The sequence below is a fragment of the Bradyrhizobium sp. AUGA SZCCT0158 genome, from assembly GCF_018130065.1.
Taxonomy (GTDB): domain Bacteria; phylum Pseudomonadota; class Alphaproteobacteria; order Rhizobiales; family Xanthobacteraceae; genus Bradyrhizobium.
The window spans coordinates 1-46,524 of record NZ_JAFCME010000043.1 but is presented as its reverse complement, the minus strand read 5'-3'; the positions used below and the strand labels follow the sequence as shown (position 1 = coordinate 46,524).

The window sequence follows — 46,524 nt, the reverse complement described above, 5'->3', positions numbered from 1 at the left end:
TGGACGTAACAGTTGCGATTGACGGTCGCGGCTGAAGCGTACGGCGAAAGCGTGTGGTCCTGGCGCCCGTAACGGCGTCAAGCTCCGAAGAAGCTAACGCTTCCGAGGGGCGACGGTGGCAATAGAGGCCGTCTCACCGGGGAGAGCGCGTCATAAGCCGTAAAGCCATTGCGCAGGGAATGTCGGAGTGCCTCCGCTGCCCTGTATGCTCGTGTGCACCATCTTGTTGCACAATCGCACACGAGACCGCGGGTGCAGCGCGCACCCGGCATTCCCTGCGCCCTCTCATTTCGAGAGGTGCGAAGATGACCTGCAAACCTCGGGCGCAACGCGCTGCGGGAACGTGAATTTGCGTTTCATCGGCGATGATCAGCCGTTTGACGTCTTGCAAACAAACACGTTGGCGCGGGCGTGCCATTCGAAGCTCCGGGTCAGGCCTCGAAATGGTGGCTCCAACCTAGCGGGCAAGCTCTGAGGATGTCCGCCTTACCACCTCGCTATCCATTTTCCGCTCGATCGCTCTCTCTAAAGAGCGGGCCATGATGATAGCCGACCGTTCGTCAAGATGTGCTCCATCGGTCCATCGGATCTCGTTGGATGGATAGTCCAATGATAACCATTTGCCGTGCTCGTGCCCAAAAGCCTCTGCCATTGCTGATCGGCCCGTTGTCATATATCGGGACTGCGCGAATGCGGGGCCCAGAGGAAGTTCGTAAAAGAACACCGAAATGCTTTGCTTCTCGAGCGTCTCCACGATGTGCTTCAATTCGGCTACGTTTCGACGGATGATCTGATCGTGATCCGCATTATTCCACTCAGCCAGGATAGCAGTGAGCACAACTGGGTTGTCTTCGGGGGCTGGCGGGTTTCGTAGAATTACCTCTTCCAAGGCCGATTGCCGAAGAAGCGCAGATTTGTCATCCCTGTCAAAGCGCCGCCAATCGTCGAGCTTTTGCTGGTACAACGCGGCTAATGTGCGAAGGGGCCTGAAATTCATTGGTGCGCGCGCAGGCTCCGCATTGCTCGTGCGGACCCTCTCGACCATTGCCTGGTCGACACCGCGAGAAAGCGTATTGGTCTCGATGGCTATGAGCCGCGGCCGAACAGCAGCAGCCGCCTCAATCATTGCTGCCCCGGTCAACGGAGATCCGCCAGGCAGCGCCAGATTTCGAACGTAAAGTTTATGAAAAAATTCTTCGTGCAATCGCACGGTGAACGAACTGCCCGTTAACGCGATCGGAGCAACTGGACTGTTGAGATAACGATCGGCAATCCTGGACTGTATTTCATCCGTCGTGGTCGCGGGAAAGTCAGGGATATCTTTGAGGAACTGAGGGGCTATCCAACACATTGCCAATACTGCGACACATACAGCGCTCGCCTTCACGAACCAGCTCATCGAGGCAGTACGGTCCATGTCCAACCTAGAACTGGAAATATATGAACGCTGTGTCGGGACCGGCTTCGATTAGCATCAGAGCTGCCATCGCGCCATACACATAGGGATCGAGGTTACCCCGTAGCACAACGAGCCTCTCCGAGGTAATAAAATGCTGTATGAGAACTGGCAGCGCATAGATCAGCACCAGACTTCGGTAAATGCGCGCAGGATTGGGCACGGACTGATCAATAAACATACCAGAAATATAATCCATCGCATGCTCGAAATTCGGGAGCTTGAAAAAAACCCACAGGAAGGAGACGCATAAAAAAACAACAAGCATGCGAGCCGCAACGATCACGCGACGCAGAGCGGCAATCGCTGCAAGTTTTTCTATCAAGGGCAGGAACGGACGCTCGATCACCAGAAGGAGGCCGTGCATTAGCCCCCATGCCAGGTAGCTCAATCCGGCGCCGTGCCAAAGACCACCCAGGCCCATCACGATCATTAGATTGAGGTACATCCGCCCTTTACCATCGCGGTTGCCGCCTAACGGGATGTAGAGGTAGGTGCGGAGCCAGGTTGACAGCGAAATGTGCCAGCGCGTCCAGAATTCAGCAAACGACTGCGAGATATAGGGCAAGTTGAAATTTATTGGCAGACGGTAGCCGAACAGCAGCCCCAGCCCGATCGCGATAGCAGAATACCCGAAGAAGTCGGCATAGATTTGATAGCTATAGAGGAACAGGCAGAGCCAGCGGTCGCTGCTTCGAAGCGCATGGTATAGAGGATAATCCATGTTGGTCGTAAGCGTGTTGAGGTTGTTCGCGACAAACAGTTTGAAGAAGTAGCCGGCGACAATCCATCTGGCCGCCTCGACGAACGGCACTTCGTTGATAAATTTCGGTTGGATCTGCGGCAGAAAGTTTTCCGCCCGCGTGATAGGCCCGGAGACGAGCTGCGGGAAGAATATGATGTAAAGAAACACCTCCCATCGGGAGGGGGCTGGGCCGGCGCGTTTCGTCATGTCCACCAGCAAGCTGATGTTGTGGAAGACGAAGAACGAAATGCCTATTGGGAGCGGAAGTTTCAGCAAGAGGTCGATCGCGCCAACATCCGAGAGTGCCGGTGAGGAGGGGTCGACGAACAGCAATTTGTATTTGAAAAAGGCGAGTAACGCGAGATTGAATGCAATGCCGGCCGGCAGCCACAACTTGCGTCGAACCATGGCCTTCAAGAGAAAGAAGTAAGTCCCGAAGACCGCTATCGCGAGCAGCGCCAGCAATTCCGGTTGCCCGAATCCGTAGAAAAACAGGCTTGCAAGAACCAGGATGTAGACCTGATACGGGCGAACGAGTGGCCAGTAATAAAGGGCAAATATCCCAGACACGAACACCGCAAATTGCCACGACGTGAAAGTCAACGAGTTAGCCTCCAGGCAGGGGGAGTGGTTGGAAAAATCCCATCTGCCGATCTCGCATCCCGGACGCAGCGCCTGTTCAGCGGAGCACCAAGCCAGACATAAATCGCGAAAACAACCCCATGCAAAGTAGAATGGGCCTCGAAGCACTCGTGCGTTGCGTCCGGAGGCACGCGAAGAAAATGGTCCATGGACATGGCCCAATCCAATCTCTTCCCACGCTCGCTGTCGTGGCGCCCGGCTCATCGGCAAAGAGCGGAGCAGAGGCGGCCTCCAGCTGAGTCACTGTCCACGGCGAACCGGAAGGCCTTGCCTACCTTCGCATCCTCAAGCGCTTCACGTTGATCGGCCTGCCTCGCTTCTGACCGCCCTTCATTTTGTTCCAAGCGTGCACGGCACGCCGTGCGGCAAGGCGTGGCACCCAAAGGGGCTTGACGCCCGCAGTCTGGTCATCCTACTGGTCTTACCAAGGTAATATCAAAAAGATCGGGAATGGAACTCAAGCGAGCGGCCGAGGGTGAAAGGGGTTTCCAGAAGGTCTTTGCCTTCCTGCGCGACCGGTTGATCGCCGGTTCGCTCAAGCCGGGCGACCGTCTGGTCTCCGAACGCGAGCTCGCGACGCAGCTCGGCGTCAGCCGGCCGCTGGTGCGGGAAGCCCTGCGCGCCCTGACCATGCTTGGCATCGTCGAAATCCGTGATCGCATCGGCACCGTGGTGACGCGTCCGGACGTTTCCGTGCTCAACGACTTCTTCACCTTCGCGCTGGCCCAGCAGGCCGACATGGTGGACGACGTGATGCAGGCGCGCATCGCGATCGAATGTCAGGCCGTTCGGCTGGCCTGCGAGCGCGCCAGCATCGCCGATTTCGAGCATCTGCAGCGTGCGCTGGCGAAAATTTCGGAAACCATCGACGAGGCCGATGCGGGCGGCATGGCCGACTTCGAGTTTCACCAGTCGATCGTGCTGGCGTCCCATTCGGAGACGCTCGCCGTCCTGCACAATTCGATGGCCGGCCTGTTGACGCACTCGCACCGCAGCCGGCGCGAGCTCGTGCAGGCCTTCCCGTCGATGAAGACGTACTTGATCGACGATCACAAGCGCATCTTCGACGCGATCGTCGCACGCGATCCCGAGCGGGCGGATACGACGCTGCGCCGACATTTTGCGATCGGCGATGAATACCGACGGCGAGCCGTCGTCGGTCAGAAAGACAGCCGGCAGATATCACGCTGACTGCTATCGACGAGAACAACGAGACGAAGAGAGAAGCGATGGGACGGGACGGCAAGGGAAGCGTTGGCTTCATCGGCATTGGTACGATGGGCCGGGAAATGGTCCGCAACCTGCTCAAGGCCGGGCATGTCGTCAGGGCTTTCGACGTTGCCGAGGCCGCAATTGCCGACGTGGTTTCGCAAGGAGCCGTGGGCGCCAACAACCCTGCGGATGCCGGCCGGGGCTGCGACATCGTCGTCACCATGCTGCCTGACACGCCGCATGTCGAAGCGGTGATCTACGGCGAGGACGGCCTTTTGAAATCGCCGCCTGCGGGCAAGCTGATCGTGGACATGAGCACGATCTCGCCGGTCGCGGTCCGCCGCATCCATGCGGATCTGCAACGCGCGGGCATCAGTTTCATCGATGCCCCCGTGTCCGGCGGCCCTCTCGGCGCCAAGAACGGCGCGCTGTCGATCATGGCGGGCGGTGAAGCGGAAGCCTTCGGTAGGGCTGAACCGTTCTTCAGGGCCATGGGCACCACCATCACCCATGTCGGCGCTGCCGGCGCCGGACAAACCGTCAAACTCTGCAATCAGCTGATCTGCGGCATCAACATCCAGGCGATCTGCGAAGCGCTCGCGTTGGGTCGCGCCTCCGGCGTCGACCTGGATTTGCTTCGCCGCGTTCTGCTGGGCGGCTCGGCCGCATCGTGGATGCTGGACAAGCTCGGTCCGGCGATGATCGCAGGCGACGTCGGCGCCGGCTTTCGGATCGACCTGATGCTCAAGGATCTCAGGCTGGTGCAAGAGCATGCACAGGCGCTGAACGTGCCGCTGCCTGGAACCGCACTCGTCACCAGCCAATATGTCGACGCGCGGGCGCACGGTGAGGGCGCGAACGGCAATCAGGCCCTGTTCCGTGTCTACGACCGCATGACCAATCAAAGCACTGGATGATCCTGTTGCAATGAACATCGAACTCGACTTTCCCGCAGTGCTGGAACGGTGGCCGAACTTCCTCGGAGGCGCCATTCTGACGCTCGAGCTCGCGTTCCTGGCGACGGTTTCGGGCGCCCTTCTCGGTACACTTGCGGCCGTGGGCCGCGGAGCCCATAGCCGGCTGATTACGCGTATCTGCAAAGTCTATGTGGAAGCGATCCGCAATACGCCGCTGCTGGTCCAGATATTCCTGGTCTATTTCGGACTTGCCAGCATCGGACTGAAACTGTCCGCCTTCACCGTTGCGGTGGTTGCCCTGACGATCAATGTCGGAGCCTATACGGCCGAGATCATGCGGGCAGGTTTCGAAGCGATCCCGCGCGGGCAGATCGAGGCGGCGGAAGGACTCGCGCTCTCGCGCTTCCAGATCTATTGGCACATCATCCTGCTGCCCGCAGTCGAAAAGGTTTATCCGGCGCTCACCAGCCAGTTCGTCCTGCTGATGCTTGCCTCGTCGGTCTGCTCGCAGATCTCCGCCGAGGAATTGACGGCCGTGGCCAACTACGTCCAGTCGGATACCTACCGGGCGTTCGAGACCTACATCATCGTCGCCGTGCTCTACATTCTGCTGTCGCTGGTCATGCGCGCGGGATTCTGGGGCCTCGGCCTCGTCCTGTTTCCGCGCCGGCGGCGGCTCGGCACGGCGTTGTGAGGTAGCGCATGGGCGGACATCTCAATGCCAACCACCTGCTTTTCCTCGGCCATGGCGCGCTATGGACGGTCGGGCTTTCCCTGATCGCTCTCATTGGGGGCGGTATCGTCGGCTTTGTAATCGCACTCGCGCGCATTTCTCCGCTCAAATCCGTGCGACTTCTCAGCGCCGCCTATGTGCAACTGGTCCAGGGCACGCCGCTCCTCGTCATCCTGTTCCTCGGCTATTTTGGACTGGCAGCGATTGGCCTCAAGATGTCGCCGCTTGCCGCCGCCAGCGCTTCGCTTACCCTCTATGTCGCCGCCTATCTCGGCGAGATCTGGCGCGGCTCGATCCAGTCGGTGCCAAAGCCGCAATGGGAAGCGGCGGAAGGCCTGGCGCTGAGCCGGACCCAGCGCATGATAAAGGTGATCCTGCCGCAGGCGATGCGCATCGCGACGCCGCCCACCGTCGGCTTCATGGTGCAGATCATCAAGAACACCTCGCTCGCCTCGGTGGTCGGTTTCGTCGAACTGATGCGCTCGGGACAGATCGTCAACAACTCGCTGTTCGAGCCATTCATCGTCTACGCCATCATCGCCGCCGTCTATTTCGCCATGTGCTACCCGCTGTCCCTGTTCAGCCAGAAGCTGGAGCGGCGGATGGGACGTGGCAGTGCCAACAACCTCAGTCTGGCCTGACATGCAGCAAACCGCATCTTCCACTCCCATCGTATCTCTCCGCGACGTGCAGAAGAGCTTCGGCTCGCTGAAGGTGCTCGATGGCGTGAGCTTTACCGTCGAGCGCGGCGAGGTCCTTGCCATCATTGGCAGGTCGGGTTCCGGCAAGAGCACTGCGCTGCGCTGCATCGACCGGTTCGAGAAGGTCGACGGGGGCGAGATCACCGTCTGCGGACGCAGGGTCGATCTTCCAGACGTCGATCTGCGGGCGCTGCGACAGGATGTCGGTATCGTATTCCAGAGCTACAACCTGTTTCCGCACCTCACGATCGAGCAGAACATCACGCTGGCTCCGTGCTCGGTGAAGCGAATGGATCTGTCCGAGGCAAAGGCGCTGGCTCACAAGGTGCTGGCGCAGGTCGGTCTCGAAGAGAAGATTCACGCCTATCCCGAGCAGCTATCCGGTGGTCAGCAGCAACGCGCTGCCATCGCACGTTCGCTCGCCATGCAGCCCAAGGTCATGCTGTTCGACGAGGTGACCTCGGCGCTCGATCCCGAATTGACAGGCGAAGTCCTGAAGGTGATCGAGCAGCTCGCCGCCGATGGCATGACCATGGTGATGGTCACGCATGAAATGGGCTTTGCAAGGAGCATCGCCGATCGGATCGTCTTCATGCATCGTGGCAAGGTTCACGAAACCGGGCCTGCCTCGATCCTGACGGCACCGACGACGCCGGAACTCGTCCAGTTTGTGGGGACGGGCAATCTAAAATCATAACAGGAGAGGAAAAAGCCAATGATGATCGGAAACCGGAAGATCTGGAGCAGCGCCGTCGCTGCCTGTTGTCTCGTCGTGCTAGCTGACCGGCCGGCGCGGGCCGACCTGCTCGATGACATCACGCAGGCCAAGAAGATCCGTATCTCGACGGACCTTGCAATTCCCCCGTCCGGCATGATGGACAGCAGCATGAAGCCGACCGGCTCCGATGTCGAGGTTGCCCAGTTGCTGGCCAAGGATTGGGGCCTCGAGCTGGAGTTCATCCAGACCACCGGCGCGACGCGGATCCCGAATGTGCAGACCGGCAAGGCCGATATCATCATATCCACCCTGTCGGTCACGCCCGAGCGGGCCAAGGTGATCGATTTCACGAAGAAATACGCAACGCTGCAATCGGATATCGGCTGCCTGAAGTCGCTGAACGTCAAGGACTGGCCGGACCTGAAGGACAAGACCGTGGGCGTCTCGCGCGGCACCACGCAGGATACGATGCTGTCGAACATGAAGGACAAGGAACTGAAGATTGCGCGCTATGACGACGATGCGACCGGCGTGACGGCGGCGGTCTCCGGTCAGGTCGATTGCGTCGGCTCGTCGGCCACGATCATCAACCAGATCGGCATCAAGAACCCGGCGCGCGTTTTCGAATCCAAGATCCCGCTCGCCAGCTTCGAACTCGCCATCGGGCTGAAGAAGGGTGAGACGCGCCTGCTGGAGAAGCTCAACGCGTGGGTCACCGAAAACGTCAAGAACGGCAAGCTCAACGCCATCTACAAGAAATTCCACGGGGTCGAGCTGCCGCCCGACATGCGTGGTTGAACGAAGCACAACCGTGACAGCCGGGGTGCGGCTGTCACGGTCCCAAAAACAACGAAATGGAAATCACATGCGCCTTGTCATAGGATCCGACCACGCCGGCTGGCCGCTCAAGCAAGCCGTCATCGACCATATCCGCAGCCTCGGTCACGAGGTCGTCGATGTCGGCTCCTATGACGAGAAGCCGGTGGATTTTCCCGATATCGCGCGGGCCGTGGCGAAAAAGGTCACGTCTGGCGAAGTCGCGCGCGGCATCATGGTTTGCGGCACCGGTGTCGGTGCCTCGATTGCGGCCAACAAAATGAAGGGCATCCGCGCCGCGGTTTGTCACGACGTCCATTCGGCCCATCAGAGCGTGGAACATGACGATGTGAATGTCATGTGCATTGGTGCGCAGATCGTCGGGCCGTGGCTCGCCAACGATCTCATCTCCTCGTTTCTTGCCGCCGAGTTTTCGACGGACGAAGATTTCCGGCGCCGCGTTCAAAAGCTTCACGAAATGGATGCGGAAGGCTGAGGTCTTTGCTCGGGGGCGGGCGATGATCCTTGTGTTCGGTTCGCTTAATGTCGACCTGGTCGCCAGGGTGCCGGTCATTCCCGGCCCCGGCCGGACGGTGCTCGCCCCATCCTATCAAACCCACTTCGGCGGAAAGGGCGCCAACCAGGCGGTCGCAGCCGCACGGATCGCCGGCCCGGGAAAGGTCCGCATGGCGGGTCGGCTGGGGCGGGACGTATTTGGCGAGGAGTCGCTCAAGAATCTCGCCGGCAACGGCATCGACACCGGCCAGATCGTCAGGGTCGATGCGCCGACCGGTTGCGCGTTCATCACCGTCGATCCGAGCGGAGAAAACGCGATCACGGTGGCGAGCGGCGCTAACAATACGGCCTGCGCCGCCGGTGTCGCGGAGACGCTCTTCAACGCCGACACCGTTCTGGTGCTGCAAATGGAGGTGCCGTACGCCGAGTCCCTTCACCTTGCGCGCAAGGCCAGGTCAGCTGGTGGCAAAGTTATCTGGAACCTGGCCCCGGTCCCGGATCAGATAACAGGCGCGATGATCCGCGATCTGCTCGAAGCTGCGGACTACCTCATCGTAAACGAGCACGAGGCGCTCGACCTTGCTGCAGCGCTCGACGCAGGCGTGACGGATTTCGAGACCGCCTGCAGCTGGCTGGCCAGATCGGGCGGATTGACTTGCGTGGTGACGGCCGGAGCGCAGGGGGCACTGGCCTGCACTGCCGACGATACCCGGTACCGCGCGCCGTCCCCGAGCATCAGACCGGTCGACACCACGGGCGCCGGCGATACGTTTGTCGGCGCCTTTGCTTCGATGATCGGCGAAAAATCGTCGCTCAAAAAGGCGTTGGAAGTGGGGTGCGAGGCCGCGGCCTTGAGTTGCCTGAAGGCCGGCGCGCAGCATGGCATGCCGATGAGAGACGCGTTACGCGAGGTGCCAGCGACAGTCCCGAACATAGCACCTGCACTCAGATGCGTGGATGACGCCGGCATTTTCAAAGAGGGCTGACAATCCACTTCCGGCAGGCGGGCCCCCGATGGGGGGCGGGACCGAGATCGTCTCGCGTATTGAACGGCCGGCATCCCTGTCGGACAATGACGCGGCGTCCTATCTGCGTGGTGCAGCCGTCTGAACCGGAGAAGATCTCATGTCAGCGACCATCCGACCGGCCACCATGAAGGGACCCGCAATTTTTCTGGCGCAGTTCATCGGTGATGATCCGCCGTTTGACAGCCTCGATGCGATCTGCGGCTGGGCGGCAGGGCTTGGTTACAAGGGCGTTCAGGTCCCGACCTCCGATCCACGCCTGATCGACCTCGACAAGGCCGCCGCCTCTCAGGCCTATTGCGATGAAATTGCCGGCGTGGCTGCGAGCCATGGCCTGGTGATCACGGAATTGTCCACCCATTTGCAGGGACAGCTGGTCGCGGTTCATCCGGCCTACAACGAAGCCTTCGACGCTTTTGCACCGCCGGCCGTCAGGGGCAGGCCGAACGAACGTCAGATCTGGGCAACAGATCAACTGATGAAGGCCGCGCAGGCGTCCCGCCGCCTCGGCCTCACCGGCAGCGTGAGCTTCACCGGCGCGCTGGCCTGGCCGTTTCTTTATCCCTGGCCGCAGCGGCCGCCGGGCCTGATCGAGGCGGCGTTCGACGAACTCGCGCGTCGCTGGCGTCCGATTCTTGATGCCTATGAGGAAGCTGGCGTCGACCTTTGCTACGAGATCCATCCAGGCGAGGACGTCTGCGACGGCATCACCTTCGAGATGTTCTACGAGCGCACCGGCAATCACCCGCGTTGCGCGATCAACTACGATCCGTCGCACTTCGTCCTGCAGCAACTGGACTACCTGGCCTTCATCGATATTTACGCCGGGCGCATTCGCGCCTTCCACGTCAAGGACGCGGAGTTCAATCCGACCGGGCGGCAGGGCGTCTATTCGGGCTTCCAGTCCTGGATCAATCGCGCCGGCCGCTTTCGCTCGCTCGGCGACGGACAGGTCGATTTCAAGGCGATCTTCTCGCGGCTGGCTGCCATCGGATTCGACCGCTGGGCGGTGCTGGAGTGGGAATGCTGCCTGAAGAACGCGGAGGACGGCGCGCGCGAAGGCGCTACCTTTATCCGCGATCACATTATCCGCGTCACCGATCGAGCCTTCGACGATTTTGCGGGCGGCGCCAGCGACGAGGCACAGATCCGGCGGACACTGGGGCTCATCTGAGCGCCGGAGTAGATCGACAGGAGCGCGCGACATGGCTGAACCACGCATTCGACTTGGAATGGTAGGCGGCGGGGAAGGCGCCTTCATCGGCGCCGTCCACCGTATCGCCGCGCGCCTGGACGATCGCTACGAACTCATCGCCGGCGCGCTTTCGGCCTCGCCCGACAGAGCGATGCGATCGGCGGCGGCGATCGGCCTTCCATCCGATCGATCCTATCCGGACTTCCGGACCATGGCGCAGGCCGAGGCCGCGCGAACCGACGGCATCGAAGCGGTTGCGATCGTCACCCCAAACCATATGCACGCCCCGGTCGCCGACGCCTTCCTGGATGCGGGCATTCACATCATCTGCGACAAACCGTTGACGACAACCCTTGAGGAGGCGCGCCGCTTGCGCGACAAGGCGCGCGCGAGCGGACTGATATTCGCCGTCACCTATAATTATTCCGGCTATCCGCTGGTCCGGCATGCACGCGCCATGGTTCAGGGCGACGAACTCGGCGCGATCCGGATCGTGCAGGTCGAATACCCGCAGGATTGGCTGGCCGATCCGCTTGAGGCCACCGGCCAGAAGCAGGCCGACTGGCGTACCGATCCGGCGCGCGCGGGCGCCGGCGGCTGCGTCGGCGACATCGGTACCCATGCCTACCAGCTGGCGCACTTTGTTACCGGCATGATGCCTGAGCAGATCTTGGCCGAGACGACCATCTTCGTGCCGGGCCGCCGTGTCGATGACAATGTGCAAATTCTGCTGCGCTACAAGAGCGGGGCGCGGGGCGCCTTGTGGGCGAGCCAGGTTGCACCCGGAAACGAAAACGGGCTGCGGTTACGGATCTTCGGCGAGAAGGGCGGTCTTGACTGGCGGCAGAAAGAGCCGAACCTTCTCGTTTGGTCGCCGCTTGGTGAGGCGACGCGCCTGGTACGCCGCGGCGCAAGGTCTGTGAATGCCGCCGGTCAGCGTGTCAGTCGTACGCCACCCGGCCATCCCGAAGGATATCTGGAAGCGTTCGCGACGATCTATACCGAAGTGGCCGCAGCTATTGTAGCCGGGCGTACCGCTTCCCTTGCTGATCCCCGAGTGACCTTTCCAACGATCGAGGATGGCTTTGCCGGTGTCGCGATGGTGGACGCCGTGTTGCGCTCGAGCGCCGCCGGAGGGGTCTGGATGTCAATTGAATTGTGAACGCACCGACGCGCCGACATGGCTGTTGCGTGCGTGGTGCGTTGGCCTTCCGCAGCGCGGTGAGAAGGAATTGGGTAATCAACACGTACCTATCCGGCTCGTCTCAATTCGCTCAGCGGATGAGTAATAGATGTGATCGGGCAGGGAAGCGCTCGCAGCCGGCGAGATGCTGCGCTGCCCGCGCATGACAGCGTCCGCGAAAATGAGACGCTTGGATATTGGCGGCTCGGGCTTTGATCGGCAGCTTTCCTGAAGGCGCCCGCAAGGGGCGCGTCAGGAGACGCTCATGAGGAAGGTCCGGCGTGGTTGCCGGATTCTCTTCCGCGTCAGAGGGAGGACAACAATGCGCAAGTCTTTGCTTGGCGCCGTCGCGGTGGCTGCCCTTATGCTGCCCGGCGCAGCTCTCGCCCAGAGCGGCACCATCAAGATCGGCATTCTGGTGGCGCTGGAAGGCGCCTTCGCGACCGGTGGCCAGGATGGCGTCCGAAATGTCGAACTGGCTCTCAAACAGGTCAACAACACCATTGCCGGCAAGAAGATTGAAACCGTCGTCGCTCCGACGGATACCAAACCCGACACAACGGTCCGTATGGCTCGCAAGCTTATTGAGCAGGACAAGGTCGACTTCATCATCGGCCCGCTTTCCGGCTCGGAAGGCATCGCCATGCGCGACTTCGCCAAGACCATCCCCGACAAGGTGGTGATCAACGGCATTTCCGGCGCGCTCGAGACGACATGGGTCGATCCGGCGGCGAATTTCTACCGCTTCAACCTCGACGGCTCGCAATGGGGCTACGGCCTCGGCGGCTACGTCGTGAAGACGAAGGGCTGGAAGAAGGTTGCAACGATCGCAGCCGATTACTCGTTCGGCTATACGAACTTCATGGGTTTTGCGGTGGATTTCTGCAAGTCGGGCGGCGACATCGTCCAGCGGTTCTGGCAGCCGCTCGGCCAATCGGATTTCGGCGGGATCATCGCGCAGCTGCCGGACAATGTAGATGCGATCTACCTGGGCCTGGGCGGCACGGATGCGATCAACTTCCTCAATCAATACCAGCAGGCCGGTGAAAAAACCCGCCTGATCGGCGGCACCATCATGGCCGACCAGACCGTTCTGACGGCGAAAGGTAAAGCGAAAGACGTGCTGAAGGGCACGCCGACCTCCGGACCCTTCGCCGCCGACAATACCGACCCGGCATGGACCTCGTATGTGAAGCTCTATCAGGACAGCTTCCCCGCCAACCAGCGCCTCCCGTCGCCTTCGCTGTTCGGTCTCGGCTACTACGTCGCCACGCAGGCCGCCATCAAAGGGCTCGAAGCGGCCGGGGGCGATCTGTCCAACGGGCAGGCAAAGTTCAAGGAAGCGCTCAACAAGCTTCAGCTCGACAGCCCGATCGGCAAGATCACGCTGAACGAAAACCGGCAGGCGACCGGAACGGTCTTCGTCAACGAAGTGGTCGATGGACCGGACGGCAACTTGACCAGCAAGATGGTGGCCAAGACCGAAAACGTGAACCAGACGCTCGGCATGACGACGGCTCAGTTCAAGGCCCTGGGGCTGCCGGCGCGCGATGCGGTCGACTGCGCCAAGCTGCGCGCGGGCGGCTGAGCGCGCCTGCCGCTGATGTCATCTTCGGTGGCCGGTGCTCTCAGCCGGCCATCGCTTCCTTCGGAAATTCCGCCATTGCAGACTTCATGCGGCGGAAACGCCGGGAGCGTCTCCGATGACTCTCATCGACTATCTCACACGCACCCATTTCGCTGAGGCCGCGATCGAGGATGCGCTTCCCGAGGAGGTGGGGCCGCTCGCTCGGGCGCTGGTGCTCGTTGACAGCGAGCCGGGAAGCGCGGCCGTTTGCTCGCGCGTGCAGGAGTCGCTCGGCCAGACGGCGATCAGCCTGGCGCGGACCGATCGTGCCAGCCCTCATGGAGAAGCAACCGTCAGGATTCTGAGCGCCATGAGTGACATCCGGACGGACACGCTGATCGCCGTGGGTGGATCTGCGGCCGTCGGGCAGGCGCGGCTCGCTGCGGAGCATGCATTGCGGCGCGGCGAACGCCTCATGCTGATCGCGGTTCCTGCCGGCCTTTGCGATTTCGGATTAGCGCGGCGGGTGCGCCTGGGGCAGGGCCAGCCGGTCACCTGCCCGCGCCCCGACCGGGTCATCGCCGATCCGACGGTGCTTGAGGGAGCGTCCTCACGCCGCCTCGCCGCCGCGGCCATGGAGGTGCTGGTCCATGCCATCGAAGCCTACGCCAGCCCCGTCTACCATCCGCCGGCAGACGCGCTGGCGCTGGAGGCCACAAAGCGGCTCACGCGGTGGCTACCCGTGGCGCTTGCTTCGCCCAGTCACCGGGAAGCGCAGCGCGAATTGATGGCCGCGGCATTGACGGCGGGGCTCGCGCTGGAAAAAGCGGTCGGCGGGGTCGATGCGCTTGCGCATCCGATCAAGGCTGAACTTGGACCCGGCGTCCTGCAAGGCGACCTCCATGTGCCATTGATGGCGGCCATGGCCGACTTCAACACCGAAGCCGTGGGCGATCGATACGCCGCCATGGCCGAAACCTTCACCAGAACAACGCCAGAGCCGCACTTGAGCACCGCCATCGGAGCGTTCGCCCGCGCCATCGGCCTGCCGACCTCCTTGCGGGAGATGGGGATCAATCCGGCCCAGTTCGACCGTTTTGCGGAAATGGCCGCGAACGACCCCGGCGCCCTTGCCAATCCCCGACGGCTGACTCCAGGCGACTGCCGCCGCATTCTCGAGGCCGCCTGGTGAGCACGAACGAGCAGCACCCGGCGCGGGGCAAACGGCCTGGACCGGTGGCGGCCGGGGCAATTTGCCTGTTGTCACAACGCGATCTCCTTATACATTCTTCCATAACCGCGCACAAAGATGGGCGGGGAGGAAACCGATGAGTATTGCTCACGCGGTCGCACATGGTGCGTTCGGGCGCGCTTGCCTCTATGAGCTGGATCGGCCGATGGTGCCGCATGCCCATCGCGAGGGGCACCTGATCTTTCACGTCAGCGGACCGGTCGCCAGCGTGGTTGTCGATGGGAAGGCCTTGCCGCTCACGCCCTCCAGCGCAACGGCAATCAGCCCATGGCAACCGCATTATTTCGCGCCGGTTGACCGCCGGGAATCAACGCTGACGCTCGTTCTCTACATCCGCCCGGGCTGGTTTGTTGAGGCGAGCCACACGGCCTTTGAAATCCTGCGCTTCGGCCGCTCTACCGTCGAAATGAGCGACCACATCACCCGGCTTGTCCTGGAAACCGCACGGCTTCTCGCCGACCATGGCGGCTGCGACGGCTCTTTCGAAGACCGGCTCAGTGCGCTCACCCAGGCGGCCTTCGATCAGACCTGGCAGTGGACGAGCGCGGCTGACAGGCCGGCTGCCCATTGCTCGGGACTGCGGGATTTCCGCCTGAGGCGCGCGATCAGCCTGCTGAGCGAGAGGCTTGGCGAGCCCGTCGACCTTGCAGAGATTTCGCGGAACGCCGGGCTTTCGCGCCCGCATTTCTTCAAGCTGTTTCGCGAGCAGATGGGTCTGCCCCCGACGATCTTCCTCAACGCCCTGCGCATGGAGCGCGCGATCGATCGATTGGCCGGAGGCACGGAAACGGTTTCTGAAATCGGGCTCGATCTCGGCTTTGCGACCCCGGCGAGCTTCTCGCGGTTCTTCATCGCCAATGGCGTCGTGCCGCCGAGCGCCTACCGGCGCAGCGTTGCGGGCCTCACACACTGAAAAAGAGGTGCATCACTCCAAAGAAGAGACGTTCGGGCTAGAGAACAGACGTTCGGGAAAAGACAGGCCGGCAACTTCGATCTAGCCTTCAATCCAACGGTGGCGAAGTTCGCCACGGGAAGCTGTTGGGCCGTTCTGAGATGGACAATTACATCAAGCGCTATCCGCTCTGGAGCCTGATCTTTTTCCTCTTGGCCGCAGCGTTCCTGTGTCTTGTGCTGGCCCCCTGGCCACCCGAACTGGTGGCGGTTTGGGGCCGCAAGCAAATTTTCCTGAATGCCCTTTTGGGCGGCATCACGCTTGGCGCGCTCTATTTCCTCGTGGCTGCCGGCTTCACGCTGATCTTCGGCCTGATGCGCGTCGTCAATCTGGCGCATGGGTCGTTGTTCCTGATCGGTGGATATGTTGGCTACGAGGTCGCGACCGCCTCGGGTTCGTGGCTGCTGGCATTTCCGATTGTGTTCATCGTCGTGGGGCTGATCGGGCTCTTGATGCAGTTCTTCATCTTCTCGAAAATGGAAGGCGAGGAGCTCCGCCAGACGCTGGTCAGCATCGGGCTTTCGATCGTGTTTGCCGACCTCATGCTGTGGTGGTGGGGTGGGCAATCCTATTCCATTCTCGCTCCGCAATTCCTGCAGGGGCCGATGGAATTGCCCCTCGTGAGCAACATCAACGACGCGACCGGCGTGGTCACGTGGCTGCGCTACCCGTCCGTGCGTGTCTGGATCCTGGTCGCGGCAATCGTGATCGGGATCGCGATGTGGCTGGTTTTGAACCGCACCGCGCTCGGCATGCTGATCCGTGCGGGCGTGGACGACCGTGAGATGCTGGCCGCCTCCGGCGTGCGCATCCACTTGGTGTTTCTGGCGGTGTTCGGCTTCGGCGCCGGGCTTGCCGGTATTGCGGGGATCATCGGTGCCACGTTCCAGTCGCTGTCGCCGGGGGAGGACACACGTTTCCTGCTGGCGAGCCTCGTGGTGGTGATCGTCGGAGGCATGGGGTCGATCGTCGGCGCGGCTTTGGGCGCGCTGATCATCGGGGTGGCCGAGCAGATGGGGTTTGTCTACGCGCCGACCTACTCGATCGTTCTCACCTTCCTCATCATGGCGGCGGTGCTGGCGTTTCGGCCGCAGGGCCTTCTGGGAACGAGGCGATAGGCCATGTCGGTTGCCGATCAAGCCCCTCGCTTCGCCAGCCCCGTCGACCAGCGGATGTGGTCCGAGCGCATTCCCGCCCCCTGGTGGATCCTCGGGTTGATACTGCTGTTGCTGCCGATCGTGGCCAACAATTTCTGGCTGTTCCAGATCATGGGCTGGACTTTCATTCTGGGCATGATCGGGCTCAGCCTGATGTTCCTCGCCGGCTATGGCGGAATGGTGAGCCTGCTGCAAATGTCGATTGCGGGGTTGGCCGGCTACATGGTCGCCATCCTCGGGCCGTCCGGCGCGGCCAATGTCAGTCTCGGCCTCTCCTGGTGGATCGTGCTCCCGGCCGCCTTCCTGATCGCGGCGCTTTTCGCGACGATGTGCGGCGCGCTCGCCGTTCGCACGGATGGCATCTACACGATCATGATCACGCTCGCGATCGCGGCGGCCTTTTTCTATTTCACACGACAGAACTACTCCATCTTCAACGGCTATTCCGGGTTCAACCTCGTGTTGCCGCCGAAGCTCTTCGGCGTGAACTGGCGCGATCCCCTGCCTTTCTACTACCTCTCCCTTGCCTGCGCCGCGCTTTGCTACGGCGCAGTGGTCTATCTGGCGCGCTCCCCCTTCGGGCTCGCTCTTCAGGGCGTGCGCGACAACCCGCGCCGCATGGCGGCACTGGGTTTCAACGTCACCGCCCATCGCGTGGCGGCCTACGCGCTGGCCAGCGTTTTCGCCTCCACGGGCGGGATTCTTCTGGTCTGGCAGAATGCGCAGATCGCGCCGGGTACGATCGGCATTTCCTCCGCGATCGATGTGCTCGTGGTCGCTGTCGTCGGCGGGATGCGCCGTCCGCTCGGACCGTTTATCGGCGCTTTCATCTACGTGTTGCTGCAGGTGTTCTCGACCGACATTCTCGGTTTTTTCGGGTTTTCGGCGGATCGCTTCAAGCTGATCATCGGGATCGGCTTCCTGGCGATCGTGCTGTTCTCGCCGGATGGCGTGCTCGGCCTATGGGATCGCTGGCGCGCGAGGATGGCGGCCCGCAAGGCCGCGACGACGGGAGGCGGGGCATGAACGCGCCCGTTGTGTCTTCCCGGATGAACGTGCCCGGGGCCGGCAATGCCAGCTCCGGCAATGCGCTGGAACTGCGCGGCATCACCAAGATGTTCGGCGCGCTGGCCGCAATCTCGGACGTCACGCTTTCGGTGAAACCGGGCGAAAGGCGGGCCGTTCTCGGATCGAATGGCGCGGGCAAAACCACGCTGTTCAACTGCATCACCGGGGATTTTCTGCCCACAGCGGGCCTGGTCCGGTTTTTTGGCGAGGATGTGACGGTCTTCCCGCCTCATGAGCGCATCCGCCGGGGCCTGCGCCGCACCTACCAGATCTCCTCGCTCTTCACCGGGCTGAGCGTGATGGACAACGTCTATCTGGCCTGCTGCGGCGTTTCGCGAAACCGTTTCTCGCTGGTCCGGCCTCGGCCCGACGATGCACTCGTGCAGGCAGCGGAAATACTGGTCGAAGCCGTGCACCTGACCGCCGATAAGGACCGCCTGGTTGGCGAACTGGCCTATGGCCAGCAGCGCCAGCTCGAAGTTGCCCTGGCGCTATCAGGCGCGCCGCGCTTTGTGCTGTTCGACGAGCCTGCGGCAGGGCTGTCGCCGACCGAGCGCGCCGAACTGGTGACGATTTTGACCTCGCTGCCGGCGCATATCGGCTTCATCATTATCGAACACGACATGGATGTCGCGCTGCGTGTCGCCGACAGCGTGACGATGATGCACAACGGCCGGATCTTCAAGGAAGGCCGGTCCGACGAGATCGAATCCGATCCGGAAGTTCAGGAGCTTTATCTCGGAGGCGGTCATGCCCATCACTGACCGCCGTCAGCAGCTACGCGGCACGCTGCCGGCGCTCCAGGTCAGCGGGCTGAACCTGTATTACGGCCGCTCGCACGCGCTGCAGGGCGTCGATCTGACCTTGCAGGATGGTGTGCTCAGCCTGGTCGGCCGCAACGGCATGGGCAAGACCTCGCTGTGCAAGGCGATCATGGGCCTGGTGCCGGTGTCGAGCGGCTCGATCAGCGCGTTCGGTGAGGAACTGGTCGGCCGTTCCACCACCGACATCGCCCGGCTCGGGATCGGCTATGTGCCGCAGGGCCGGCGACTGTGGCGGTCGCTGAGTGTCGACGAGCACTTGCGGCTGGCGCAGCGCGGGCCGCGCGGCGGCTGGACGCGGGAGCGGGTCTACGACACCTTTCCGCGGCTTGGTGAACGCAAGAACAACGCCGGCTCACAGCTCTCCGGCGGCGAGCAGCAGATGCTGGCGATTTCGCGGGCGCTCCTGCTCAATCCGCGGCTCCTGATCATGGACGAGCCGACCGAAGGCCTCGCGCCTGTCATCGTCGCGCAGGTCGAGGACATGCTGGTGCGGCTGAGCGAGGAAGGCGACGTCGCTATCCTCGTCATCGAACAGAACATCGGCGTGGCGACCGAGATCTCCGAAACGGTCGCGATCATGGTCAACGGCCGGGTCAACCGCGTCATCGAGGCGGCGCGGCTGGCAGCCGATCGCGACCTGCAGCAGCGCCTGCTCGGCGTTGGTCGCCATGGCCACGAGGAGATCGAACCGCCGCCTGCTTCTGCGAGCGAGCCCGGCGGCCGCCGGACCGCAGCGGCGCCAGCTCGCAACGATGCGCCGATCCGGGTCTATTTGTCGAACCCGGTGCTGCCGACCCGCTGGAGCGCCGATGTTGCGGCCGCGCGGATCGAGGCGTCCGCGCACACCCTGACGCGCATGCCCGTCGTCGCCGCGACCGCCGCGTCCGACCGCAAGGTTGGGCGCAGCATAGGTGGTCTCAACGAACCGTTCGTCGCGGTAGCCGGTACGCTCGATACCAAGGGCGAGGAGCTGCGCTTCATCGCCGACATCATCAAGGCGGCGGGCCTGCCGGTGAAGCTGGTCGACCTGTCGACCACGGGCCGGATCTCCGGCGCGGATGTGCCGCCGCTGGAAATCGCGCTGCATCACCCGCGCGGTTCCGCCGGGGTGTTCAATGCCGACCGCGGCGCCGCCGTGGCGGCGATGGCGGAGGCTTTCGAGACCTGGGTGAAGGGCAAGTCCGGCCGCGACGGCGTCAGGCTGCTCGGCCTTATTTCCGCCGGCGGCTCCGGCGCCACGGCGCTGGCGACGCCGGCGATGCGGGCGCTGCCGGTCGGCGTGCCGAAGCTGATGATCTCCACCGTCGCCTCCGGCAACACGCGGGCTTATGTCGGCCCTTCCGATATCATGATGATGTATTCCGTCACCGACGTTCAGGGCCTGAACGCGATTTCGCGACAGGTGCTGGCGAACGGCGCGCAGGCGATGGCCGGGATGGCGAGGGCGCGGCTGGAGGCGAGCAAGGCGCCGCCGCCGCGCCGCCACGCCGGTGGCGACCGGCCGCTGGTAGGCCTCACGATGTTCGGCGTCACCACGCCCTGCGTGCAGCAGGTGACGAAACTGATCGGCGACGATTACGAATGCCTGGTGTTCCACGCCACCGGCATCGGCGGCCAGTCGATGGAGAAGCTGATCGACGGCGGCATGGTGCCGGCGGTGATCGACGTCTCGACCACCGAAATCGCCGACCTGTTGTTCGGCGGCGTGTTTCCCGCGACCGAGGACCGGTTCGGCGCCATCATCCGCACCCGGATTCCCTATGTCGGTTCGGTCGGTGCGCTCGACATGGTCAATTTCGGCGCGCCCGACAGCGTCCCCGAGCGCTATCGGACGCGGTTGCTTCATCAGCACAATCCGCAGGTCACCCTGATGCGGACAACGCCCGCGGAGAATGCCGCAATGGGCCGCTGGATCGGCGAACGGCTCAATCTGATGGAAGGCCCGGTGCGCTTCCTGCTGCCGGAGGGCGGAGTTTCGGCGCTCGACGAGGCGGGTAAGCCGTTCTTCGACACCGCGGCGCGCGAGGCACTGTTCGGCGCGCTGGAGGCGAGCGTGCGGCAGACGGCGTCGCGCCAACTCGTTCGCGTTCCGCATCATATCAACAGCGCGGCGTTTGCGGCCGCGCTGGTGCAGCATTTTCGCGCGCTGCAAGGCGCACGGCCGCGCGCACGCGCCGCGGGCCGGTAGGGGATTTACAGCATGGCAGCGATCGATCGGCAGGCGCTTCTCTCCAGGTTTCACGACATGATCGCGCGCGGCGAGCCCATCGTCGGCGGCGGCGCCGGCACCGGGCTATCAGCCAAATGCGAGGAAGCCGGCGGCATCGACCTGATCGTGATCTACAATTCCGGCCGCTTCCGGATGGCCGGGCGTGGTTCGCTGTCCGGCCTGATGCCGTATGGCGACGCCAATGCCATCGTGATGGAGATGGCCGCCGAGGTGCTGCCGGTCGTGAAGAAGACCCCGGTGCTGGCCGGCGTCTGCGCCACCGATCCGTTCCGCAGCATGGACCGCTTTCTCGACGAGGTAAAAGCTGCGGGCTTCTCCGGCGTACAGAACTTTCCGACGGTCGGATTGATCGACGGCAGCTTCCGTATCGGGCTGGAGGAAACCGGCATGTCCTACGCGCTCGAGGTCAAGATGATCGCGCTGGCCGGAGCCAAGGGCCTGTTGACGACGCCCTATGTGTTCTCGGCCGACGATGCCGCAGCGATGGCGGGCGCGGGGGCCGACATCATTGTCTGCCATTTCGGGTTGACCGCCGGCGGCGCGATCGGCGCGCGGACCGCACTGAAGCTCGAGGATGTTCCGGCCATGCTGGACGCCTGGGCGGCGGCGGCGCTCGCGGTGAAGCCTGATGCGATCATCCTCGTGCATGGCGGTCCAGTGGCAGAACCCGCGGACGCCGAATTCGTGATCAAGACCTCGCGACATTGCCACGGCTTCTACGGCGCTTCCTCGATGGAGCGGTTGCCGGTCGAAGTCGCGATCCGTGAGCAGACCCGAAAGTTCAAGGCCATCAGCCGCAGCTGAACGGACCATGCGACAGCACTTTGTGAAGGGAGAACAGATATGTCAGGCCAGCTGATCGGATCGCTCATTCTCTGGCTGATCGTCGCGATCATCGTGATCGCGATCGTCGTCTATCTGGTGAACTGGCTGTACCGGCGCTCGTCGAAGGAAGCAGCGTTCGTCCGTACCGGTGCTGCCGGCGAGAAAGTGGTGATCGATTCCGGCGCCTTCGTGCTGCCGTTCATCCACGACATCACGCCTGTCAACATGAACGTGCTGCAGATGCGGGTGCATCGCGGCCAGGACGACGCCATCATCACCCGCGACCGGATGCGGGTCGACATCGACGCCGACTTCTACGTCCGCGTCCGCGCCACCGCCGAGGCGGTGTCGCTCGCGGCCTCGACGCTCGGCCGGCGCACCATGCAGCCGGAGACGCTGCACGAACTGTTGTCGGGCAAGTTCGTCTCGGCGATCCGTTCGGTCGCCTCCGAGATGACGATGGAGGACATGCACGAGCAGCGCGGGGTCTATCTCGCCAAGGTCAAGGAGGCTGCCGCCGAGGCGCTTGCCCAAAACGGGCTCGAACTGGAATCGGTGGCGCTGACCAATCTCGACCAGACCGACCTGCAATATTTCAACGCCTCGAACCGCTTCGACGCCGAGGGCCTGACCCATTTGATCGAGCAGATCGAGGGCCGGCGCAAGGCGCGCAACGACATCGAGCAGGATTCGATGATCAAGATCCGTTCGCGCAATCTCGAGGCGGAGAAGCAGTCGCTCGAGATCGAGCGCGAGAGCGAACTGGCGCGCCTGGAGCAGCAGCGCGACGTCGAGGTGCGCCGCGCCGTGCAGCGCGCCGAAATCGCCCGCGAGCGAGCGATGCGCGACACCGAGGCCGAGCAGGCCCAAATCAACGCGCGCGAGGAAATCGAAAAGTCGCGGATCGGCAATGAACGCGCCATCAGCGAGGCAAGGATCGCCTCCGAGCGCGACGTCCGCCAGCGCGAGATCGAGCGCAGCCAGACCGTCGACCAGGCCGAGATCGCCGCGCGCGAGACGGTGGAGAAGGCGCGGATCGCCAACGAACAGCTGATCAAGGAGGCCCGCATCACCGCCGACCGCGAGATCCGCGAGCGCGAGATCGAGCAGTTGCGAGCGTTGCAGGCCGCTGAAATCGCCGCGCGCGAATCCACCGAACGCGCCCGGATTGCGCAGGAAGCGTCGGTCAGCACCGACCGGATCGCCAACGAGCAGCGGATTTCCAGCCTCGACATCGAGAAGCGGCGGTCGATCGAGGAAGCCGACATCGCCGCGCGGCTCGCCACTGAATCCGCCGAAATCGCCCGCAACAGCGCGATCATCGCCAGCCGCCTCGCCGCGGAGGAAAAGCGGCTGGCGCGCGAGATCGTCCGTGATCGTACCGTCCAGCAAGAGACCATCGCGGCGAAGGAACTGGTGGAGTCCGCCCGCATCGTCCAGGAGGAGCGCGTCCGCGCGCTGACCATCACGCGCAACCAGGCAATCGACGAGGCCGAGATCGCCGCACTCCATGCGGTCGAGGCGGCCCGGATCGCCAACGAGAAGGAAATCGCGGCGCATCGCATTCTCGCCGAGCAGGAAACGCGGTCGCAGGAGATCGCGCGGACGCAGAGGCTGGAAGGCGCCGAGATCGCCGCGCGCGAGGCAACCGAGACCGCCCGCATCGCACAGGAGCAAGCCGTTGCCGCCTCGCGGATCGCTTCCGATCTCGAAATCCGCAGCCTCGATATCGATCGCGCCAAGGCGATCGAGACCGCCGAAATCAAGAAGCGCGATGCGGTCGAGGTCAGCCGGATCGAGGTCGAGCTTGCGATCGACAAGGAGCGGATCGCGGCCTCCAAGAGCCGCGAGGTGCTGCAGATCGATCAGAAGAAGACCGTCGAGATCGCCGAAGAGGAGCGCGTCATCGCGATCTCCGCGCGGAAGATCGAGCGGGTCGATTCCGACCGTGCCGTGCGCGCCGCCGAGATCAATGCACGCCAGGAGGTCGAGAAGGTCGACATCACGCGCGAGCGCGAACTGGAGGTGGCTCGGCTGGAACGCCGCAAGGCGCTCGAACAACTCGATATCGCGCGCAACCAGGCGCTGCAGGAATCCGAAATTGCGGCGCGCGAGGAAATCGAACGTGCGCGCATCGCCTCCGAGCGCGGCCTCGACGAGGCCCGCGTGGGCCGCGACCGCGACCTGCGCAAGCTCGAGGTCGATCGCGAACGCGAGGTCGAGAGCGCGGTGATGGACAAGGCGATCGCGATTTTCGAGAAGTCGCTGCTGGAATCCGCAGCCCAGGTAAAGGCGGAGATGGCGAAGGCCAAGGCGGTGGAGGCCGAGGAGATCGTCAAGACGGTGCGCGAAAGCGAGAACGCCAAGCGACGCACCGCGGTCGAAGTCATGCTGGCGAGAAAGAACGCCGATGAGAAGCGGATCGGGGCCGAGGCCGATGCGATCCGCGCCGCGGTCGATGCGGAAGCGCAGAAGCTGCTCTACGAGGCCGAGAACGCGCTCACCGACGAGGCGCGGTACGGCCTGTTCCGGCGACGGCTTCTGGACCGGATCGAGGGCATCGTTCGCGAAAGCGTCAAGCCGATGGAGAAGATCGAGGGCATCCGCATCCTGCATGTCGACGGGCTCGGCGGCATGGCCGGCAATGGCGGCGGCAGTTCGCGCACGCCGACCGACGAGGTGATCGAATCGGCGCTGCGCTACCGGGTGCAGGCACCGCTGATCGATCAGGTGCTGAAGGAAATCGGGATCGAGGGCGGCAACCTCGCCAAGATGGGCGGGTTGATGCGCGAGGCCAGCGACATGCAGCGCGTCAGCAAGGAGGCCCTGCCACCCAAGCCGAAGGACGGGCCAGCCCTCACAGAGTCGGGGCCCGGCGAGCGCAAGCCGTCCGGCCGCGGCGATAAAGGCAAGGGCAAGGAGTAATCAATGGCCCGCGTCTACGTATCCAGCGTCATCAATGCGCCGGCGACCAAGGTCTGGGCGCGCGTGCGCGACTTCAACGGTTTGCCGAACTGGCATCCCGGTATCGCGGAGAGCCGGATCGAGAACGGTGAGCCGGCCGACAAGGTCGGCTGCGTCCGTGCGTTCGCGCTGCGCAACGGCGACCGGCTGCGCGAAAAGCTGCTCGGCCTGTCGGACTTCGACATGGTCTGCACCTATTCGATCCTGGATTCGCCGATGCCGCTGACCAACTACGTCGCCACGCTGCGGCTGACGCCGGTCACCGATCAGGACCGCACCTTCATCGAATGGAGCGCCGATTTCGACTGTGCGCCGGAACTGGAAGCGGACTTGGTCGGCGGCGTCGGCGGCAATGTGTTCCAGACCGGTTTTGACGCGCTCAACCGCGCCTTCGGAGCCTGAGCCATGCCGCGGGTGGTTCGCAGCACCATCATCGACGCCCCGGTCGAGCGGCTGTGGGCGGTGCTGCGCGACTTCAACGGCCATGAATCCTGGCATCCGATCGTCGCCAAGAGCACCATCGAGCGCGGCTATCCGTCCGACAAGATCGGCTGCGTCCGCCGCTTCACGATGCAGGACGGCGCCGAATTGCGCGAGCAACTGCTGGCCCTGTCGGATCTGGAAATGACCTTCAGTTACTGCCTGCTGGAGACGCCGATTCCGCTGTTCAACTACGTCGCCCATGTCCGGCTGCTGCCGGTCACCGACGGCAACCGCAGCTTCTGGCAATGGGAGGGCCGGTTCACCACGCCGGCCGGGCGCGAGACGGAGCTCGCCGAGCTCGTCGGCAACGAAGTCTATTCAAATGGCATCGCGGCGGTCCGCCAGCTGCCCGAACTCGCAGGTTAGGAAAACGCCATGCCCGTCAATGTCCGCATCGTGCAGGGATTACAGGAAGCCGCTGAAATCCTGGCCAGCGACCGCGGCGCGCAATTGCTCGGCGGCGGCACGCTGCTGGTGCGCGATATCAACGAAGGCGTGATGACTGATGGCACGCTGCTGCGCGCGGTCGATCCGGCGCTGCTGGCGATGAACACCGGCGGTGCACGGGTCGAACTCGGCGCCGGCGTCACCATGGCGATGGTGCTGGCCAGCCGGGACCTGTCCTATCTGCACGCGGCGGCGCGCGGCATTGGTGGCCCCGCGGTGCGGACCACGGCGACCATTGGCGGCAATCTGTTCGCCGCGACGCCCTATGGCGATTTCACCACCGCGCTGCTGGCGCTCGACGCGGTCGTCACGCTGCATGCCGGTTTCGGCGGTGCGCGGGTGATGCCGCTCGAGGAGATGCTGGCGAACCGGGCGCGGGGCGGGGTGGGACTGGTTGCTTCGGTTGGCTTCAGCCGCCCGGCCGGCGCCGATGCGTTTCGCTTCGTCAAAGTCGCCCGCGTGCGGCCCAAGGGCGTCTCGGTGCTGTCGATCGCGGCGCATCTGCCGCAGAACTCGGGGCGGATCAGCGGCGCGCGGATCGCTTACGGCGCGATGGGGCCGACGCCGCTGCGCGCCAAGGCGGTCGAGCGCGTGCTCGAAGGCCGCAGCCTCGACGCATCCACGATCGCTGCGGCGAAGACCGCGGCGCTCGAGGGCACGCAGGCCGCGACCGATGCGATCGCCTCGGAGTGGTATCGCCGCGAAGTATTGCCTGTGCATCTCGGCCGGCTGCTTGCCGGCGAGACATCCTGAAGGAACTCAAAATGGCCCGGATGCCTGTACAGTTTCGCCTCAACGGCTCGGATCGCGCGGTGTTCGTCGAGCCGGCAGAAACGCTGCTCGGCACCATCCGGCGAGGGCTCGGCGATTTCGCCCCCAAGTTCGGTTGCGGCCAGGGCACCTGCGGCGTCTGCACCGTGCTGGTCGATGGCGAGCCGCGATTGGGCTGCCTCACGCTCAGCGTGACCTGCGAGGGCCGATCGATCGAAACCGCAAGTGGGCTCGCTGATGGGCCGACCCTGCATCCGCTGCAGGCCGCCTTCATGGAGCATTTCGCCGCGCAATGCGGTTTCTGCACGCCCGGCATGCTGATGGCGGCGAAGGCGCTGCTCGACCGCAATCCGAACCCTACACGTGTCGAGGTCGTCGAGGCGATCGCCGGCAATGTCTGCCGCTGCACCGGCTACGAGCCGATCATCAACGCCATCCTGGCCGCCGCGCAGCAGCGCGGCGTCCGCCGCGCCTGAGGAGATCCCGATGCTGGAGTTTCGCAAGGATCTGTTCGCCGACGAGCGCGACGACAATCTCAACGTGATCGGCAAGGGCGAGCAGCGCCAGGACATGCTGGGGCATGTCACCGGCCGCACCCGCTTCTTCGACGATCACGGCTTTGACGGCCTGCTGCATCTGAAGGTCGTGCGCTCGCCGCATCACCACGCCCGGATCCGGAGCATCGACGTGACAGCCGCGGAGCGCGCGCCTGGCGTCAAGCGCGTGATCCGCGGGCAGGACGTGCCGCTCAACAAGAACACGCTGCTCAGCCTGATCGATTTCGGCAAGGACGACGAGCCGACGCTGGCGGTCGACAAGGTGCGCTACAAGGGCGAGCCGATCGTCGCCATCATTGCCGACAGCGAGGCGGAAGCCCTGGCCGCGGTCAAGCTGGTTCGGGTCAGCTACGATCCGCTGCCCACGGTGTTCGACGTGCAGGAGGCGCTGAAGCCGGGCGCGGTCGTCGTCAACGAGACCTATCCCGGAAACTATTTCGAGTATCACGACAAATACGACCATCAGAAGCTGCGCTTCGGCGATGTCGAGGCCGCGTTCCGCACCGCCGATCACGTGATCGAGGAACGTTACCAGATGTCGCCGATCGAGCACGCCTCGACCGAGACCAACGGCACCATCGCCGCGCCCGAAACCAACAACCGTTACGTCGTGCATTCCTGCGCGCAGGGCCTGTTCTTCTCGCTCGGCACCACCGCGAAAATCCTCGCGCTGGAATCCAACCGGCTGCATTTCATCGGCGGCACCGTCGGTGGCGGCTTTGGCGGCAAGGTCGACTCGCTGACCGAGCCGCTGGCGGTGCTCGGCGCGATCCTCACAGGCCGGCCGGTCCGCTACGTGCTGGGGCGCGAGGAGGAGATGCAGTTCGCCTCGCCGCGCGGGGCCGAGCGGCACGTCATCAAGGACGGCGTGATGCGCGACGGCCGTATCGTCGCGCGGCAGATCACCTCCTATTTCGATGCCGGCGCCTATACGCGGCTGACCAGCTACGGCGTGGTCAAATGCGTCGCGCACATGCCGGGGCCCTACACGATCCCGAATGTGCGCGGCGACGCCTATTGCGTTTTCACCAACCGCGTGCCGGCCACCGCGATGCGCGGCTTCGGCGTCACCGGGGTGGACTTCTCGATCGAGGTGCAGATGGACAAGCTGGCGCATCTGGTCGGCATCGACCCGATGGAGTTCCGCATCCTCAACGCCTATCGCGACGGCGACATGAAGGCGCATCGCCGCGTCGCGCACAACACCGCGCTGATCGAATGCGTGCAGGTCGTGGCGCAGAAGGTGAACTGGCCTTTGAGCGAAACCGCGCGGCGCGCTTCGTCGCTGAGCGGCGGCGGCGGCCCGCGCGCGGCTATACCGCCCACCGTGACCGATGAGAGCGGCCGGATCGGCCGGCCGGAGACACGGCAGGCGCCGCCACAGCTGACGCCGGGCGCGGCTCCGCTCCCGGCCCATCAGCCTCGGCCCGTCGTGCCGGTCTATCAGCCGCCGCCGGCGCATCAGCCGGCGGCCGCGCTGCCGAATTATCCGGCGCAGCCGGCCGATGCCGCGCCATTGCCGGCTCCGGCGCCGCCGGTCCCGAATGCGCCGGCGCCACCCCAACACGGCGCGGCGCGGTTCTCGTCGGTGTTCACACGGAGGCGCTGAGATGGCACGGCATCAGGGGCGCGGGATGGCGTCCATCAACTACCCGATCGGCATGAATCTCGGCGGCGATCCCAGTCAGGCGCTGGTGCACGCCAATCCGGATGGCAAGTTCACCGTGGCGCTGTCGGCGATCGATCTCGGGCAGGGCATGAAGCAGGTCAGCCGGCAGATCGCGGCGGAGACGCTGGGCGTGCCGATCGAGGACGTCTATGTCGATACCGCCGACAGCGACACCGGTCCGCACGACATGGGCTCGTTCGCCTCTCGCGGCACGCATCGCGTCGGCAACGCGGTGATCGTCGCCGCAAAGGAGGCGCGGGGCGTGCTGCTGGAGGCCGCCGCCGAGGAGCTCGAGGTCAACGCCGACGACCTCGTCACCGACGGCAAAGGCAACATCCACGTCCGCGGCGCGGCGTCGAAATCGATCACCGTCAAGGCCGCCTCGCAGGCTGCGCAGTTCAAGCAGGGCAAGACCATCTCCGGCCGCGGCATCTTTCTGATCCCGCTGTCCACGGTCAATCCGGAGACCGGCGAGATGTCGCCGGTCACCGCCTACGCCCACGCCTGCCTCGTCGTCGATCTGGAGGTCTGCGACGAAACCGGTGACGTCAAGGTCAACAAGCTGACCAGCGCCTATGAACTCGGCCGCGCGCTCAATCCAAAAATGGTCGAGCAACAACTGGTCGGCGGCGCCTGGATGGGCATGAGCCACGCGCTCTACGAGACGCCGGAGCCGTATTATCCCAACCCCGAACATGGCGGCCGCGACTACAACGAATATCTGATGCCCGGCCCGGGCGACATCGCGCCGCACGACATCACGGTGCTGGAGCGACCGGCGCCGGATGGTCCGTTCGGTGGCAAGGGCCCCGGCGAGATGTGCGCCAATCCGGTGCTGCCGGCGGTCGCCAACGCGATCTTCAACGCCATCGGTGTGCGGATCGATACGCTGCCGATCACGCCGGAAAAGATCCTGCGTGCGCTGAAGGCGCAGGGCGGCGCGCGGCCGCAAGTCCGGCGCGCATAGGGGGCTCGGGATGGCGGTGCGCGGCAGTGTTGGTGGGATCGATCGGCCGGAGAAACTGGCCGAGGCGCTGCGCGCGGCCTATTACCTCGCCGATGACGGCTTTGCCACGGCCGGCTACCTCGCGCTCGCGCTCGGCAAGCCGCTGCTGCTGGAAGGCGCGCCGGGTGTCGGCAAGACCGAGGCCGCCAAGGCGATCGCCGGAATCATGGGACGGCAGCTGATCCGGCTCCAATGCTACGAGGGCATCGACTCCGCCGCTGCGCTGTACGAGTGGAACTACCCGCGCCAGATGCTGGCGATCCGCCAGGCCGGCGACGAGCCGATCGACATCTATCGCGACGATTTCCTGATCGAGCGGCCGATGCTGGCGGCGCTGCGCAGGCCGGAATCGACGGTGCTGCTGATCGACGAAATCGACCGCTCCGATCCGGAGTTCGAGGCGTTCCTGCTCGAATTCCTGTCGGACTTCTCGATCTCGATCCCGGAGCGCGGCACGCTGCGCGCGCATGAACGCCCGGTGGTGGTCCTGACCTCGAACCGCACCCGCGACCTGCACGAAGCGCTGCGGCGGCGCTGCGTCTATCACTACATCGCCTATCCGGATCCGGAGCGCGAGGCGCGAATCATCATGATGCGCTCGTCCTCCGTCGCCGAGGCCACCGCGCGCGCGATCGTCACGGCGGTCGGCCGGCTGCGGCAGGAGCCGCTGACCAAGCCGCCCGGCGTCGCTGAAGCGATCGACTGGGCGGAAGCGTCGACGCTGCTGGCGAAGTCAGGTGCGCCGTGGCCGGACGCGTTCCGCCGCGCGATCGGCGTGGCGCTGAAGGACGAGGAGGACCTCGCCTTCATCGCGCCGCGGCTCGATGCCATCATCGCGGAGATCGCGGCATGACGGTATCCGCCCTGCCGCGCGCAGCCCGGCCGCTGCTGGAGTTCATCGCACTGCTGCGCCGCAACGGCTTTTCGGTCGCGCCGGAACAGGGCCTGGCCTTTCTGCGCGCGATCGAACTGCTCGGCCCGCGCGATATCGAGGACATCCGCCGTGCCGGCGTCGCCACGCTGGCGCCGCCGTTCGAGCGGCAACCCGATTTCGACATGCTGTTCGACATGCATTTTCTCGGCCTTGCCGGCGTGCTGTCCGATCAGGTCGCCGACAGCGACGAGGAGCTGGAAGTTCAGGACGAGGGCGCCGGCTATGACGCGCCGCTATCGGACGAGGTCAACGAAACCGGGCAGGCGGCGACTTCAAGCGAGGCGCTGTCGCGGCGCAAGCTGCGGCCGGACGACGAAAGCCAGCAGCTGGCGCGTTTCAGCCGGCATTTGCCGGCCCGGCTACCGCGCCGCCGCGGCTATCGGATGCGCTCCGCCAAACGCGGCGCCGGCTTCGACTTGCAGCGCTCGCTGCGTGACGCGATCCGGACCGATGGCGAGATCTTCTATCTGCGCCGCCGCGAACGTCAGCTGCGGCCGCGCGCCATCCTGCTGTTGATCGACGTGTCGGGCTCTATGAAAGCGCGCTCCGACGCACATCTGCGCTTTGCCCATGCGCTGGTCAACGCAGCGCCGCGCGTCGAGGTGTTCACGTTCGGCACGCGGCTGACGCGGCTGACCCGCGCGCTGCGGCTGAAGAATCGCGAGCAGGCGCTTGCCGTCGCAGCCGACCTCGTGGCCGATTGGGACGGCGGCACCCGGATCGGCGATGCGCTGGCCGCCTTCCTTTCGGTGCCGCGTTTCGCCGGCTATGCCCGCGGCGCGCTGGTGCTGGTGCTGTCCGACGGGCTCGAGCGCGGCGATCCGGCGCAGATGACACGCGCGGTCGGCCATCTCGCCGCGCGCGCCTGGCGGATCGACTGGTTGACGCCGCTTGCTGCCGCGGCCGATTATCGCCCGGAGACCGCCGCGCTGCGCGCGGTGCTGCCGATGCTCGACAGCGTCGCCAACGGCGCGACGACGGAGCGGCTGTGCCGGCATGTTCTCGATCTCTCACGACGGAGGGCCGCCCGATGAGTAAGCCTGCGTCCGGCTGCGTCGATGCGCATCATCACATCTGGCGGCAGCAGGATCTGCCCTGGCTGCTCGGGCCGATGCAGCCGCGGATCTTTGGGCCCTATGAGCCGATCCGCCGCGACTACACCATCGCGGAATATCTGGCGGATGTTTCCGCCGCCGGCATCACGCGGTCGGTTTACGTGCAGGCGAACTGGGCACCGGCGCGCTTCCTCGATGAGGTCCGCTATGTCAGCGACGCCGCCCGGGAAACCGGCTGGCCGCACGCCATCGTCGCCTATGCGGATTTCACCGTGGAGGATGTGCGGCCTCAACTGGAGCAGCTGGCGGCGTTCCCGCTGGTGCGCGGCGTCAGGATGCAGTTGCACTGGCACGACAATCCGCAATACCGCTTCGCATCGGCTCCGGATCTGGCGCGCGATCCGACGCTCCGGCGCAACATCGCGCGATTGAACGAATATGGCTGGGCCTTCGATCTGCAGGTTTTCGCGCCGCAGATGGCTGGTGCGGCCGAGCTTGCCGATGCCTGTCCCGGCGTCAGCTTCGTTTTGCAGCATGCCGGCATGCTGGAGGATTTGTCGCCGGCCGGCATCGAAGCCTGGCGCACCGGCATGGCGCTGCTGGCGCAGCGGCCCAACGTCGTGGCGAAGCTGTCCGGCCTCGGCACCTTCCTGCATCGCAACGACCCGGCGCATATCGGTTTCGTGGTCGGCGAAACCTTGCGGCTGTTCGGCGCCGGACGCTGCATGTTCGGCTCGAACTTTCCGATTGAAAAACTCTGGACCCGCTACGAGGCGCTGTTCGATGCCTATCGCACGGCGACGCAGACGCTGTCCGCCGCGGACCGGCAGGCGATTTTTCACGACACCGCCGCCGGGATTTACCGGCTGGCCTGATCTTAGAGAACAACAGGATTCAACGAGGGGAAACGATCACATGGCGCTCGAAATCAAGATCCTGGACTACGGCGACATCGAACTGGAATCCAGCTTCCTCGTGCTGGGACGTGATTGCGGGCGCACCAGGCGGGTATACACATACGGCTTCCTGATCCTCGGAGGGCCGTGGCCGATGGTGGTCGATACCGGCTATCGGCACAATCAGATCATGGAAAGCCTCGGCATGCGCGGCCTGCAGCACCATGAGAACATGATCGAGAACCAGCTCGCCAGGCATGGCGTGCGGATGGGCGATGTGCGCTACGTCATGCACACCCATCTCCACATCGACCATGCCGGCAAGGACGAGTTGTTCCCGATGAACACGACGGTGCTGCTGAACCGGCGCGAATTGGAATATTCGGTGTCGGGCCTGATGCATCCGCAATATCCGGCGCCTGACATCAAGCATTTGATCGACCGGCTGCACACCCGCCACGCGTTGCGTCTCGAGGACCTCGAACTGTCCGGCCCGATCGAGGTCTGCCCCGGCGTCACCGTCGATGCAGCGGGCGCCCACACCGAAGGTTCGATGAACATCCATGTCGAGACCGCCGAGGGCCGCGCCACCATATGCGGCGACGTGATCTACGATTTCAACGACCAGATCGTGAATCCTTTCCACGAACTGCATCATAACGAGCCCCGCACCACAGGCAATCACGGCAACACCAAGCGCGAGGAGAAGGCGGCGATCAAGCGGCTGCTGTCCGGTTCGCGCTTCCTGCTGCCGGTGCATGACAAGCCGGCCAAGATCGAGCACGGCCAGGTCGTGGCGCGGCTCGACATGGCGGTGCCGGGACCGACGGTACAATCGCTGCCGTCACGCAATTGGTTCGCAGCGTGAGCGGCGGCTTCGGAGACCAGCGATGACCACGCATATCGCGCTGCGCCCGTCCTTTGCCGAATTGATCGACCTGTGGGCGCCGGTGCGGCAGGCCGGCACCGGATTCCAGTTCACGGAAGGGCCGGTCTGGCACCCGAAGACGCATGACTTGCTGTTCTCCGACATGCCGGGCGACGTGCGCCGCTGTCTCGACGCGCAGGGCGTTCGCGACGCGATGCGTCCATCCAACAAATGCAACGGCATGACCTATGATGCCGGGCTGAACCTGATCGTCTGCGAACACGCCACCTCCACGCTGGTACGCGAACGCCCCGACGGGCGGCGCGAGATTTTGGCGTCGCATTTCGACGGGCTGGAGCTGAACTCGCCGAACGACGTCTGCGTCAAGTCCGACGGTGCGATCTATTTCTCCGACCCGTGGTACGGCCGGATGCCGGTCTACGGCGTCGAACGGCCCCGCCAGCTCGGCTTCCAGGGCGTCTATCGTGTGCCGCCCCGCGGCGGCCCTCCGGAATTGCTGGTCGACCGCTATCTGTTCGATCAGCCGAACGGGCTGTGCTTTTCGCCGGATGAGCAGCGGCTCTACGTCAACGATACCGTCAAGCATCTGATCCGCGTGTTCGACGTCGATGCCGGCGGCGGTCTCCGCAACGGCCGGGTGTTCGCCTCCAACATCGTCTCGGCCACCGAGCCCGGCGTGCCGGACGGCATGAAATGCGACGCGCTCGGCAATGTCTGGGTGTCGGCGCCGGGCGGAATCTGGGTCTATACGCCGGACGGCCGATTGATCGGCAAGCTGCGCGTTCCCGAGCTGGTCAGCAATCTGACCTGGGGCGGCCCCGATTGGCGCACGCTCTACATCACCGCGACGCATTCGGTTTATGCGGTGCCGGTGAAGGTCGGACCGCGCAACGAGCCCTATATGCGCGCCGGCCAAAATTCGCCGGCCGCAGCCCGGCCGGAGCCGGCGCCGGTGGCCACCGTCAATCGGTCCGCAGCCCAAATCGCCGAGCCGGGTTACGCGGTCGATCCGACGCGCTGCGCGCTGATCATTCAGGACATGCAGAACGACGTCGTGATGGACGGCGGCGCCTTTGCGTCATCCGGCTCGCCGGTGCATTGCCGCGAACAGAACGCCATCGCCAACGCAAAGCGGCTCGCGGAGGCTGCGCGTGCCCGCGGCGTCCTGGTGATTCACGTCTGGTTCGTGGTCGAGCCGGGCGCGCCTGGCGTGACCGCGAATGCGCCGCTGTTCGAAGGGTTGATCGACGCAAAGGCACTGGTGCGCGGCACCTGGGGCGCTGCGCCGGTGCCGGGACTGGAGCCGCACGCCGGCGACCAGGTGGTGGAGAAAATGCGGATGAGCGCCTGGGAGGGCACGAGGCTGGAGGCCATGCTGAAGGCGGCCGGGCGCGATTTCGTCATCGTCACCGGTGCCTGGACCAATATGTCGATCGAGCACACCGCCCGCACCGGCGCGGACAAAGGCTTCTACATGATCGTGCCGGAGGATTGCTGCTCGACGATGAACGCCGAATGGCACATCGCCGCGGTGAACTACGCGATCCAGAACGTGGCGATGGTGACCCGCGCCGACGACCTGATCGCCGCGATGTCCTGATCGAGGTTGCCAAGCCGGCGGGCCCCGGCATCGCGAGGTTGAGCATGTCCCGCGTGTTGCCGTTCAGCGTCCTTTATTTCTGTCAATTATACAGCGAGCCGTCGCCCAGCACGGATTGCCTGAAGCGGGTGCTGAGGATACCGCCGTCGGCCGGCGGCAGCACGAAGTAAAGCGCTTCGGGATTGATCTTGACCTGCGCGAACACGGGCCCGTTGCCGCGGTGTGCGAGATCGCGGATCTCGGTGACCTCGGCCATGGTCCTGACGATCCGCGATGTCCTGAAGCCGGCGGCCGTGGCGATCCCGGCGAGATCGACGCCGGCTGCCGTGTGGGTCTTCTGCATTCCGGTCTCGCCGAAGCGCTCATTATCAAGCACGGCGATAGTGAGGTTAGGAGGGTTCTGGACCGCGATCGTGGCAAGCGCGCCGAGGCTCATCAGCATCTCGCCGTCGCCGGTGATGACGAGCACCCGGCGCTTGGGCTGCGCGATGGCAAGACCAAAGCCCATCATGGCGGCCGCGCCCATCGCGCCCCAGAGCGGGAAGTTGTTCGGGCTGTCGCCCGCAGCCGAGATATCCCAGTTGGGGGCGCCGAGCCCGGCAACGACCAGGAGATCGCTGCGATCGCGCAGCAATTCATTGACGACATCGCGGCGATGCAGCAGTTCGTTGGGAACGTTCATTTGCGGGCAAGCTCCTTGAAATTCTTGGCGCCGAGCACGCGCTGTCCGATCAGGACGGCGGCGGGCCGCCAGGTGTTGAAGGCAAGGTTGGCCGCGCCGGATACGGTCGAAGCGACCAGATGCGGCTCGTCGGCGCGCGTCACGATCACGCCCATGGCTTCGAGGACGGCCCTGGTGCCCTGGCCCATCGGGACCTGCCACGGGTTGAACTCACCCCATTCGCCGCGCATCGTCACCAGCATCAAGAGCGGCATGCGGCAGATCATCGGCAGCGACAGCATGTTGATGCAGTTGCCGACGCCGCTCGATTGCAGCAGCAGGACGCCGCGTTCTCCGCCGAGCCAGGCACCTGCCAGCATGGCGATCCCTTCCTCTTCGGTGGTCAGTGTGATGACACGGGCTTGAGGATCCGCCTCGAATGCGCGGATGAGGCGGCTGTGCCCCGCATCCGGCACCATTCCGACCTGGCGCACGTCAGCCTCCTTGAGGACGCGGTACACGTCGTCGGGCCAGGTCGGCAGTGCGACCGGCTCTTTCTTCTGCAGATCCGCCACGGAGAGGCTCCCCTTTTTCTCGATCTCGAACACGCGTTGCAGGGATAGTACGACGCCGTTTCGTCGAGAAGGTATGCAAAATTGAAAAGCGGCCGGTCGCGTCAGCCCGGCTCGCTGCACCGCCATATGACAACACGGGAGCCACAGGCCGGGCGACTTATGACGGCCACCGGCGCGTCGCTATTCTCGCGCCAATTCAGGCAGCACGTGGTAGCGGGCGATCTCATGCGGAAATTCGCCGCGGTTGGCGAGCAGGACGATACCGACCTTGTGCGCCGGCACCAGGCCGAGATAGGCCGACGCGTTGTTAAGTCCGCCCGGCTTGTCGACGACGGTCACGTCGTTCAAGTGGATGTTTTCCCAGGCCATCGCCTGTCCGAACTTCTCGGTCACGTGAAATGCCTCACGCTGCGTCATCTGCAATGCTTGCCGCAACTGCGGATCGATCGCCTCTCCATCGATGAAGGCAGCCAGAAAGGTGGCCAGATCGCGCGCCGAGGTGAACATCTGACCAGTCCTCGGGAAATCGTAGTAAGTCTGCTGATCTCCAGGGGGACCAATCGCCATGCCCGTATCGGAGTAGCCCTGCACGACACGCTCCATCAGTTCCGGAGCCAGCATGGCGCGATGGTCCGGCCCGCGCTCGGGAAGGAATGTCTGGTTCATGCCAAGGGGCTTTAGAATACGCGCCTCAACGAGATCACCGATGGGTCGACCGTAGCGACGTTCGAGCGCGAGCTGCAGCAGCACATATCCCGCGTGGGTGTAGATGCGCTGCTTGCCCGGCTGCTCGCCTGATGGCGGCGTCCAGGCGTTGAGCGCCTCGAAGAATCGCGGCAGCGTGAACGAATCGTTCGGCCATGGCGGGTGATCGGTCGGCAGCAGGAGCCCGGATGTATGCGTTGCCAGTTCGCCGATCGTCACGCGTTTGATGTAGTCGCCGCGCAGCTCGGGGACATATCTGCTCACGGGATCATCGAGACGGAGTTCGCCGCGAAGCGTACCCAGCGCGACCAGGGTTGCCTCAAACGGTTTGCGCACCGACGCTACGCTGAACAACGTGTCTGAAGTGATCGGCTGCCTTGTCGCTTCGTCGGCGACGCCGTAGTTGAAAAACTCGGTGTGACCCGCAGCGTAGACGGCCACAGCGAGACCGCCCGGCTTCCCCACGGTCTCCGGCGCCAGATAAGCCGTGACGATGTGCTGAATTTTGGCGTCCATGCCAATATCCGCGACCGACCCGCCCGCCAGCGCGAGTAGCAGAACGGGAAGAACGATCAGGCCTGTCGGTCGATGATGTCGCCACCGGCGCGTGGAACTTGTCACCATACTGGGCCATCGTCTCGTTGACGCCGATGGACCTTTTTGCGGGCACGATTCTGGCGCTTGTCGGGAAGCGCCCGTCAATTTGCTGTGAGTTGCCGAATTCCTTGGGCTCAGGAGATCGCAATGATCTCGAGCTCGTGACCGGATACGCCGACGACATCTCCGACAGCTTTGCCCATCAGAGATATTGCCACCGGGGACACGAAGGAAATGGAGCCGGCCTTGGGGTCCGCTTCGTCCTCTCCCACGATATGATATTTCTGCACGCGCCCATCCTCGCGCCTGAAGGTCACCGTGCTCCCGAACGCAACCTTGTCGACTGACGTAGGCTTGGCGACGAGCTGAGCCGTCCGAACTCTCGCCGCAAAGTAGCGCGCATCCCGCAAGGGCGTTGCCGCTTGCCGCCGCCGCTCATTCACGTCTTCGATCTGCTGCGCCGTCTCGTACGCCTCGCGCGCCTGTTGCAGTTGAAACTCGAGCGCCTTCAATCCCGCTTCCGTAACCAGGTTCGGATGAGCAGAGATCGGGCGATCGGGGAGCAGTGTCTCCGATGCGGTTTCGGCACTGTCTTCCTTGGTGAAGGCAACGCTCAACTCGGCCTCCTTTCGAGTGGGATATGCCAGGCAACGGAATTGTAACACAACGCTCGGCGGTTTTTGCGTATCACATATCGCGGAGCGGATGGAACCTGGTTGCCTCTTTTGGGGTACCGCCTGTTCTGAAGGTCGCTCGATCCCGGCGCGAAGCGGATGCCAGCCGTGGAAACGTCCCAACAGCCCTTAGCGCCACCCGAGCGCGGGCGCCACGTGCGTCAGAATCGATTCAATGACATGGGCATTGTAGGCGACGCCGAGCTGGTTCGGGACGGTCAACAGCAACGTGTCGGCCTCATTGATCGCCTCGTCTTTCCTCAGCTGCTCAATCAGCACGTCCGGCTCGGCCGCATAGCTGCGGCCGAAGATCGCCTGGGTCTCCGGGGAGATAAAGCCGATCTGGTCATCCTCGTCTCCACCGCGGCCGAAGTAAGCGCGATCACGATCATCCATGATGGCGATGATGCTGCGGCTGACGGACACCCGTGGCTCGCGCGCATGGCCTGCCTCCTTCCACGCCGAGCGGTAGGCCCTGATCTGGGCGGCCTGCTGGATGTGGAAAGCCTCGCCGGTTTCGTCGTTCTTGAGCGTCGAACTCTGCAGGTTCATGCCGAGCTTCGCTGCCCATATTGCCGTGGCGTTCGAGCCGGCTCCCCACCAGATGCGATCCCGCAATCCTTGGGAATGCGGTTCAAGTCGCAACAAGCCTGGCGGATTTGGAAACATCGGACGTGGATTGGGCTGCGCGAAGCCATGGCCGCCCAGCACGTCGAGAAAGACCTGGGCATGGCGCCGGCCCATGTCGGCTTCGGTCTCGCCTTCGGCCGGTTGATAGCCGAAATGCCGCCATCCATCGATGACCTGCTCGGGCGATCCCCGGCTGATTCCAAGTTGCAGGCGCCCGCCCGAGATGAGATCGGCCGCGCCGGCGTCTTCCACCATGTAGAGCGGGTTCTCATAGCGCATGTCGATAACGGCCGTGCCGATCTCGATGCGGCTGGTTTTCGCGCCGACCGCTGCCAGCAACGGGAAAGGCGAGGCGAGTTGGCGGGCGAAGTGATGAACGCGGAAATAGGCGCCGTCGGCGCCCAATTCCTCGGCCGCGATGGCCAAATCGATGGATTGCAGCAGCGTGTCCGCCGCCGAGCGGGTCTGCGATTGCGAAGAGGGTGTCCAGTGCCCGAACGACAGGAATCCGATGCTTTTCATGCGGGGTCATCTAGGTGCTTTCTGTCGATTTGCCACCGTCACCGCGAGCGGGACTGTCCGCGCACCGAACATGGAATCGACTGCTCGTCTCCGTCTCCCGCGCAGGCTGGACCAAAAGTGCTCTTGGGTGTTACAGGGTCGAAACACAAGCCGGTCGAACATCGTTGAGTGTTGTTGGCTTTTCGGCACGCGGGATCGGTGATCAGGACTGCCATGCCCGTCGGCGAACTCTTCATTCTCGGCTTCTTCGGCAAAACCATCCCGGCATGGCTGCGGGAATTTGCGGCCAAGTACGGCTTGGGCGGCGTGATCCTGTTCGATTATTCCTGCCAGACGCAAAAATACGACAACAACATTGAATCGCCGGAGCAGGTGCAGCGTCTCTGCGAGGAGATCTCCCGCCTGCCGTCGCGGCCGATGGTGTTCATCGACCAGGAGGGCGGGCTGGTGCGGCGGCTCAAGGAGAGTAAGGGGTTCAAGCCGCTGCCGAGCCCGAAGGAATTCAACCATCTTGCTTTGAGCGAGAAGCGGGAAGTACTTGCCGCCAGTTTTGCCGAAATGCGCCGTCTCGGCATTCACTACGACTTCGCGCCCGTCATCGACGTTGATTACAATCCCGATAATCCGAACATCGGCAAGATCAAGCGTTCCTGGTCCGCCGATATCGGCGAGGTGGAGGCCAATGCGCTGCTGGTGAGCGAGGTCGCGCGCGCGGCGGGCATCGGGCTTTGTCTGAAGCATTTCCCCGGCATCGGCGGCGCGGTGGTGGATTCGCATCAGGAGTTCATGGACATTTCCGACAGTCTGCGCACCGAGCAGGAAGAGCTGTTCTATTCGCTGGCGCCAAAAATGTTCGGCGATGCCGTGCTGGTCAGCCACGCCATCGTCAGGCAATGGGACCGCGACAATCCGATGACCCTGTCTGCCGCCGGCCTTGCCCGGTTGCGCCAGCGGCTTCCCAATACGCTCCTGATCACCGACGACATGCAAATGCAGGGTCTGCAGAAGGCGTTGGGCACGCGGCAAGCCAGCCTTCAATCGCTGAGGGCCGGTATCGACATGCTCTGCATCGGCAACAATCTGTTCGATCAGGAGCGGGAAATGGCCGCCATCGCCCAATCCGTCGAGCAATCCCTTGATAATGGGACCTTAACGGGTTCCGCCATTAAGGAATCGATCGCCCGCGTCATCAGGCGAAAGGCGCTTTTGGCGGCCTGATAGGCCCCAACGGCTGGCTATGCGTACCGGCGCGCCGGTTCCCCGCCAACGATGGGTTGCCTTGCGAGGCCGTTGAGACTACAAGCCTTTTTTCCAACGGGAAGACAGGCGATGGCCCACAATTACGCAATCAATGACGACGTGCACCACCAGCTGCAGGGGCCGCAGGGCCGCGCCACCGTCAAGGAACGCAGCATCTACACCATCGTCACCTGCCTGCCGATCGAGGCCGACGGCCGCCCGCGCTACCGCATCAAGAGCAAGACCGAGAACGTCGAGCGCGTCGTGACGGAGGAGCAGATCAGCCGGCTCGGCTGATCCGCTGCCATTCTTCATTTGGACGGCTGCTTGTTTGGACGGTTGGTGCGCGCCCGCAACGCCTTGTCGTGCGCGGCGATGTCGACATCGCCGTCTGCCTTCTCTTGATTTCGTTACTGTTGATGTCGCGCGTCGGTCATCGCGCGGCCTGCACCTAGCAAATCGGTGAAGCCGTGGTCGCCTGCGATCACAGTGTTTCTACGGCTCTCTGTGAAGCAATTCACACGCGGGTGCCGGCACCGGCGTTAACGACGGCGCATGACAACGCGGCGGAAAGCATATTGGTGGTTCAGGCTCGTCGCCTCGGGACGCTTCCTCGAAAAGTTCCTGTGCTCCCGCGCAACTGACCCGCGTCGAGGTTGCGTCCGATCCGTCGCTTAGCGGAAACAGCGACGAATATTTCATCGAAGCTGCGTCTGCGAATTGCCGGTGAGGCCCCCACATGCGGCTTGTTGCGTTGCCGCATGGCTGCCTAGTTTAAACAGTTCAGCGGATGGGACCATAACGAATCAAATTGAGTGCATTAGAGAAGCAAATACCCATAAGGCGAAATTATGAGGGATTGAGCCGCGAGGCCAACGCATTTCTACGAGCCGTAAAACTACGGAGTCCTGAACCGGTGGCATCGTACTTCCTCGATTGAAGGCCAAAACCCCTCGCATTGGTTCAGTTTCCGGTCCACTTGCCGGTTCCCCGTATTCTTACTGGTTAAAAAATTAACCACCGGCGGCGATGGAATCGATAAATTAGTTATATGTCGCAGCAAGACCATCGAGCCGGTGATTCCCACTTTCCGACGTGGATGGAAACCGTCACGCCTCTCGAGAGCAATCTTGAAATCGTCCAGTTGTCCGTCGCGCGTGCTCGCGCAACGGAAGAAGCGGAAGCGTCGATCGCTCGCCAGTTGAATGGACCGCTGACAGCGCTGCTGCTCTACATGAACGAGATCAAGCAGCACAGCCACCAGTTCTCCGAGGCGCCCGGCAATCGCGTCTACCTGCAACAGGTCGTCGACAACGCGGTTCAACAACTCGAACGCGTCTGCGTCGTGGTGAAGCAGATGTCGGACAAGCATCCCGCCTTTGCTTCTGAATCCGATCGCAAGCAGGGGCGGGAGAGCCAGGCCAACCGCACCAAGGATGGCGGTCGCACGCCGGGGGTGATGTTCGCCTCGGAGTCCGGTCAGAAGCCGCTCACCAAGCGCGAGCGCGAGGTGCTGAGCCTGATCAGTGAAGGCTGCTCCAACAAGCAAGGCGCCTTGCGGATGAACATCAGCCCGAGGACGTTCGAGAGCCATCGCGCCGAAGCCATGCGCAAGCTTGGCGCCCGCAACACCGCGGATCTCGTCCGCAAGGCGTTGTTGCAGCCGGCCTGATTATTTCATTTGCTCAGAATGCAAATGTGCACTGCGCCTGCGGTGGAAGCACCGCAATGCTGCAGGTTCACAAAAGCCGATTGCAATCGCGACAGGGCCGACGGGGTCGGACCAGAGGGTGATCCGGAACAGCGGGAGCCGGATTTCCGAGAAGATCGCGCCAGGTTGCGCTCAGCAGAAGTCTTCCGCGAATGAGCGCATGCGGGGTGCGGGCCGGGCGGCGATGGCCGGTTTTGGGCCTTCCGGGATGATGGTGATCACCCAGGCCGCCGGAACACTCGACTTGTTTTCCACGATCGATCGAACGTGGCCGGTGACGGCCGAGCCGGCCGAGCGGAAGGTTGCGGTTCTGCCGTTGAACTGGGCGATACGGAAACGCCGCACTTCTTTCTGATCGCTCGTTTCGAACGTGAACATGAGGGTGCTCCTTGGTCCACGCGACTATCGCGATTCAACGTTATCCGTCTGTGAAAATCGTAAACCGTAGTAGTACGGCAAGCCGCGCCTGCGGCGCGCGGGGCCGTCCCGTCCGGACACTGCGAGGCAGGTCGGATGCCGCCTCGGCGTTCGCCGATACCGCTTTGCGTCTGATGGCCGCGAGGATAGAGGGCGAGGCGGCGCTGGATGGCGGCCTTCAGCGCGACGCGGCGCGCCCGGGCACGATGCTATTCGGCCGCGCTGGGGAACACGGCTTCCATCTTGGTCTTCAGCGTCGCCGCGTTGAACGGTTTGACGATGTAGTTGCTGACGCCGGCCTTCTTCGCGGCGATGACGTTCTCCGTCTTCGATTCCGCCGTTATCATGATGAAGGGCGTGTTTGAGAATTCCGGGCTCGCGCGGACTTCCTTCAGCAGGTCGTAGCCCGTCATCGGCTCCATGTTCCAGTCGGAGATCACGAGGCCGTATCGCTTGCCCTGCATCTTGGCGAGCGCCGCCGAGCCGTCGCTGGCATCGTCGACGTTCTCGAATCCGAGCTGCTTGAGGAGGTTGCGGATGATGCGGATCATGGTGCTGTAGTCATCGACCACCAGGATCGGCATCGACAAATCAAAAGCCATGTCTTTACTCCGCGCAGCTAGCAAACCGCCGAACACGGGTGAACTCGCGTGGCATTCGAAATCGTCTCGATGCTCTTTCCCGAACCTGCCCGTCAGCACCGTGACAAGTATCAGGGGTCATTGAACAGCGCGTTAACTCGCGGCCGAATAAATCCCGGGCAAATGCCGGGGCCTGGCCGTAATTATACGGTGAGTTCCCGGCTGGCCGGATCGCGGGGCGCAATCTTCACGCGCATCGCCCGGCCGGCGCCTATCAATGGGCTCGGGAGCCCGCCCGCCCATGGACAGCGGCCGAGGGTCACGCCGCCGCGCAATGGATGCGCGAATGCAGCAGGCGGTCGTACTGGGTCTTGACCGTCGCGTAGCACTCGCAGGAGGTCCTGATCAGGCCGTCCAGATTGGTGATCTCGATATGTCCGCGGCTGTAATGGATGAAATTCGCCTGCTGCAGCGTGTTGGCCACCAGCGATACGCTGTTGCGACGCGCGCCGATCATCTGCGCCATCGCTTCCTGGGTCAGCACGAGCTTGTCGCTGCCGGACAGGTCGCGGGTATGTAACAAGCAGCGCGCCAGCCGGGACTCTACCGTGTGCGAGGCGTTGCAGCCCGCAGTCTGCTGGATCTGCGCGTAGACCGCCAATCCGTGCCGTGCCAGCAAAGTGCGCAGCGTCGCGCTCTGGTCGGCAGCCGCCCGAAGCTGATCGAGGTCGATCGTCGAGGCCACGCCGGGGACCAGCACCAGCGCGCTGTTCAGCGCGATCGGGTCGCCGAGGGCGGAGAATGCGCCGAAGATGCTGTCGCGGCCGACCATCGCGATCTGGACGTGCTCGCCTCGCGCGAGCTTGACCACGAGCGAGATCACGCCTCGGTGCGGCAGGTAGGCGCGCTTGAGCGTCTCGTCGACTTCCACCAGCACCAGATCCTGGGTGAGGTCGGCGGAGCGCAAATGCGGGCGGATCAATTCAAAATCGTCCGCAGTCAGCGAAGACAAAAATCCATTCGGGGAACGAGGGGCTGAATCCAAAGCAGTCTCCTGCCTTACGGTCAAAGCCGGTCTCAGGGTGCCAGGCACCAAAAATATGCAATATACGCCGTCAAAAATGCCCGTTCATCTTGCCATGAATCGCCGGCGGGAAATATCGGCAAATAGCCGCACTCTGCCGCTGCCTTGGCTCCGTTGGCGCCACTGCGCCTAGTGGCCGCCTGAAGGCGCCCAGCCCTGAGAAGGGAGGTGGTGGCGTCGGTCGGTGCTGGCCCGGCGTCGAAGGTCACGGACGCCGACGAGGCTGTCGCGGCCCATCTTTGCGACCTCCAACGTCTGACCTTCGGAAAGGCTGACCACCGTTGAAACGACCCCCTGAGGGGCAGGTAGACCCCGCGGCCAAGGCGCCGGCCTTGCTCGGGACCCCGCCCTCGGCCGGTTCGACGGTCTCAAGTACAGCCAGGGACTGGCACTCTGGTGCGGGCAGAGCCTGTAACAGGCGACTAGGAGGGCGCCCGCACTCTCAATCCCGGCCGAAGGCGGGACTTGAACGGTCTCGCATCAGCTATGCCGCCGCGTGGCGGAATGGTCCCGAGCTTGCTCAAGGTTGTGGAACCCGCCCTATACACTGTGGAGGGCAGACAGACTCGGCCATTTGCGACGGAATTGCGAATAGTGCGCTGATTCGCAAGGCAAAAGCCGCTCGAGAAGGCCTTGATGCGCCGTTGGGGTGCCTGATCAGGCGTGTCGTCGGGTTGGCGTCGTTATGTGTCTCTTGCAGCGCGTCCGATACGGCGGAGGAGGCCGTCATGCGTCGTATTTTGGTTGTCGATGACGACCTTCATACCCGCCTTGCGATACGCGCTGGCTCAATCAGTGCGGTTTCAGGGTCGCTATCGTGGATGGCGGGCCCAACGGTCTCGCAACTTTGCGTCGAACCAGACAAAGGGTGGCGGCTGCGCACGTGCTGCGACTGAGGAGCGATTGAAGACAGATATCTTGCTTCGGGGGGCTGAAATGACACGGGTACTCGTTGTCGATGACGATCCGATGGTTTGCATGGCCATTGAGATCTATCTGGAACGTCACGGGTTCGAAGTGATGATTGCCGATGGCGGCGAAGCCGGGCTACGCGCTCTCGAAGATGCCAGTTTCGACCTGATGATCGTCGATATCTTCATGCCGCATATGCGCGGTTTCGAATCGATCCGGATATTCCACGAGCGCGCGCCGGCCATTCCGCTGGTCGCAATGTCCGGATACGCGTTTGCGAATCTCGACTCGCCGGCGCCGGACTTTCTGCGAATGGCGCTCGAACTCGGCGCGGCGCGCTGCCTGCGCAAGCCGTTTACGCCGGCGGCGCTGCTGACGGTCATTAACGAATGCCTCGACGAAGCGCGGACGCGCTATGCGGGCGTCGCCGAGTCGAGATAAGCACTCCAGGCTATCGCCGCCTTCGGCCGCGGCCCGACGTTATCTTCTCCGTTGTACCGGTTCGATTGGTACCGTCGAGGCGCTTGTCGGCGGCTTGATCACCGTGAATGCAGAACTCTGAGATCGTTCCCGCTCGCGGGAGCGAGCCGCATGCGATCGGTTGCGAAACTCTGGCCGTCCGCGTCGGTAAGAATCTGTTTACCATAAATGATGATGCAGCGACTTTTTCCGCCGTCGCGTAGTCGTGCGGACATGCAAGTTAACCAGTGGGTAGGCGTGGGGAGACCAGTGTGGCACGGGCGCCGAATGAAAGTTGCGGCGTTGCGTCAACAGCGTTCATCCAGAAGGATATGAGTCATGTCAGGTATTGTTCTCTCGTCGTCGGTTCGCCAGAACCTTCTCTCGCTGCAGTCGACCGCTGATCTTCTCGCGACCACGCAGTCCCGCCTCTCGACCGGCAAGAAGGTCAACACGGCGCTCGACAATCCGACCAACTATTTCACCGCCGCCTCGCTCGATAGCCGCGCCAGCGACATCAACAATCTTCTCGACGGCATCGGCAACGGCGTGCAGGTCCTGCAGTCCGCCAACACCGGCATCACTTCGCTGCAGAAGCTCGTCGACTCCGCCAAGTCCGTCGCCAATCAGGCGCTGCAGACGACGGTCGGTTTCTCGACCAAGTCGGCGTTCACGTCCGTCGATATCGCGGGCGCAACGGCCGACAATCTCGTCGCCGATCAGGACCCGACCAACGCTGCGTTCACCGGTAC

Annotated in this window: 44 protein-coding genes and 1 pseudogene; 35 read left to right on the top strand and 10 right to left on the bottom strand. The window is 63.7% G+C overall.

The window, feature by feature from the left end; translation table 11 throughout:
• Nucleotides 1-457: 457 nt before the first annotated feature.
• Nucleotides 458-1,417: a hypothetical protein gene (locus JQ574_RS33180; protein WP_212204217.1), complete on the bottom strand. Its 960-nt coding sequence runs from the start codon at nt 1,415-1,417 to the stop codon at nt 458-460.
• Nucleotides 1,418-1,424: 7 nt separating this feature from the next.
• On the bottom strand, nt 1,425-2,804 hold the full coding sequence (locus JQ574_RS33175) for an MBOAT family protein (RefSeq protein WP_212204218.1): 1,380 nt from the start codon (nt 2,802-2,804) through the stop codon (nt 1,425-1,427).
• A 489-nt stretch (nt 2,805-3,293) separates the two neighbouring features.
• Here JQ574_RS33175 and JQ574_RS33170 point away from each other — a divergent pair, with 489 nt between their 5' ends.
• The 30 genes from JQ574_RS33170 (at nt 3,294) to JQ574_RS33025 (ending at nt 35,005) form a co-directional block, all read left to right on the top strand.
• Nucleotides 3,294-4,034: a FadR/GntR family transcriptional regulator gene (locus tag JQ574_RS33170; RefSeq protein WP_212204219.1), complete on the top strand. Its 741-nt coding sequence runs from the start codon at nt 3,294-3,296 to the stop codon at nt 4,032-4,034.
• A gap of 38 nt (nt 4,035-4,072) precedes the next feature.
• On the top strand, nt 4,073-4,972 hold the full coding sequence (locus tag JQ574_RS33165; protein ID WP_212204220.1) for an NAD(P)-dependent oxidoreductase: 900 nt from the start codon (nt 4,073-4,075) through the stop codon (nt 4,970-4,972).
• 10 nt (nt 4,973-4,982) lie between these two features.
• Nucleotides 4,983-5,666 (top strand): amino acid ABC transporter permease, encoded by a 684-nt coding sequence (locus tag JQ574_RS33160; RefSeq protein WP_212204221.1) that lies wholly within the window; start codon nt 4,983-4,985, stop codon nt 5,664-5,666.
• A gap of 8 nt (nt 5,667-5,674) precedes the next feature.
• A complete protein-coding gene (locus tag JQ574_RS33155; protein WP_212204222.1) occupies nt 5,675-6,346 on the top strand; it encodes an amino acid ABC transporter permease in 672 nt (223 codons plus the stop codon).
• A gap of 1 nt (nt 6,347) precedes the next feature.
• Nucleotides 6,348-7,103 carry an amino acid ABC transporter ATP-binding protein gene (locus JQ574_RS33150; protein ID WP_212204944.1) on the top strand — a complete coding sequence of 252 codons (756 nt, stop codon included), beginning with the start codon at nt 6,348-6,350 and terminating at the stop codon, nt 7,101-7,103.
• An 18-nt stretch (nt 7,104-7,121) separates the two neighbouring features.
• Nucleotides 7,122-7,922 (top strand): transporter substrate-binding domain-containing protein, encoded by an 801-nt coding sequence (locus tag JQ574_RS33145; protein WP_249119766.1) that lies wholly within the window; start codon nt 7,122-7,124, stop codon nt 7,920-7,922.
• 67 nt (nt 7,923-7,989) lie between these two features.
• Nucleotides 7,990-8,436: a ribose 5-phosphate isomerase B gene (gene rpiB, locus JQ574_RS33140; RefSeq protein ID WP_212204225.1), complete on the top strand. Its 447-nt coding sequence runs from the start codon at nt 7,990-7,992 to the stop codon at nt 8,434-8,436.
• Between the two features lie 22 nt (nt 8,437-8,458).
• Complete coding sequence (locus JQ574_RS33135; RefSeq protein WP_212204227.1) at nt 8,459-9,442, top strand: ribokinase; 984 nt, start codon at nt 8,459-8,461, stop codon at nt 9,440-9,442.
• Between the two features lie 139 nt (nt 9,443-9,581).
• Nucleotides 9,582-10,655 (top strand): sugar phosphate isomerase/epimerase family protein, encoded by a 1,074-nt coding sequence (locus JQ574_RS33130; RefSeq protein ID WP_249119765.1) that lies wholly within the window; start codon nt 9,582-9,584, stop codon nt 10,653-10,655.
• Nucleotides 10,656-10,686: 31 nt separating this feature from the next.
• Nucleotides 10,687-11,838: a Gfo/Idh/MocA family protein gene (locus JQ574_RS33125; protein ID WP_212204229.1), complete on the top strand. Its 1,152-nt coding sequence runs from the start codon at nt 10,687-10,689 to the stop codon at nt 11,836-11,838.
• Nucleotides 11,839-12,181: 343 nt separating this feature from the next.
• Nucleotides 12,182-13,447: an ABC transporter substrate-binding protein gene (locus JQ574_RS33120; RefSeq protein ID WP_212204231.1), complete on the top strand. Its 1,266-nt coding sequence runs from the start codon at nt 12,182-12,184 to the stop codon at nt 13,445-13,447.
• Between the two features lie 115 nt (nt 13,448-13,562).
• Entirely contained in the window at nt 13,563-14,618 is a 1,056-nt protein-coding gene (locus JQ574_RS33115; protein ID WP_212204234.1) for an iron-containing alcohol dehydrogenase, read from the top strand.
• 136 nt (nt 14,619-14,754) lie between these two features.
• Nucleotides 14,755-15,591 (top strand): AraC family transcriptional regulator, encoded by an 837-nt coding sequence (locus tag JQ574_RS33110; RefSeq protein WP_212204236.1) that lies wholly within the window; start codon nt 14,755-14,757, stop codon nt 15,589-15,591.
• Nucleotides 15,592-15,731: 140 nt separating this feature from the next.
• Nucleotides 15,732-16,748, top strand: a complete 1,017-nt coding sequence (locus JQ574_RS33105; protein WP_212204238.1) for a branched-chain amino acid ABC transporter permease — start codon at nt 15,732-15,734, stop codon at nt 16,746-16,748.
• A 3-nt stretch (nt 16,749-16,751) separates the two neighbouring features.
• The gene (locus tag JQ574_RS33100; protein WP_212204244.1) at nt 16,752-17,813 is read left to right on the top strand and encodes a branched-chain amino acid ABC transporter permease; all 1,062 of its coding nucleotides are present in this window, start codon (nt 16,752-16,754) and stop codon (nt 17,811-17,813) included.
• A 23-nt stretch (nt 17,814-17,836) separates the two neighbouring features.
• Nucleotides 17,837-18,619, top strand: a complete 783-nt coding sequence (locus tag JQ574_RS33095) for an ABC transporter ATP-binding protein (RefSeq protein WP_212204950.1) — start codon at nt 17,837-17,839, stop codon at nt 18,617-18,619.
• Complete coding sequence (locus JQ574_RS33090) at nt 18,606-20,867, top strand: ABC transporter permease (RefSeq protein ID WP_212204246.1); 2,262 nt, start codon at nt 18,606-18,608, stop codon at nt 20,865-20,867. The genes JQ574_RS33095 and JQ574_RS33090 overlap by 14 nt, the downstream gene beginning before the upstream one ends.
• Nucleotides 20,868-20,879: 12 nt before the next feature.
• Entirely contained in the window at nt 20,880-21,713 is an 834-nt protein-coding gene (locus tag JQ574_RS33085; protein WP_212204249.1) for a phosphoenolpyruvate hydrolase family protein, read from the top strand.
• A gap of 39 nt (nt 21,714-21,752) precedes the next feature.
• A complete protein-coding gene (locus JQ574_RS33080) occupies nt 21,753-24,659 on the top strand; it encodes a flotillin family protein (RefSeq protein WP_212204251.1) in 2,907 nt (968 codons plus the stop codon).
• A gap of 3 nt (nt 24,660-24,662) precedes the next feature.
• On the top strand, nt 24,663-25,100 hold the full coding sequence (locus JQ574_RS33075) for an SRPBCC family protein (RefSeq protein WP_211995586.1): 438 nt from the start codon (nt 24,663-24,665) through the stop codon (nt 25,098-25,100).
• Between the two features lie 3 nt (nt 25,101-25,103).
• A complete protein-coding gene (locus JQ574_RS33070) occupies nt 25,104-25,547 on the top strand; it encodes an SRPBCC family protein (RefSeq protein WP_212204253.1) in 444 nt (147 codons plus the stop codon).
• A gap of 9 nt (nt 25,548-25,556) precedes the next feature.
• Nucleotides 25,557-26,381, top strand: coding sequence for a xanthine dehydrogenase family protein subunit M (locus tag JQ574_RS33065; RefSeq protein WP_212204255.1), 825 nt, complete (start codon nt 25,557-25,559; stop codon nt 26,379-26,381).
• An 11-nt stretch (nt 26,382-26,392) separates the two neighbouring features.
• On the top strand, nt 26,393-26,875 hold the full coding sequence (locus tag JQ574_RS33060) for a (2Fe-2S)-binding protein (protein WP_192740553.1): 483 nt from the start codon (nt 26,393-26,395) through the stop codon (nt 26,873-26,875).
• 10 nt (nt 26,876-26,885) lie between these two features.
• Nucleotides 26,886-28,565 carry a xanthine dehydrogenase family protein molybdopterin-binding subunit gene (locus JQ574_RS33055; RefSeq protein WP_212204257.1) on the top strand — a complete coding sequence of 560 codons (1,680 nt, stop codon included), beginning with the start codon at nt 26,886-26,888 and terminating at the stop codon, nt 28,563-28,565.
• Between the two features lies 1 nt (nt 28,566).
• Entirely contained in the window at nt 28,567-29,592 is a 1,026-nt protein-coding gene (locus tag JQ574_RS33050; protein ID WP_249119764.1) for a xanthine dehydrogenase family protein molybdopterin-binding subunit, read from the top strand.
• Between the two features lie 10 nt (nt 29,593-29,602).
• Nucleotides 29,603-30,484, top strand: coding sequence for a MoxR family ATPase (locus JQ574_RS33045; RefSeq protein WP_212204261.1), 882 nt, complete (start codon nt 29,603-29,605; stop codon nt 30,482-30,484).
• A complete protein-coding gene (locus tag JQ574_RS33040) occupies nt 30,481-31,599 on the top strand; it encodes a VWA domain-containing protein (RefSeq protein ID WP_212204263.1) in 1,119 nt (372 codons plus the stop codon). Before JQ574_RS33045 ends, JQ574_RS33040 begins: the two co-directional genes overlap by 4 nt.
• Entirely contained in the window at nt 31,596-32,495 is a 900-nt protein-coding gene (locus tag JQ574_RS33035; protein ID WP_212204265.1) for an amidohydrolase, read from the top strand. The genes JQ574_RS33040 and JQ574_RS33035 overlap by 4 nt, the downstream gene beginning before the upstream one ends.
• Nucleotides 32,496-32,535: 40 nt before the next feature.
• Entirely contained in the window at nt 32,536-33,384 is an 849-nt protein-coding gene (locus JQ574_RS33030; RefSeq protein WP_211995578.1) for an MBL fold metallo-hydrolase, read from the top strand.
• 22 nt (nt 33,385-33,406) lie between these two features.
• Nucleotides 33,407-35,005, top strand: coding sequence for an isochorismatase family protein (locus JQ574_RS33025; RefSeq protein ID WP_212204267.1), 1,599 nt, complete (start codon nt 33,407-33,409; stop codon nt 35,003-35,005).
• 82 nt (nt 35,006-35,087) lie between these two features.
• Here the strand turns inward: JQ574_RS33025 and JQ574_RS33020 are convergent, their stop codons facing one another.
• The 5 genes from JQ574_RS33020 to JQ574_RS33000 all read right to left on the bottom strand — a co-directional run bounded on the left by JQ574_RS33020 (nt 35,088) and on the right by JQ574_RS33000 (nt 39,369).
• Nucleotides 35,088-35,687, bottom strand: coding sequence for a thiamine pyrophosphate-dependent enzyme (locus JQ574_RS33020; protein WP_212204269.1), 600 nt, complete (start codon nt 35,685-35,687; stop codon nt 35,088-35,090).
• Nucleotides 35,684-36,241: a thiamine pyrophosphate-binding protein gene (locus JQ574_RS33015; RefSeq protein ID WP_312014706.1), complete on the bottom strand. Its 558-nt coding sequence runs from the start codon at nt 36,239-36,241 to the stop codon at nt 35,684-35,686. Before JQ574_RS33015 ends, JQ574_RS33020 begins: the two co-directional genes overlap by 4 nt.
• Nucleotides 36,242-36,421: 180 nt before the next feature.
• Complete coding sequence (locus JQ574_RS33010) at nt 36,422-37,462, bottom strand: serine hydrolase (protein ID WP_212204273.1); 1,041 nt, start codon at nt 37,460-37,462, stop codon at nt 36,422-36,424.
• A gap of 215 nt (nt 37,463-37,677) precedes the next feature.
• A complete protein-coding gene (greA, locus tag JQ574_RS33005; protein WP_212204281.1) occupies nt 37,678-38,160 on the bottom strand; it encodes a transcription elongation factor GreA in 483 nt (160 codons plus the stop codon).
• A gap of 186 nt (nt 38,161-38,346) precedes the next feature.
• A complete protein-coding gene (locus tag JQ574_RS33000; RefSeq protein ID WP_212204283.1) occupies nt 38,347-39,369 on the bottom strand; it encodes an LLM class flavin-dependent oxidoreductase in 1,023 nt (340 codons plus the stop codon).
• A gap of 213 nt (nt 39,370-39,582) precedes the next feature.
• Here JQ574_RS33000 and JQ574_RS32995 point away from each other — a divergent pair, with 213 nt between their 5' ends.
• The 3 genes from JQ574_RS32995 (at nt 39,583) to JQ574_RS32985 (ending at nt 42,280) form a co-directional block, all read left to right on the top strand.
• Nucleotides 39,583-40,587, top strand: coding sequence for a glycoside hydrolase family 3 N-terminal domain-containing protein (locus tag JQ574_RS32995; protein WP_212204285.1), 1,005 nt, complete (start codon nt 39,583-39,585; stop codon nt 40,585-40,587).
• Nucleotides 40,588-40,698: 111 nt separating this feature from the next.
• Complete coding sequence (locus tag JQ574_RS32990; RefSeq protein WP_192740564.1) at nt 40,699-40,905, top strand: hypothetical protein; 207 nt, start codon at nt 40,699-40,701, stop codon at nt 40,903-40,905.
• Between the two features lie 754 nt (nt 40,906-41,659).
• The gene (locus tag JQ574_RS32985) at nt 41,660-42,280 is read left to right on the top strand and encodes a helix-turn-helix transcriptional regulator (protein ID WP_212204287.1); all 621 of its coding nucleotides are present in this window, start codon (nt 41,660-41,662) and stop codon (nt 42,278-42,280) included.
• A gap of 171 nt (nt 42,281-42,451) precedes the next feature.
• On the opposite strand, the gene JQ574_RS32980 is transcribed toward JQ574_RS32985, so the two are convergent.
• From JQ574_RS32980 to JQ574_RS32970, 3 genes are all read right to left on the bottom strand, one after another.
• Nucleotides 42,452-42,697 carry a hypothetical protein gene (locus JQ574_RS32980; RefSeq protein WP_212204289.1) on the bottom strand — a complete coding sequence of 82 codons (246 nt, stop codon included), beginning with the start codon at nt 42,695-42,697 and terminating at the stop codon, nt 42,452-42,454.
• Between the two features lie 248 nt (nt 42,698-42,945).
• Nucleotides 42,946-43,338, bottom strand: a complete 393-nt coding sequence (locus JQ574_RS32975) for a response regulator (RefSeq protein ID WP_192740568.1) — start codon at nt 43,336-43,338, stop codon at nt 42,946-42,948.
• Between the two features lie 298 nt (nt 43,339-43,636).
• Entirely contained in the window at nt 43,637-44,362 is a 726-nt protein-coding gene (locus JQ574_RS32970) for a Crp/Fnr family transcriptional regulator (RefSeq protein ID WP_212204291.1), read from the bottom strand.
• A gap of 975 nt (nt 44,363-45,337) precedes the next feature.
• Between JQ574_RS32970 and JQ574_RS32965 the strand changes: the two genes are divergently transcribed.
• Nucleotides 45,338-45,754, top strand: a complete 417-nt coding sequence (locus JQ574_RS32965) for a response regulator (protein ID WP_212204293.1) — start codon at nt 45,338-45,340, stop codon at nt 45,752-45,754.
• Between the two features lie 357 nt (nt 45,755-46,111).
• A pseudogene (locus JQ574_RS32960) lies at nt 46,112-46,524 on the top strand (flagellar protein); the annotation flags it as partial.

Coding starts and splice junctions, on each gene's coding strand:
- JQ574_RS33180 (WP_212204217.1), bottom strand. CDS start 1,417: ATGGACCGTACTGCCTCGATGAGCTGGTTCGTGAAGGCGAGCGCTGTA.
- JQ574_RS33170 (WP_212204219.1), top strand. CDS start 3,294: ATGGAACTCAAGCGAGCGGCCGAGGGTGAAAGGGGTTTCCAGAAGGTC.
- JQ574_RS33165 (WP_212204220.1), top strand. CDS start 4,073: ATGGGACGGGACGGCAAGGGAAGCGTTGGCTTCATCGGCATTGGTACG.
- JQ574_RS33160 (WP_212204221.1), top strand. CDS start 4,983: ATGAACATCGAACTCGACTTTCCCGCAGTGCTGGAACGGTGGCCGAAC.
- JQ574_RS33155 (WP_212204222.1), top strand. CDS start 5,675: ATGGGCGGACATCTCAATGCCAACCACCTGCTTTTCCTCGGCCATGGC.
- JQ574_RS33150 (WP_212204944.1), top strand. CDS start 6,348: ATGCAGCAAACCGCATCTTCCACTCCCATCGTATCTCTCCGCGACGTG.
- JQ574_RS33145 (WP_249119766.1), top strand. CDS start 7,122: ATGATGATCGGAAACCGGAAGATCTGGAGCAGCGCCGTCGCTGCCTGT.
- rpiB (WP_212204225.1), top strand. CDS start 7,990: ATGCGCCTTGTCATAGGATCCGACCACGCCGGCTGGCCGCTCAAGCAA.
- JQ574_RS33135 (WP_212204227.1), top strand. CDS start 8,459: ATGATCCTTGTGTTCGGTTCGCTTAATGTCGACCTGGTCGCCAGGGTG.
- JQ574_RS33130 (WP_249119765.1), top strand. CDS start 9,582: ATGTCAGCGACCATCCGACCGGCCACCATGAAGGGACCCGCAATTTTT.
- JQ574_RS33125 (WP_212204229.1), top strand. CDS start 10,687: ATGGCTGAACCACGCATTCGACTTGGAATGGTAGGCGGCGGGGAAGGC.
- JQ574_RS33120 (WP_212204231.1), top strand. CDS start 12,182: ATGCGCAAGTCTTTGCTTGGCGCCGTCGCGGTGGCTGCCCTTATGCTG.
- JQ574_RS33115 (WP_212204234.1), top strand. CDS start 13,563: ATGACTCTCATCGACTATCTCACACGCACCCATTTCGCTGAGGCCGCG.
- JQ574_RS33110 (WP_212204236.1), top strand. CDS start 14,755: ATGAGTATTGCTCACGCGGTCGCACATGGTGCGTTCGGGCGCGCTTGC.
- JQ574_RS33105 (WP_212204238.1), top strand. CDS start 15,732: ATGGACAATTACATCAAGCGCTATCCGCTCTGGAGCCTGATCTTTTTC.
- JQ574_RS33100 (WP_212204244.1), top strand. CDS start 16,752: ATGTCGGTTGCCGATCAAGCCCCTCGCTTCGCCAGCCCCGTCGACCAG.
- JQ574_RS33095 (WP_212204950.1), top strand. CDS start 17,837: ATGAACGTGCCCGGGGCCGGCAATGCCAGCTCCGGCAATGCGCTGGAA.
- JQ574_RS33090 (WP_212204246.1), top strand. CDS start 18,606: ATGCCCATCACTGACCGCCGTCAGCAGCTACGCGGCACGCTGCCGGCG.
- JQ574_RS33085 (WP_212204249.1), top strand. CDS start 20,880: ATGGCAGCGATCGATCGGCAGGCGCTTCTCTCCAGGTTTCACGACATG.
- JQ574_RS33080 (WP_212204251.1), top strand. CDS start 21,753: ATGTCAGGCCAGCTGATCGGATCGCTCATTCTCTGGCTGATCGTCGCG.
- JQ574_RS33075 (WP_211995586.1), top strand. CDS start 24,663: ATGGCCCGCGTCTACGTATCCAGCGTCATCAATGCGCCGGCGACCAAG.
- JQ574_RS33070 (WP_212204253.1), top strand. CDS start 25,104: ATGCCGCGGGTGGTTCGCAGCACCATCATCGACGCCCCGGTCGAGCGG.
- JQ574_RS33065 (WP_212204255.1), top strand. CDS start 25,557: ATGCCCGTCAATGTCCGCATCGTGCAGGGATTACAGGAAGCCGCTGAA.
- JQ574_RS33060 (WP_192740553.1), top strand. CDS start 26,393: ATGGCCCGGATGCCTGTACAGTTTCGCCTCAACGGCTCGGATCGCGCG.
- JQ574_RS33055 (WP_212204257.1), top strand. CDS start 26,886: ATGCTGGAGTTTCGCAAGGATCTGTTCGCCGACGAGCGCGACGACAAT.
- JQ574_RS33050 (WP_249119764.1), top strand. CDS start 28,567: ATGGCACGGCATCAGGGGCGCGGGATGGCGTCCATCAACTACCCGATC.
- JQ574_RS33045 (WP_212204261.1), top strand. CDS start 29,603: ATGGCGGTGCGCGGCAGTGTTGGTGGGATCGATCGGCCGGAGAAACTG.
- JQ574_RS33040 (WP_212204263.1), top strand. CDS start 30,481: ATGACGGTATCCGCCCTGCCGCGCGCAGCCCGGCCGCTGCTGGAGTTC.
- JQ574_RS33035 (WP_212204265.1), top strand. CDS start 31,596: ATGAGTAAGCCTGCGTCCGGCTGCGTCGATGCGCATCATCACATCTGG.
- JQ574_RS33030 (WP_211995578.1), top strand. CDS start 32,536: ATGGCGCTCGAAATCAAGATCCTGGACTACGGCGACATCGAACTGGAA.
- JQ574_RS33025 (WP_212204267.1), top strand. CDS start 33,407: ATGACCACGCATATCGCGCTGCGCCCGTCCTTTGCCGAATTGATCGAC.
- JQ574_RS33020 (WP_212204269.1), bottom strand. CDS start 35,687: ATGAACGTTCCCAACGAACTGCTGCATCGCCGCGATGTCGTCAATGAA.
- JQ574_RS33010 (WP_212204273.1), bottom strand. CDS start 37,462: ATGGACGCCAAAATTCAGCACATCGTCACGGCTTATCTGGCGCCGGAG.
- JQ574_RS33000 (WP_212204283.1), bottom strand. CDS start 39,369: ATGAAAAGCATCGGATTCCTGTCGTTCGGGCACTGGACACCCTCTTCG.
- JQ574_RS32995 (WP_212204285.1), top strand. CDS start 39,583: ATGCCCGTCGGCGAACTCTTCATTCTCGGCTTCTTCGGCAAAACCATC.
- JQ574_RS32990 (WP_192740564.1), top strand. CDS start 40,699: ATGGCCCACAATTACGCAATCAATGACGACGTGCACCACCAGCTGCAG.
- JQ574_RS32985 (WP_212204287.1), top strand. CDS start 41,660: ATGTCGCAGCAAGACCATCGAGCCGGTGATTCCCACTTTCCGACGTGG.
- JQ574_RS32980 (WP_212204289.1), bottom strand. CDS start 42,697: ATGTTCACGTTCGAAACGAGCGATCAGAAAGAAGTGCGGCGTTTCCGT.
- JQ574_RS32975 (WP_192740568.1), bottom strand. CDS start 43,338: ATGGCTTTTGATTTGTCGATGCCGATCCTGGTGGTCGATGACTACAGC.
- JQ574_RS32965 (WP_212204293.1), top strand. CDS start 45,338: ATGACACGGGTACTCGTTGTCGATGACGATCCGATGGTTTGCATGGCC.